We start from the raw sequence: 56,213 nt of genomic DNA, 5'->3' as shown, positions 1-56,213 counted from the left end.
ACGGGCTGTGGGTACGTCGGCGGCTCCTGGTCGATGATGTACCGGTGTGACGTGTCCCCCTCCGTGGGAGTTGACCCTCGGAAGCGATATCCCGTGGATCCCCGGGTGCCCGTAGGCGAGGATTCGCTCTCATGACATGGACTGCGCCCGCGGTGAATCGCGGCGACTTCCCTTTCGGAGACGATGAGCGTGCGTCTCTGGAGGCGTATCTGGACTTCCACCGCGCCACCTTGCTGCTCAAGTGCAGCGGACTGACCGGGGAACAGCTCGCGTCAAGGCCGCTGCCGACCACGAGCCTGACGTTGCTCGGCCTTGTGCGGCACCTTGCGGAGAACGAGCGCTGGTGGTTCCGCCGCAATTTCGACAAGCAGGACACACTGGGTGACCTGTACTGCTCGCAGGAGCATCCCGACGGGGACTTCGACCTCGGCGACGCGGAGAGCGCCCAAGAGGACTTCGCCGTCTACACCAGGGAAGTCGAACTGGCCCGGCAGACCGCGCGGGGCCGGTCACTGGAGGAGGAGTTCCCAGGGAGGAACCGCGCGCTGACACTGCGCTGGGTCTACCTCCACATGCTCGAAGAATACGCACGCCACAACGGCCACGCCGACCTCCTGCGCGAAGCCGTCGACGGCCGCACCGGAGAATGAGGCGCCGACGAGAACCTTCGGAACACGGCGTGCGCGTCCGGCGCTCGGTCGCCCGCGGGACCTCTCGACCAGCGAGTCCGTCGCCGTCCAGGCGGCTCCGGCTGTCCGGGTCGGCGGCTTTCCGTACGGACGGGTGTCGAGATCATTGCGGGCGGTACGGTGTGGCCTGGAGGGATCGATGACGTTTCAGGCCGATACCGGCGCCGTGCTCGACCGCGCCAGGAAGTACGAGCGGCAGGGCCGGGCCGAGGAGGCCGCGGCCGCCTACGCGAACGCAGCCGAGGCCATGGAGGCGCGCGGCGACCTGGCGTCCGCCGCGGCGGCGCGGGCGCGGTACGCGCGGGCGCTCGCCGCCGCGGGCAGGACCGGCGAGGCGCAGCGCGTCCTCGACGTCCTCGACCGGGCGGCCGCCTCGTTGCCGGCCGAGGTCCGGGCGGGGCTGGACGCTCAGGCGGCACATGTCCTGGCCGCCGCGGGCCGGACGGGTGAGGCCGCGCGGCGCGCCTGGGCCGCGATGTCGGGGTTCGGGTCACTGCAGGATCCCAAGCGCGCCGGCGCCGCGGGCGTGCACGCCGCGCGGCTGATCCTGAAGGACGCCGGCCCGCGCGGCGCGCTGCGGCCGCTGCGCGAGCTGGTGGCGCAGATGCCGCCCGGCGGCGAAGCCCATCGGCAGGTCGCCGAGCTGCTCGCGGACGCCGAGCGGCGCCCCGACCGCGACCACGACATCCTCGTCACCGACCCCGGCAGCGCCGCGTGGGGACGGCTCGCAGCGGCCCTCGCCGTCGGCGCCCACCTGGCCGTCGGGAACGGCGTCGCATGGAACAGCCTCGCCGACCACGAGGGCCCCCGCGACGACCGGGTACTGCTGGAGCGCGACTGGGGCATCACCGACTCCGAGGGCTGGCGCGAGCAGATGGACGCGCTGCTCGACGCCCGCAACAGCGACCCGGCGATCCAGATGGTGCTCGACCGGCGCGGCAGGGGCACCGACAAGCGGGCCTGGCAGGACGCGATCGTCGCCTGGTGCGGCGAGCGCGACATCTCCGAGCAGACCGTCCGGGAGGTCGTGGAGCTGTCCGAGGCGGTCCTGCGCTACGAGGCGCGGTTCCGGGCGGACGGCCTGCTCCCGCCCGACGGCCGGGTCGAGAGCGTCTACGGCTACGACTTCGGGCGCGCGGTGAACATGGCCCGCTGGGGCCTGAACGCCGGGTACTGCGACGCCGAGGAGGCCGAGAAGTGCGTTCTCACGGCGGGGCACCGCGCCCACCAGGTGTACGCGTCGTGGGAGGGGTTCTCGGCCGGGTACGTCCTCGGCCGGATGCTGCGGTTCGACGAGGGCGAGTTCGGCGAATGGTACGAACGCTCCCTCACCGGCCACCGCGTCCTCGCCGAGGACCCGGGCAGCCCGTGGCGGCGCATGGCCTGGGGCTGACCGTCCGGCTCAGCCCAGCGCGTCGATGTCGGCGATGATCGCCTTGCGTCCCTCCTCGTCCAGCGACGAGGCCGTCACGGCGTTGCGGGCCAGGGCGGCCAGCTCGGCGCGGCCGAGCCCGAACGCCTCGGCGGCGACGCGGTACTCGCCGGTGAGGGTCGTGTTGAACATCGGCGGGTCGTCGCTGTTCAGGGTGACGAACAGCCCTTCCTCCAGCATCCGCGGAAGAGGGTGGGCGGCGAGGTCCGCGACCTGGCCGGTGCAGACGTTGGAGGTCGGGCACACCTCCAGCGGCAGCTGCGTCTCGCGCAGGTGGGCGACGAGGCGCGGGTCGTCCAGGCAGTTGGTGCCGTGGCCGATGCGCTCGGCGCCGAGCCCCTCGATGGCCTCCCAGATCGTCTCCGGGCCGGTCATCTCTCCCGCGTGCGGAACGCTGCGCAGGCCCGCGGCGCGGGCGGCGGCGAAGGCGTCCCGGAACGCGTCCCGGAACGGCGGGCGGCACTGCTCGATGCCGCCGATCCCGAACCCGACGAGCGCCTCCGGCGGGTGGTGCAGCGCGTGGTCGAGGGTGCCGCGGGCGCCCTCGGCGCCGAACTCGCCGGGGATGTCGAAGATGTAGGAGAGGCGGATGCCGAGCCGGTCGCGGGCCTCGCGGGCGGCGAGGTCGAGCGCCTCGGTCACCGCGGGCATCGGCATCCCGGCCCGCTGGTGGGTGTACGGCGTGACGGTCAGCTCGACGTAACGGACGTTCTGCGCGGCGAGGTCGCGGGCGATGCCGGAGACGAGCGTGCCGACGTCCTCCGGCGCGCGGACGAGGCTGGAGACCGACTCGTACACCTCGGCGAAGTGCGGGAAGTCGCGGAACTCGTAGAAGGCGCGCAGCTCGCGCTCGTCGACGGGGACGGGCCCGTCCGGGTGGCGGCGGGCGAGTTCGAGGACGGTCGGGACGGAGGCGGAGCCCACGAGGTGGACGTGGAGCTCGACCTTCGGGAGGGCGTCGATGAACGCCGCGATGCTGGTGTCGGTAGGCACGCCGCGAAATTAACAGCCACCCGGCCTGTCGGGACAGGCGAATGCGGCGAACCTCCCACGAAATTGTCAGGAACCCTCCCGTTCGGCAGGATGGTCACCGTGCGCGCCGCCCGACTGATCTCCGCCGTGCTCCTCCTGCAGTCGCGGGAGACGATGACCGCCGCCGAGCTGGCGCGCGAGCTGGAGGTGTCCGAGCGCACCGTCTACCGGGACATGGAGGCGCTGTCGGCGGCCGGGGTGCCGGTCTACGCCGACCAGGGGCGCGGCGGCGGGTACCGGCTGGTCGGCGGCTACCGGACGCGGCTCACCGGGCTCACCCGCGAGGAGGCCGAGGCGCTGTTCCTGTCCGGGCTGCCCGGCCCCGCCGGGGACATGGGCCGCGCCGACGCGCTCGCGGCCGCCGAACTGAAGGTCCTCGCCGCGCTGCCGAGGGCGCTGCGGGACGCGCCCGCCCGCGCGAACCAGCGCTTCCATCTCGACGCGCCCGGCTGGTTCGGCGAGAGCGGGCCGCCGCCGCTGCTGCGCGACCTCGCCCGCGCCGTGTGGGACGACGAGACCGTGGAGCTGCGCTACCGCCGCAAGGACTCCGAGGTCACCCGGACGGCCGAGCCGTACGGGCTCGTCCTCAAGAACGGCACCTGGTACCTGGTCGCACGGACCGGCGGCGGGCACCGCACCTACCGGGTGGACCGCGTCGCCGCCGTCCGCCCCACCGGGGTGTTCTTCCGGCGCGACGAGGACTTCGACCTCGCCGGGCACTGGCGGGTGCAGGCCGCCGCCTTCGTGCGGTCGGTCCTGCGCGAGGAGGCCACGGTGCGCCTGTCCCCCGCCGGCATGCGGATCCTGCGGTACGCCGTCGAGCCGTACGCGGCCCGGCAGGCGGCCGCGGCCGCCGGCGAGCCCGACGAGCGGGGGTGGGTGGTGACCACGCTGCCCGTGGAGTCGACGGCCGTCGCGGTGTCCGAGCTGATGCGGCTCGGACCCGAGGTCGAGATCCTCGCCCCGCCGGAGCTGCGGGAGTGGATGGCGGGCAACGCCGCCCGGCTCGCGGAGCTGTACCGGACGGCGGACTGACCCGCCCGGCGCCGGCCCGCGCGGCCGGTCCCGCCCGCCGCTGCGGTCCGGGGCGCCGGCTACCGGTAGCCGGTGACGTCGGCGGGACGGCCCGCCTGCTCCACCTCGACGATGTAGCGCCAGGCGTCGGGGCGGCTGCCGTCCGCGTCGGTGAACCCGTAGACCTGGGCGAGCCCGCCGCTGGACAGCGACGCCCCGTTCCAGCGCGCCCGGTCCGGGTCGGCGGCCAGGGCCGCGACGGCGCGCCCGACGAACGCCGGCGACTCGGAGATCGCGAAGTGCGGCGTCGCCTTCGTGGCGTCGCGCCAGGTGTCCTCGGTGACGCCGTAGTTGTCGAGCATCGCCTCCGAGCGCAGCCATCCCGGCGTCAGCGAGAGGGCCGTCGCGCCGTAGGGCGCGATCTCCTCCGACTGGGCGAGGGCCATCCGGATGACGGCGGTCTTGGCGAGGTCGTAGAAGTAGCCGCATTCCTTGCGGTACGCCGCGTTGTACTCGGCGGTCCCGTCCGTGATCTCCACGACCAGGCCGCCGGGCTCGCGGATCAGCAGCGGCAGGGCGCAGTGGCTGGTGATGGCGTGGGTGTCGACGGCCAGCCTGAGCATGCGCAGGCCGTCGGTCAGGGACTGCTCCCACAGCGGCTTGCCGAACTCGAAGAGCCGGTCCGCGCCCCAGACGTCGTTGACGAGGACGTCCAGGCGGCCGCGCTCCTCGTCGATGCGGCGGACGAGGGCGGCGACCCGCGCCGGGTCGAGGTGGTCGACCTGGACGGCGATGCCCTCGCCGCCCGCGGCCGTCACCAGCTCGGCGGTCTCCTCGATGGTCTCGGGACGGTCCATCTCCGACCGGTGGGTCCGGGTGGACCGTCCCGTCACGTAGACGGTCGCGCCCGCGGCGCCGAGCTGGACGGCGATTCCCCGTCCCGCTCCGCGCGTGGCGCCCGCGACCAGTGCGGTCTTTCCTCTCAGTGCACGGCTCATGGGAATGATGCTGGCACCGAAACCTGACAGTTCACGTCAGGGTTTCACCCCGGCCGGCCGTGTTTTCGGTCAGGTGAAGATGCTCACCCCGCCGGGGCCGACGAGGAGTCCGACGACGATGAGCACGATGCCCCAGAGCAGGTCGCGCCGCGCGAGGATCACGTAGATGCCGGCGATCACCAGGATGACCGCGATGAGCCACAGGATTGTCATCATGACCCCCGGCGTCCCCCCGGAGAAGGCCAAGAAACCACAATCTCGTTGCGGATGACCGAAATACCCGTTTTGTTGCGGAGGAGGGAGGACGGGCCTCCCCCCTCCGCGGGATAACGGCGATCACCCGCGCCGCGGAAGGGCGGCGCGCTGTGGCCGGGAACAAGTCTTCCGCCGCGACGGGGGCCGCGACAGGAACCTCAGGCCCATTTGCGGGCCCCGGTCCCTAGTGCTTCGGAACTACGGACGCCTCCACCCAGAGGACTGTCAGCCCCGGGAGCGGCACAGGCGCAGGACGTTGGCGACGATGCGGTGCCCGGCGCCCCCGGCGGCGGTGAGGATCGACTCCGGATGGAACTGCACCGCCCAGCGCCGCCGCACCGGGTCCTCGATGCCCATGACGACGTCCCCGGTCAGCGCCGTGATCTGGAACCCCTTCACCCGGTCGGGCGTGGCGTGCAGCGAGTGGTAGCGGGCGGCGGTGAACTCCTCCGGCAGGCCCTCGAACAGGTCGCCCCCCGTGACCTTCACCTGGCCGGGCTTGCCGTGGGACGGCTCGGGCAGCAGGGCCAGCTCGCCGCCGGCGTGCTCGACCATCGCCTGCAGCCCGAGGCACACGCCGAAGACCGGCAGCTCGCGTGCGCCCAACTCGTCCAGGAGGGCGCGGGTGCCGAAGTCCTCCGGGCGTCCGGGGCCGGGCGACAGCACGACCAGGTCGGGCGCGTGCTCGTCCAGCAGCCGCACCGGGAACCCGTGCCGCAGGGTCACCACGGAGGCGCCGTGCTGCCGGAAGTAGTCGGAGAGGGTGTTGACGAACGAGTCCTCGTGGTCGACGAGCAGCACCTTGACGCCCTCGCCCGGCTGCTCGGGGAGCGGCGCCTCCTTCGGCGCGGCCCCGCCGCCCGTCCGCGCGGCGGCGAGCGCGCTCAGTAGAGCGCTGGCCTTGAGGTGCGTCTCACGCTCCTCCTCGTCGGGATCGGAGTCGTAGAGCAGCGTCGCCCCGGCCCGGACGGTCGCCACGCCGTCGCGGATCTGCGCGGTCCGCAGCGTCAGGCCGGTGTTCATCGAGCCGTCGAAGCCGACGCAGCCGACCGCGCCGCCGTACCAGCGGCGGGGCGAGTCCTCGTGGTCCTCGATGAACTGCATCGCCCACGTCTTGGGCGCGCCCGTGACGGTCACCGCCCACATGTGGGTGAGGAACGCGTCGAGCGCGTCGAAGCCAGGGCGCAGCCGCCCCTCGATGTGGTCGACGGTGTGGATGAGCCGGGAGTAGATCTCGATCTGCCGGCGGCCGAGGACGCGCACGCTGCCGGGCACGCAGATCCGGGACTTGTCGTTGCGGTCCACGTCGGTGCACATGGTCAGCTCGGACTCGTCCTTCGCCGAGGACAGGATCGTGCGGATCTGCTCGGCGTCCTCCAGCGGATCGGCGCCGCGCCTGATCGTCCCGGCGATCGGGCAGGTCTCGACGCGGTCGCCGCTGACCCGGACGAACATCTCGGGCGACGCGCCGACCAGGAACTCGCCCTCGCCGAGGTTGAACAGGAACTCGTACGGGGCCGGGTTGGACTCCCGCAGCCGCTCGAAGAACGCGGCGGGCGCGTCGCAGCGCCCGTACATCGTGTGCCCCGGCGTGACCTCGAACAGGTCGCCCCTGACGAACTTCTCCTTGGCGTCCCGCACCATCTGCGCGTACACGCCGGGGACGGGCTGCGCCGGGATGCCGGCACGCCGCCGGACCGGCGTCGCCCCGGTGTCGCGCGGCAGCCCGGCGGTGCCCGACCCGTCCACCTCGAACTCGTAGGAGATCCGGTGCGAGGTCTCGCGCTTGCGGTCGACGACGACCATCTCGTCGGCCAGGTGCAGGACGAGGTCGCGCTGGTCGTCGGGCCGCTCCAGCCTGGTCCGCAGGGGCTCGAACTGCAGCGACAGGTCGTACCCGAAGGCCCCGTAGAGGCCGAGGTGCGGGTCGTCGCAGCGGAACAGGTCGACGACGGCGCGCAGCGCGGTGAAGACGGTCGGCTGGCGGCTGCGCTCCTCCTCGGTGAAGAAGCCCTCGGCCGCCGGGACGAAGAGCTCGAACAGGCCGGGCTCGTCCCTCCGCACCTCGCCGACGGCGCGCAGCGCGCCCGCCAGCGCGGGCAGGACGACCCGGCCGCGCCCGTTCAGGGGGTGGACGGCGACCGTCCGGCCGCGCGCGACGATCTCCAGGCAGGGATCGACGTAGGCCATGTGCCAGCGGCTGTAGCGGCCCGGGTACTCCATGCCGGAGCTGAGCACGCCGCCGCGCCGCTCCCCCACGGCGGCGACGAGGACGTTCAGCGCGTCGGACTTGCGCTCGGAGTCGACCGGGACGGCGGTACGGGTCACCCGTACGCCCCCGGCCGTGACGAAGTCGCTGGTCAGCGGCTGTCGTGAGACGGTCTCCACCGCGGTGGCCCCTCATGTCGGGCCCCCACCGGGCGTCGTGAAGACGAAACGACCGCCGGGTGAGGGCGGTCGCCTGGTCAGAACATGCGCGAACCGGCACCGCCTCAGCGGCGCCACCACCACCGGGAGGCTGCGGTTCGCATGCGGGGAGATTACCACGGACGTACTCGCAGGATCCCCCGCACGCGGAGAGCGGCACCCATGACCAGGAAGAACACCGAGGTCGAGCTGGGCGGGACCGACCATCTCGCGCTCGTGGGCGGCGACATGGGGCAGAGGTCGACCGAGCTCCACCGGCGACCCGCGGCACGAGCCGGACACGGCGGCCGGGCGTCCCGCCTGACCGCCCCCTTGACCCGGTGCCGACCGGTTCCCCACCTGGCCCTTCCCAGGGTGGAGCGATCCATCGAAGTCGTGCCGCGGCCGATATCCGGCTGTGACCAGGGGATGTGTAGGCTCGCCCGGCCGCACCCCCGGCACGGTCCCGTCCCGCGACCCGGGCGGACCGTGCGCGGGCAAGACGAGGAGGACCCCCATGACTCCCGACGACTCCCGGGAACCGACTCCGACCCAGCCCCCGCCGCCGGAAGCCGACCGCACCGACCGGAGCCCCTGGAACTGGCTCCTGATCGTGCCCGTCGCGCTCCCGCTGCTCACCTTCCTCTACAACAGCGACAAGCCCCGCCTCGCGGGCTTCCCCGCCTTCTACTGGATCCAGCTGGCCTTCATCCCGCTGGGCGTCGCCTGCACGGTCCTCGTGTACCAGATGACGAAGAAGCGGGGCTGAGCCGATGGCACGCGACCACCTCACCGAGATCATCGTCTTCGCGGTCCTGTTCCTGCTGGTCAGCGGGATGGGATTCGTCGCCGCCCGGTGGCGGCGGCCCGACTCCATGCACAGCCTCGACGAGTGGGGCCTCGGCGGCCGCAGCTTCGGCAGCTGGATCACCTGGTTCCTGATCGGCGGCGACCTCTACACCGCCTACACGTTCGTCGCCGTCCCGGCCCTGGTGTTCGGCGCGGGCGCGGCGGGCTTCTTCGCCGTCCCGTACACGATCGTCGTGTACCCGCTGGTGTTCCTGGTACTGATCAAACTCTGGTCGGTGTCGCACGTGCACGGCTTCGTGACGCCGGCCGACTTCGTCCGGGCCCGGTTCGGCTCCCCGACGCTGGCGCTCGTCATCGCGATCACCGGCATCGTCGCCACGATGCCCTACATCGCGCTGCAACTGGTCGGCATCGAGGCGGTGCTGAAGGCGATGGGCGTGAACGGGCACTGGCCGATCATCATCGCGTTCGTGATCCTCGCCGCCTACACCTACCAGTCCGGGCTGCGCGCCCCCGCGCTGATCGCCTTCGTCAAGGACGTGCTGATCTACCTGGTCATCATCGTCGCGGTGCTCTACATCCCGGCGAAGCTCGGCGGCTGGGGCGACATCTTCGACGCGGCCAAGGCCAAGTTCGACAAGACGCCCGCGCCCGGCGACGGCGTCACGATCGCCGGCAGCGGCCAGCTGAACTACGCGATGCTGGCGCTCGGCTCGGCGATGGCGCTGTTCCTCTACCCGCACAGCATCACCGGCGTGCTGGCCGGCAAGAACCGCAACGTGATCAAGCGGAACATGGCGGCGCTGCCCGCCTACAGCTTCGTGCTCGGCCTGATCGCGCTGCTCGGCTACATGGCCATCGCGGCGGGCGTGAAGCCGGTCAGCACCGACGGCAAGCCCGACACCAACACCGTGGTCCCGCTCCTGTTCGACCACATGTTCCCGGACTGGTTCGCCGGCGTGGCGTTCGCCGCCGTCGGCATCGGCGCGCTGGTCCCGGCGGCGATCATGTCGATCGCGGCGGCCAACCTGTTCACCCGCAACATCTACAAGGAGTACATCCGCCGCGACGCCGACGCCAAGGAGGAGGCGACCGTCAGCAAACTGGTCTCGCTGATCGTCAAGGCCGGCGCGGTCGTGTGCATCCTCGCGCTCGACCCGGAGTTCTCCATCGACCTGCAGCTCATCGGCGGCGTCATCATCCTGCAGACGCTGCCGGCGGTGGGGCTCGGCCTCCTCACCCGCTGGTTCCACCGCGGCGCCCTCATCGCGGGCTGGGCCGCCGGCATGGCGGCGGGCCTGTGGATGCTGTACCGGATCCCGAACCCGGCGAAGGGCAAGGAGCACTTCGGCGGCTCGGCCTACCCGCTGAGCGACCTCGGCCTGGACACCAAGACCACGGTGTACGTCGGCATGCTGGCGCTCGCCGTCAACGTGGTGGTCGCGGTCGCCGGAACCCTGGTGTGCAGGGCCGCCAAGCTCGCGGACGGCAGGGACGCGACGCGCGCGGCGGACTACCTCGCCGACGAGGGCGACCCGAAGATCAACGATCTGGAGCTCAGCTCCAGCACCTGATCGGGCCCGGCCGACCAAATGGCGGCGCCGCCGCGTCACGCTCCCGGACCGACCCGGAGCGGACGGGCGGCGCCGCCTTCGCGTTCCGGTCGCCCAACCCTGCTCCGGTAACACCGTCCTCCCTTCGGCCAGCACGCTGACGGCCCGGCTGTCCGCTCACGCGGACGGCCGGGTCGTTTTCTTTTCGGCTCTTGACAGGCGGATGGGTGAACATCCATGGTGTGTGAACGATCACGTTAACGTTAATGTGACACTCCCGACAACGGAAGGCCTCCTCGTATGAGGACACCGCGTCCCCCCGCCCGTCCCCTCGCGACCCTGACCGCCGCCCTCGCCGCCGGGGCGCTGCTCGTCCCCGCCGCGAGCGCGCAGGCCGCGCAGGGCCCGCACCGCAGGCTCGACCTGCGGATCGCGACCTACAACACCTGCGGGCACGGATGCCTGCCGACCACGCAGGCCTGCGTCGACACCATCGGGCGCGACTGCGCCACCAAGCTCGAGCCCTGGGCCGACGGGCGCGCCGCGCGGGTCGCCGACGACATCGTCCGGGCGCGCGCCGGGGTCGTCGTCACCCAGGAGATCGGCAACAACCCCACGCCGACGCAGCCCGGCGTGGACGTGGAGTCGTTCCGCGCCCCGCTGACGAAGGCGATGCGCGCCCGCGGCTACGCCGAGGCGCCCGCCGACTACGCCGGGACCAGGCACCCGCAGGCGGGCTACCCGCTGAAGTCCGGCGCCGGCCGCTTCACCTACTACGACGCCCGCAGGTTCTCCCACCTGGACGAGCGCGGCCGCGCGCTCCCCCACGACCTGCTGTGGCTGCCGGACTCCACCGAGATCTACGGCAAGACGATGACCTGGAACACCCTGCGCGACCTGCGCTCCGGGATGCGGTTCGTGGTCGTCGACATGCACCTGGAGTACCGCAAGAACGGCGCGACCGACCCCAACGGCTGGACCAAGAACTGGGACGAGGTCCGCTACCTCGACGCGCGCCGGACGGCCGAGTACCTCACCCGGGACAACCCCTACACCCGGCGGCTGCCGATCGTGTTCGCCGGGGACATGAACTCGGCGTCGAAGGAGGACGGCCACAGCGCCTACGACGCCTTCTCCGACGTCGGCTACGCCGACTCGTTCGAGTCAGCGCCCGCGAACCGCCGCACCGGCGCCGAGTACGCCTCGTTCAACGGCGGCAAGATCCCGCTGCCGAGGGCCGAGGACAAGATCGACCACATCTTCGTCCGCAACGGCACGCGCGTCCTGCAGTGGACGCTCGTCCCGCAGACCGCCGCACAGGCCGGCGAGCCGCGCGACCTGCTGCGGTCCGACCACAACCTGGTGCACGCCACCGTCAGGATTCAGGAGCCCACCCGATGAGCACCCCCGCGAGCGAGCAGTCGCTGGCCGCGCAACTGCGCAGGGCCGACCCCGCCCTGTCCCGCTTCAACCCGCTGGACCGGATCCTCGTCCACGACGAGTTCAACACCGGCACGCACGGCTGGATCGAACTGCTCGGCAACTACGACGGGCACGGCGACCTCGACACCGTCGACGACCACATGCGCGACTTCCGGCCGCCGCAGCTCAGCTCCTGCAACTTCTTCGACGTCGGCACGCACGGCGCGATGTCCGGGACGTACGCGCTGAAGGTCGCGACGCGCCCGGTGGCCGGGCACACCGGCGTCGCGATCCGGCGGCTCACGATGGCCGGACGGGGGCGCGTGCAGTTCGAGGCCTACCTGACCTTCAAGACCGAGGCCGCCTCGGAGGAGAACCAGGCGGCGCACAAGGCGGGCGCCGGCGAGTGGGACGCGAACCTGCACCCCTCCGAGCAGCAGTTCGGCGCGTTCACCATCGCGACCGACATCTGCGACGGCGTCCGCTACCACTGCGTCGCCCGCTACCTGAACACCGACGTGGAGAACCGGCTGCGGCGCGAGTGGGTGTACCCGACGGTGCCCGAGCCGACCCCGCGCGAGCACTTCGAAGGCAAGATCAAGCTGCCGCCGACCGCCGACTTCACCGCCCCGGAACCGGACGACTGGAAGCCGTTCGGCGGCCCGCAGGAACTCTGCTACAACGAAGTGCCGACCAAGGTGAACTGGCACTACGTGCGCTGGGTGATCGACACCAGCACGCGATCGAACATCGAACTGCAGGTCAACGACACCGTCTACGACATGCGCGACGTGCCGGTGCCGCCGTACGAGGAGGAGTACGGCTCCCTGCAGAACCTCCTGAACTTCTACGTCTCGGTCAGGACGCACACCGACGTGCGCAACTTCCTGTACCTGGACTCCGTCCTGATCTCGGTCGACTGGTGAGGAGCCCCCGGAACATGCGCGAGTCGTTCACGGCGGTCCTGGAACGCAACCGCACCCTCGCGGGCGGTTTCGCGACGGAACCGTACGAGGTGGCGTGGGCCGCGGAGGCCCGCTGGTTCGTCCGGACGCTGGAGCGGGCCGGGTCCGGCACCCTGATGCGGGTCACCACGCAGGTCTCCCCCGACGGCCTGCACTGGTGCGACCTCGACCCCGAGCGGGAGGTGACCGGCGACCTCGTCACCTGGGAGTCGTCCGGCTTCGGCGGCTGGCTGCGGCTGAAGGGCGCGGTCGAAGGCGACGCCGACGGCGGCGAGGCGTCCGCGAAGGTCATGATCTACCTCGCGCTGAAGAGCTGAGAGGAGCCGTCATGGACGTGCGCAGGCGCGAGTTCCTCGCCCTGACCGGCCTGGCCGCCTCCGCCGTGGCGCTCGGCGGCTGCGCGACGCCGGGGGCGGCGGCCGCGCCGGACGGCTCGCTGCGCGCCGCGTTCGGGCAGCCGGTCACCGACCTCGACCCCTACAACGCGGGGACGGCGGTCGACGAGGCGTCGCTGATCGTCAAGCGGCTGGTGTTCGACACGCTCGTCCGCTACGAGGGCGGGCGGCTCGCGCCCGGCCTGGCGACGTCGTGGCGGCGGACGGACGACACGACGTGGGTGTTCGACCTGCGTCCCGGCGTCCGCTTCCACGACGGGAGCCCGCTGACCGCGCGGGACGTCGTCGCCTGCGTGGAGCGCACCAAGGCCGTGAAGTCGGCGCAGTCCGCGCTGTGGGCCACGGTGAAGTCCGCGCGGGCGGACGGCGACCACCGGGTCACGTTCGTGACGGACGGTCCGATGGGCACCCTGCCGGTGAACCTGACGCTGCTGTTCATCGTGCCGGCCCGGCGCGTCGCCGACCCGGCGCAGAAGCGCCGCCCGGTGGGCTCGGGCCCGTTCCGCGTGACGGGGTTCACCCCGTCGACCAACGTGGAGCTGGCCCGGTTCGACGGGTACTGGGGAGGCCGCGCCGGGCTGCCCGGCATCTCGATGCCCTTCATCGCCGAGACCTCCAGCGCGATCACGGCGCTGCGGAACGGGGACGTCGACCTGCTGTGGCCCGTCCCGTCCGACCAGCTCGGCGAGGTGCGGGGCCGGCGCGGGGTCAGGGTCGAGACCGTGCCGAGCTGGACCTACTACCTCACCTGGTTCAACTGCGGCCGCAAGCCGTTCACCGATCCGCGGGTACGGCGGGCGATGTGGCAGGCCCTCGACATGGAGGAGATCGTCGGGAAGCTGTTCGGCGCGGGCGCCGAACAGATGCGCGCGCCGATCCCCTCCACCGTCTTCGGCTACGCCGAGCAGCCGCCGTACCGGCACGACCCGGCCGCGGCCCGCGCTGCGCTGCGCGCCGCGGGCCTCGGGGACGGCTTCGAGACCACGATGATGTGGTTCGACGCCACCGGTCCCCTCGCCCGGGAGCTGGCCCAGTCGATGATCTCGGCGTGGGCCCGGATCGGGGTGGAGGTCAGGCCGCAGAGCATCGAGAAGGCCCAGTGGCTGCAGCGCCTCAACTCCCTCGACTGGGACATGGAGCTGCAGACCAACACCGTGACGACCGGCGACGCCGCGTTCACCCTCGGCCGGCTCTACACCTCCAAGGCCGACCGGATGGGCTACCGCAACCCCGGACTGGACGCGGTGCTCGCCGAGGCCGGGCAGGCCGCCGACCCCGAGCGGCGCGAGGAGCTGTACGCGCGGGCCTGCAAGACGATCTGGGACGACGCGGTCGGGATCTTCCCCGCCGCGCTCACCACCGCCTACGGGCTGCGGACCGGGCTCACCGGCTTCACCCCGGCGGCGAACAACCAGCCGGACCTGTCCACGGTCAGGAGGAACCCATGACACCCCGCCGCAGGGCCACCCTGCGGGACATCGCGACCGCCCTCGACCTGTCGGTCAACACCGTGTCCCGCGCCCTGGCAGGCAAGGACGCGGTCAGCCCCGAGACCCGCGAGCGGGTGCGGGCCGAGGCCGAACGCCTCGGCTACGTCCCGAACACGATGGCGCGGTCCCTCGTGCAGGGCAACGCGATGACCCTCGGGCTGGTCATCACCAACCCGTCCAACCCCTTCTACACGCGTCTGATCAGCGCGATCGAGGAGCGCGGCCGGGTCCGCGGCTACTCGCTGATGCTGATGGTCACCGAGGACAGCGTGGACAACGAGCGGCGCGTCGTGGACGAGCTGATGCGCTGGGGCGTGGACGGCGTCCTCGCGGTGCCCGTCCAGCACGGGATCGAGCACTGGGACCGGCTCCGCAAGTCCGGGACACCCGTCGTCCTGGTCAACCGCGACCTGCCGGGGCTCGACACCGACCTCGTCGGCGTCGACTACTACGACAGCGCGCGGCGCGCCACCGAGCACCTCGTCGCCGAGGGCGCCCGCGACCTGTACCTGGTCGAGGAGGACCTGGACATCTCGCCCGTGGCGGAGCGCGTCCGGGGGTTCCGGGCCGTGCTCGACGAGCACGGCATCGCGGTCCGCGACGACCACATGGTGAAGGTGCCGACCCGGCGCCGCGAGGCCAGCTCCCAGCCGTGGGACCCGGTGGACTCCTACGAGATCGGCCGCGGCCTCGCCGCCCGCGTCGGGCCGGGCGCCGCCGTCCTGGCCGGCAACGACTACTTCGCTCTCGGCGTGTACCGGGCGCTCACCGAGCACGGGCTGAGCATCCCCGGCGACGTCCGCGTCGCCGGGCACGGCGACCACCCGTTCGCCGCCTACCTCGCGCCACCGCTCACCACGGTCCGGCTGCCGGCCGCCGACGTCGGCGCCGCCGCGGTGGACCGGCTCCTCGAACGGATGTCGGGCGAGTCCGGCGCGGGCTCCCCGCGGCAGACCCTGCTGCCCGCGGAACTGGTCGTCCGCGCCTCGTCGCGGACCGCGAACGGAGGCGGCTGATGGGACGGTTCCTGCTGAGGCGCGCCGGTCAGGCCCTCATCGTGGCCTGGGGCGCCGTCACGGTCGTGTTCCTCGTCGTGCGCGTCGTCCCCGGCGACCCCGCGACGCTGATCCTCGGGCCGGACGCCAGCCCCGCGCAGCTCGCCTCCGTCCGCGCCGACTTCGGGCTGGACGAGCCGCTCTGGCGGCAGTACGTCGCGCACATGGGCGAGATACTGCGCGGCGACTTCGGCGACTCGTGGCGGCTCGGCGGCGGAGCGATGGGCGCCGTCCTCGACCGGTTCCCCGCCACCCTGACGCTGGCCGCGCTCGCGCTGGTCATCACCCTCGCCGTCGGCTACCCGCTCGGCATGCTGTGCGCGCGGCGGCCCGGCAAGATCCTCGACCTGCTGGTCTCCACGGGCTCACTGGTCGGGCAGGCGGTGCCGTCGTTCTGGCTCGGCATCGTGCTGATCCTGCTGTTCGCCCGGCAGCTGAACTGGCTGCCGAGCACGGCGGGCGGCGGCCCGGAGGCGGTGATCCTGCCCTCGGTCACGCTGGCGCTGCCGTTCGTCGGATGGCTGGCCCGGCTCGTCCGCAACGGCGCCCTGGAGGAGAGCGGCAAGGACTACGTCCGCACCGCCCGCGCGAAGGGGACCGGTGAGGGCGCCGTGATGTACGTGCACGTGGCGCGCAACATCGCGCTGCCCGTCGTCACCGTCCTCGGGCTGCTGATGGGCAACTTCATCGCCAACGCGGTGATCATCGAGGTCGTGTTCTCCTGGCCCGGCATCGGCTCGCTGATGGTGGACGCGATCACCAACCGCGACTACGCCGTCGTCGAGGCCGCGATCGTCACGATCACGGTCTCCTACATCGCGCTGAACCTCCTCGTGGACGTCCTGTGCGTCGCCCTCGATCCACGACTGACTCCGGAGAACGCATGAGCGCAGCGAACCAGGGGGCGTGGGGGACCGTCCCCCACAAGGAGGAAGCATGAGTGCCATCGCTCCCGCCGTGATCCCGGTCCCGGCGGCCCGGCGGCGCAGGAGGCTGCCCGCGCGCGCGTGGGCGGGCCTCGGGATCGTCGGGCTGTTCGTCCTGGCGGCCGTGTTCGGGCCGATGCTGATGCCCTACGACCCGGCCGCGACCGACCTGCCGCACCGGCTGCTGGCGCCGGGGTCCCGTCTCGGGGACGGGTCGGTCGCGTGGCTCGGCACCGACCAGGTCGGGCGCGACATGCTGACCGCGCTGCTCGCCGGCAGCCGCGTGTCGCTGCTGGTCGGCGCCGCCACCGTGCTCATCGGCGGCGCCGTGGGCCTGGTGGCGGGGCTCGTGTCCGGCTACTTCGGCGGCTGGACCGACGGCGTCCTGTCCCGGTTCGGGGACGTGCAACTGGCGTTCCCGTCGATCCTGCTGGCCATCCTCATCGCGGGCGTCCTCGGCCCGAGCGTCACCAACATCGTCATCACGCTGGCGGTGACCCGCTGGGTGATCTTCGCGCGGGTGGTGCGGGCGTCCGCGCTCGCGACCCGGGACCTGGAGTTCGTCGACTCGGCGCGGGTGCTCGGCGCGGGGCACGCGCGGATCCTGTTCCGGCACGTGCTGCCGTCGTGCTGGCAGCCGCTGCTGGTCGCGGCGACCGTGCAGATCGGCCTGGTCATGGTGGCGGAGGCGTCGCTGAGCTTCCTCGGCCTCGGCATCCCGCCGGACCAGGCGTCGTGGGGCGCGACCGTCTCGGCGGGCCGCGACTACCTCGGCTCGGCCTGGTGGATCTCCACGATGCCGGCGATCGCGCTGGCCGCCGTCGTCACCGGCGTCGGCCTCGTGGGCGACGCCTTCCGCGACCTGACCGACCCGCGCTCGCAGATCTGATGGCGCACATCCCATGGAGGCGCACATGACCGTTCCAGCCGTCGATCACGCGCACGCCCCGGCCTCCGGGGACGTTGCCGCGGAGCTGCGCGACGTGCACATCGGGTTCCGCTCCGGCCGGCAGGTCACGCCGGTCGTGCGGGGCGTCGACCTGCGGCTGCGGCGCGGCCGCGTCCTCGCCCTGGTCGGCGAGTCGGGCAGCGGCAAGAGCCTGACCTCGCTCGCGCTCATCGGGCTGCTGCCGCCCGGCGCGCAGGTCACCTCCGGCTCCGTCGTCCTGGACGGCGAGGACACGGGCGGGTTCTCGGCCCGGCGCTGGCGCGAGACCCGCGGCAGCCGCGTCGCGATGATCTTCCAGGATCCGATGGCGGCGCTGAACCCCGGCTTCGCCGTCGGCCCGCAGATCGCCGAGCCCTTCCGGCGGCGCCTCGGCCTCGGCCGGCGGGAGGCCCGGGAACGGGCGGTCGCGCTGATGCGCGAGGTCGGCATCGCCGGCGCCGAGTCCCGCTACCGCGACCACCCGCACGAGTTCTCCGGCGGCATGCGGCAGCGCGCGGTGATCGCGATGGCGCTGGCGCTCGGCCCGTCGGTGCTGCTCGCCGACGAGCCCACCACCGCGCTCGACGTCACCGTGCAGGCGCAGATCCTGCGGCTGCTGGCGCGCCGGCAGCGCGAGGCCGACCTCGCGACGCTGCTGGTCTCGCACGACCTCGGGGTGGTGGCGCGGGTCGCGCAGGACGTCGCGGTCATGTACGCCGGGCGCATCGTGGAGCGCGGCCCGCTGGACGCCGTCTACACGCGTCCCGCCCACCCGTACACGCTCGGCCTGCTGGAGGCCATGCCGGACGCCGGGTCCGGCGGGCGCCTCAAGCCGATCGACGGCGTCCCGCCGGACCCGCGGCACCGTCCCGGCGGCTGCGCGTTCCACCCGCGCTGCCCGTTCGCGACCGAGAGGTGCCGCACCGAGGACCCGCCGCTCACCGAGGACGGCGACCGCGCCGTCGCCTGCCACCACTCCGCGGAGGTCGTCGCCTCCCAGCACAGCGAGGAGCCCCGATGACGGCCACCGCGCAGGACACCGAGGTCGTGCTCAAGGTCAGCGGCCTGGAGGCGGGGTACGAGCGCCCCGGCCGCCACGGGTTCGGGCGGCGGCGGGTCCCCGTCGTCGCCGGGCTCGACCTGACCGTGCGGGCCGGGCGGACGCTCGGCGTCGTCGGCGAGTCGGGCTGCGGCAAGTCGACGCTGGCGCGGGCCGTGGTGGGGCTGCGGCCCGCGTTCGCCGGGTCGATCGAGTTCGCGGGCGCCGACCTGGCGTCCGTCCCGCCCCGGCGGCGGCGCCGCATGAGCCGCGACCTGCAGATGGTGTTCCAGGACCCCTACACGTCGCTGAATCCGAGGATGACCGTCGCCGACGTCATCGCCGAGGGCTGGCGCGTCCATTCCGGGATCGTGCCGCGCGACCGTGCGGACGCCGAGGTCGCCCGGCTCCTCGATCTCGTGGGCCTGAGCCCCGAGCACGGCCCCCGGCACCTGCACCAGCTGTCGGGCGGCCAGTGCCAGCGCGTCGCGATCGCCCGCGCCCTGGCGCTGCGGCCGAAGCTCCTGGTGTGCGACGAGGCGGTGTCCGCCCTGGACGTGTCGGTCCGCGCCCAGATCCTCAACCTGCTGGCCGACCTGCAGTCCGAACTGGGCGTGGCGTACCTGTTCATCTCCCACGACCTGGACGTCGTCCGGCACATCGCCCACGACGTCGCCGTCATGTACCTCGGGACGATCGTGGAGCAGGGTCCGGCCGCCGAGGTGTTCGGCGACCCGCAGCACCCCTACACGCGGGCGCTGCTGTCGGCGGCGCCGTCCGTCCACGACCGGCCGGACGACGACGCCGGTGAGATCGTGCTGCGCGGGGAGGTGCCGTCGCCGGCCGAGCCGCCCAGCGGGTGCCGGTTCCGGACCCGCTGCTACATGGCCGCCGACGTCTGCGAGCGGGAGACGCCCGCGCTCGTCCCGCGGGGCGGGCCGCCCCAGGCGGTGGCCTGCCACTTCGCCGACGGCGCCGGAACGACGGCCCCGCCCGCGAAGGAACGGGCGCCGGAGGAACGGGCGCCGGAGGGCGGGGCGCGCGAGGGTCAGGCGCGGCCGTAGGCGTCGTCGGTCTGCGCGTCGGTCTGCACGGTCAGCTCGGGGGTCGCGGGTCGTCGGGCGGCCGGGGGCCGCGGGCCTCGGACGCGGCGGCGGGCAGCCCGCCGAGGACGAGGTCGACGAGACCGTCCACGACGGCCTCGCGCGGCACGTCGTCGGCGTGGTCGAGCCACCAGTCGCCGGCCGTCTGCACCATGCCGACGATCGCGTGCCCCCACACGTAGGCGCGGGTCCGGTCCGCCATCTCCCCCTCGGCGATCATCACCTCGGCCAGCTCCCGGCTCACGTCCCGGATCATGGTGCTCATCGCGCTGTGCGTGGCCGTGTCCTCTGCGCTCGCCCGGTGCATGAGGAACCGGTAGAGGTTGAGGTTCTTGGAGATCGTCGCCAGGTAGGTGTCGATGGTGGAGCGGGTGCGGTCGCGGATCGGGTCGCCGCGGGAGAACTCGTCCCGGATCCCCTCGATCAGCTTGCGCGTGTGCCGCTCGGCGAGCGCCTGGTAGAGACCGCTCTTGTCGCCGAAGTGGCGGTACAGGATCGGCTTGCTGATCCCCGCCTCCGCGGCGATCGCGGCCATGGACGCCTCGGGGCCCTCCCGCTGGATGACCCGGTCGGCGGCCTCCAGCAGGGCACGGCGGCGACCGGGATCACGCCGTGGTCCGGGCCCCGGCGGGCCCGCCGCACTCGTCATGACAGCACGGTATCCGGGGGTGTTACCCGGTGACAACACCGGCCGGCCTCCCGCGGATCAGCCGAAGTCCAGGTCGGAGCACTGGCAGAAGGCGTTGCCGGTGTCGCCGATGTCCCACACGGCGAGCAGCAGGTGCCGGCCGTCACCCTGGTCGCCGGCCACCCGGTCCCGCCGCGCTGGTCGTCGAGCGGCGCCCAGCGCCCGTCGGCGCCGGCGCAGATCCTCCCGTCGCCCGGTTCGCGCTGCGGGAATCCCTTCGGGCCCTCGACGCCGTCGGGGTCCCACTGGACCTGGCCGCAGTCGCGGACCTGGTGCGTCCCGCACAGGTAGCTGCGGCTCGGCGGCGAGGTGGTGTACCCGTGGGACCACGCCGGCACGGCCGGCACCAGCGGCAGCCCGGCGGCCACGGCGAGGTTGGTCTTCCTTGGCATCCTGCTTCTGGTGCGGCCCATGGAGGACCCGGGCGGGCCCGGCGCCGGCAGCGCTTCGACCGGCCGCGGTCACCTGGACGGACCCCGTCGGGGGTCGGCGCAGTGCCGAGACGCCTCTCGGGCTGAGGCAGTGGACCGGGCGGACCGTGCAGGTCTGGACCGACCAGTCGGGGCCGGACCACCCGGCCCCCGCGGAGTCGCGCGACCACCATCGCCGAAACGGCGATCGTCCTCGTCGTCGTCCCGCTGCTCGCGGCCGGGTTTCCCTGGAGGGCACCGGCTGCTCCGCGCAGGCCTCGACCGCCGCCACAACCGCTGATGGGAGCTCGAGCTCGAGCACCTCACCCCCAATCCCAGGTGAAGGACATCCCCGCGCCGAGGGTGGCGCGTCCTGCGGAAGGAGAGCGCGGGCGGCCCCTGAGGGTCACCCGCGCTCCGCCGTCACGTGGTGTTGTGTTCGCACGTCCCTCCCGGGGGGGAGGGACGGCTCGTGATTCCCGACGGCGGTGGAGTCGTCAGGCGTGGTGGAGTTTCCAGACGGCCTCGTCCTGTTTCCAGGTGCGGGGGCCACCGGTCCAGGCGCGGTGGACGGGGATCCAAGCGCCGTCGTTGTTCTCACCAGTGCCGGGGCGGGTCTTCCAGGCGCCGTCCTTGATGGGGCGCGGGTTGGCGCGGGAGAGGAGCCGGACGGCGGCGGCCGATGCCACCACCACCAGTCCTGAGCCGATCCATCCGTAAAGCCCCGGCGCCTGCCCGACCACGACGAGCCCCACGAAGAGGGCCAACACCGGCTTGAGACTGGACGCCGTGCCGATCACCCCATCGGAGTCGGCGAGCTCGTAGGCGTAGATGTGGACCCAAGCGCCGACAATGAGCAGCGTCGACGCGAGCGCCATGGTCGACAACGCCCGTCCGGTGAACCAATGATCATCGCTCAGGGCGAGGATCGGTATCCCGACGAACAGGGCAGCGGTCCACCGCTGCAACCTGATGGCCCGGGGGAGGGCGCCCAGGCTGGACAGCTTCCCGGTGACGATCAGGGAAACGCCGCCGATCACGGAGGTCGCGCCCGCCGCCGCCAGCCCCCAGGCATCAGACCCGCCGCTGAACGGCTGGGTCAGCAACACGATGCCGGCCAATGCGATCAGTGGCCACACAGCATGCCGCAGCCGGGCCGGCCCGCCCGACGGGAAGGCCAGCCTCCACGCCGACACGCACAGCAGCCCCAGCGTCGTGATGGCCACCGCCTTCCCGATGCCCACACGCTTCAGAGCAGTCTGATACAGCTGGCCCTGGACGAGGGTGGGAAGCAGGAAGGCCGCCAGCTTCCAGTGGGTCCACCTCCACCGGGTCTCGGAGGTCTGCTCCTTGCGCTCCCGCGCCTTGTGCCACAAGGGAGTGGTAAGGCTGAAGAAGACCGCCCCCAGGACCGAACTGAGCGCCGACACCGTGACCGGCGAATACTCAGGGTAGAGGCGTGCTGCGCACGCCGTCCCCAATAAGCCGATGATCAGGGAGAGCGCTTCTGCGAGCGCTCCCCAGCTTTTTTTCATGACGCTTCTCCTTCGTCGCCCGGCCTTCGACCGGGACCTGGCCACATTGACCGGGCGAAATGAACCGTCCCGGAAACGGTTCCGGGCGCAACGAAGGGCTGATGCGTTCTCATAACGCGAGATCGAGCATGAGGAACCGGTAGAGGTTGAGGTTCTTGGAGATCGTCGCCAGGTAGGTGTCGATGGTGGAGCGGGTGCGGTCGCGGATCGGGTCCCCGCGGGAGAACTCGTCCCGGATCCCCTCGATCAGCTTGCGCGTGTGCCGCTCGGCGAGCGCCTGGTAGAGGCCGCTCTTGTCGCCGAAGCGGCAGTACAGGATCGGCTTGCTGACAGCAGGGCGCGGCGGCGCGGGTCACGCCGTACTCGTCATGGACAGCACGGCATCCGGGGTGTTACCCGGCGACAACACCGGCTGGCCTGCGGCGGGGGGCGCGCCCGCCGCAGGCCGGCCGGACTCCCGCGGATCAGCCGAAGTCGAGGTCGGAGCACTGGTAAAAGGCGTTGCCGGTGTCGGCGATGTCCCACACGGCGAGCAGGAGGTGCCGCCCGTGCCGCTGCGGGAGCGTCCCGGTGTGGGTGGTCTGGCCGGACGGCGGCCGCCCGTTGTAGTTCTGCTGGAGGAACGGCGTGAGGTCCAGCGCGTCCCGGGTCAGCGGCCTGGTGACGTCCCAGCCGTCCTTGGTGAGGAAGTACCGGAAGGACGTGGTGGCGTGCGCGGCGGTGAACTGCCAGCTGATGCCGAACGACCCGCCGGCCGTCACCTTCGTCGCGGGCCACCCGGTGCCGCCGCGCTGGTCGTCGAGCGGCGCCCAGCGTCCGTCGGCGCCCGCGCAGATCTTTCCGTCGCCCGGTCCGCGCAGCGGGAACCCCTTCGGGCCCTCGACGCCGTCGGGGTCCCACTGCACCTGGCCGCAGTTGCGGACCTGGTGCGTTCCGCACAGGTAGCTGCGGCTCGGGGGCGAGGTGGTGTACCCGTGCGACCACGCCGGCACGGCGAGCGCCAGCGGCAGCCCGGCGGTCACGGCGGCGGCCACGGCGAGACTGGTCTTCCTTGGCATCCTGTTTCTCCTTGGCGGGGGGAGGTACGGCGTACCCGGGAGTGGAGGGGAGCCGGCCCGAGGGGGCCAACTCTAAGGAAACTTTCCTTTCAGAAAGTCGCGTCGCCGTGCCGCCTCGTCAACACGACCGGCCGGGGTCGGGCACGCGGAGACAACGCCCTGGCAGGCATTGCCAAGCGTCCGGCCGATCGGCGCCGGCCCCGCAAGCGAAACGGGGGGCGGATGTATCCGCCCCCCGCCTGGCCTGCGCTGCCTACCGGGCGAACGCCTGGATCTCGGCGGTCCGGACGATGCCCGCGCCCGGGCTCGCTGTGCCGCAGTCGGTGCCCGACCGCGGGTCGCGGTCCTGCTCACCCGCGTAGGCCGGCGCGCCGGTGCACTGGCTGGACACCACGTCGAGCCGCAGGTGAGTCGCGGTGACGTCCCGCAGCTCGAAGGAGCGCATGATCAGATCGGGCGCCGTGGGCCGCGGCCGGTCGGCCGGGAAGGCGTCGGACGGGCTGGTGTAGACGGTGCGGTACGAGGCCGTCTGCGCGCAGTCGGCCTTGGAGGAGTCGCAGGCCAGCAGCCGGAAGGCGCGCAGCGCCGTGAACCGGTTCTGCGTGCCGCCCGAGCCCTCCGGGTCCCCCGCCGCCGACGGCCGCAGCATCGCGCTGACCTGCACCCGGCCGATCCTGACAGGGCGGTCGCCGGCCAGGTCGACGGTCACCTGCCGACCGGCGACCGGGGCCGTCACCGACTGCCAGTTGGTCGCCTCCGTCTCGTCCAGCAGCGCGGCCTGGGACGCGCCGTCGCCGGTCGCCGTCGCCCCGTTGGCGCTCGCGGCCTCGTTGCGGGACATCGCGACCGGCAGGGTCCGCTGCGACGCGCCGATCACGGCGGTGAACCTCCGGTGCCCGAAGCCCGCGCCCACCGCGACGAAGGTGTACCGGCCCGGGGTGAGCGCGACGGTGTCGCCGAGCGGGGTCGCGGGGTCGGTGTCGGCGACGGGGACCGCGCGGGCCTCGTAGTCGCCCACGTACAGCCGCACCTTGCCGCCCCTGGCGTCCCCGAGGGGCGTCAGCCGGACGCGGGCGTCGCGCGACAGGGGCGAGGCGAAGCTCGGCGTCGGGTCGGCGTCGGCGGGGCCGTTGCTGGCGGCGTCCTCCCCCAGGCCGTGCTCGGCGAAGACCTTCCACATCATCTCGTGGTCCCTGCCGCCGAAGCGGATGGCGTCGGCGGCCAGCAGGGCGTCGCGGTGGTCGACGTAGCTGACCGCGCCGCCGGCCATGAGCAGCAGCGCGTCGAACGACACCTGCGCCCACCGCCGGTTGCCCGGGCACTTGGCCACCGGCACCGTCCCGTCGGCGCACCTGCGCTGCGCCGCGGCGCCGCCGTCGCCGTACCGCCGGACGAACGCCTCACGCAGGTCGAACTGGGTGGCGGTCCAGATCTCGCCGTCGGCGTGGACCTGGGTGCCGACCAGGTCGTACCCGAGGTCGGCGTAGTTCAGCGGGCTCCGGCTCATGTCGTAGTTGCGGATACCGGCGCGCCGGTCGCCGGTGACGTATCCGCCGATGACGTACGGTGTGCGGCCGGGCTGGCGCAGCCCGTACTCGTTGAGGTACTCCATGGCGAACAGGTCGGAGGTGCTCTCGTTCATGGCGCCCGCCTGCGGCCCGCTCCACCCGGCGTCCGGTCCCGCGATCATGCGGCCGGAGATGGCGTGGGTGTACTCGTGCCCGATGACGCTCATGTCGAAGTCGCCGTCGACGCACGGCGGGTAGAACGAGCCCGCGATCGGCTGCCACAGGTACATGTTGGTGATGGCGGGGATCCCGTCCGGCGGGGTGATCTGGTTGGCGTTGTCGCGGACGGTCGGGAAGCGCGCCCCGGCCTGCGCGTTGCCCTGCTCGGGGTCGCCGCCCAGCCCGCCGCGCTCACCGTTGTCGGCCTGCATGTTCCAGGCCGACTCGGTGAAGCCGAGCCGGTAGGACCAGTCGTGCATCCTGTTGTGCTGGACGAACAGGTTGGACATGGCCGGTTCCAGATCCGCTTCCTGCGGGCTGTCCATCGTCGCGGGATCGCACTTGCCGGTGTACCACTGGTTGGTCCACGGATAGGTGTAGTTGCGGTCGGGCTTCGGCGCGCTGGTGCGGGTTCCGACCGTGAAGGGGTCGCTGCTCGCGCGGTTCTCGTGCGCCCTCGCCGCGTTGCCCACGGTCGTGGTGCTCGGCGCGCCGGTCGCCGGGTCGACGTCCCAGGGCCGTCCGCTGGAGGGGTCGCCGCCGACGGCGCGGCAACCCGCGGCGGGCGCGAAGCACCAGGTCTCCCGGGTGTCGCGGGAGGAATAGTCGCCGGGCGGGGTCGCCGGGAACACCGCCCAGCGCGGGTTGTCGCCGTCGTGGTCGACGAGGTTCTCCCGCACGAGCACCGAGCCGGTCCGGGCGTCGACGTGGGACGTGACCGCCTTAGGCTCGGCCCCGGAGGCGTCCATGAGCGTGACCTGGTAGGCGCTGCGGACGCCCGCGGCCGTGGGCACCGCCACGAGCCGCACCCTGCTGGGGTCGCCGGCCGACGCGGAGATGCCCGCGTCCCGCCCGGCGGCGACCATCGCGTCCTTCGGGGAGAGCGTGGCGGGCGCCGGGGCGGCGCCGTCCCGGGAGAGGGTCGAGGTGACCGAGACGACCTTGCCGCCGGTCACGCCGACGGCCACCAGCCCGTCGTGTCCGGCGGGCAGGCCGCCGAACCGCTGGCGCAGCAGCACGGCCGCGCCGTCGCCGATCGGGTTGACGGCGACCTTCTCCAGGGCGCCGACCGCGGCGGCGTCGAGGCCGAACAGGTCCCGGTGCCCGGCCAGGTACGCGCGGGCGGCCTTCTCCGGGTCCGCGGGCAGCCCGCCTGCGAGGGGCCCGGCACCGGTCACCGAGGCGGGGGTGCCGAGCTTGTTCCACCGCACGGTCACGCCGCGGGCGGCGCCCATCTGGCGGCTCGTCGGGGCCAGACGCCCCGGTCGCGCGTCCTTGTCGGCCGGTTCGGTGTGCTCTCCCGGCGGCCGCGGGCGGGGAGGTCGCGGCTCGGCCCGTCCGGGGACTGCGAGGCCGACGGTGAGGAGTGTTCCGGTGGCCGCCAGAGCGGTCACGGTGGTCCAGCGTGTCCTGGGCACCTTTGCCTCCTGGAGGCGGGCCCGAGGGCCCGGTCTCGGGGGGATCGACCGGCGGGGACGCCCGGCCGATCTAGAGACAAGCAGCGCTCACGTACCTCAACTATGGCGAATAGCGACATTTACGAAGTGCCGCCGGGCGGCGGTCTTCGCCCTTGACACCGCCGTTTCCCCCGGGGCCCCACGTCAGGCGCCCCGCCGCCCGCGTTGGCAGGCTCCCGTGACCGCCCGGCCGGATGACCGGGCCCGGCCACCGGCGCGCCGCATCGCGGTCCGAAGCCTCACCGGCACGAGGACAGACCCTGACCTGCCTGTGGTCTTCGGTCTTCCGGCGCCGGGGAGGGAGCAGGATGATCGCCGCGTTCGACATGCCGCGCCGGAACCGCGCGCGACGCGGCGGCGGGGAGAGCAGCATGAACTGGACAGGCTCACGCCGGGCGGCGGCCGCTTCGGGGGCGCTCGCCGGATTGATCGTCGTCGTCCCGGTGACTCTGGAGCCGGCGCATGCCAGCCCTCCGACCGGGCCCCGGCCGTCAGGCGACGCCACGGCCGCGCAACAGACCGGCCCGCGCACGCCACGGCCGCCTCAGCTCCCGCGGGACTTCCACGGGACCGGCACATGGATCGTCCGGGACCTCGGCATCACGGTCCCGTTCACCTGGGCGGGGAGAGACGGGGACAGCCAGATGGTCGCGGGCGGCCCGCAGTACCCGATCTGGTTCACGAACCTCATCTACAAGAATTCCCTCTACACCCTGACTTACAAATGGCCCGGTCTCAATGACCACCAGTGCTCGCGAATCCCGGGGTTCGACCTCGACCTTCTGAACCGGAAACTCAGGACGGCGCGGTTCGTCGGGCGGGAGATCCTGCAGCGAAGGCCGCAGCGCCACGTGAACCACTGGCGGGTCGGTGTCGTCGCTCCGCAACTGCCCCCGGGGAAATACCTCAGGTTCCCGCTCGCCCTCGGCGACATCTACGTCGACCAGCAGGATCCGACGACCTTCTGGCAGGTGCTGCAGTTCGGTCTCCAGAACCTCTACGACCCCGAACTGGACGAGTGGCTGGTGATGTCGACGTTCGAGCACGGTCCCGGCAGGGTCACACTCCCCCGCCGGTGCCCGCCGCCCGCACCGTGACATCACCAGCCCATGCGCAGAGCCTCGCGAACTACTCCCGGGCGGGCGCGACGGCCCGGATGATCAGCGCCGTCGACGGCAGCGTGAACGCCCCACCGTTGGAACGGTAGGGCCCGGTGGCGTCGGCGAAGGCCCGCCACGTGCCGGGGTCGTCCGCGGACCCGAAGCGCTCCGCGACCTTCTGCAGCAGCATCGGCGGCGTCACGGCCTTGGTGAACGCGACGCACTGCTCGACGGAGTCGAACGGGAACCGCACGACGAACTCGGTCACCGACACGTCGGTGAACCCCGCCGCGGCCACCTCGGCGGCGAGCCGCTCCGGGTCGGCCATGCTGAACGGCCCCGGCATGCCCGGCGGCGGGGGCGGCAGTTCGAGCCGCTCGCTCAGCACCCGGAAGCCCAGCGAGATCGTCGGCGCGCTGGGCGCCTCGCTCCAGACCGCCGCGGCGAGCACGCCGCCCGGGACCAGGAGCCGGGCGAGTCCGCGGAAGGCCGCGACCCGGTCCACCGCGAACATCAGCCCCCAGCGGCTGAGCACGACGTCGAACGAGGCCGTCGGCAGGTCGATGGACTCCACGTCCGCCTCGGCGAACTCGACGTTGGGCGTGCCCTCGGCCCGGCGCCTGGCCAGGTCGAGCATCGCCGGGGAGATGTCCACGCCGGTCACCCGCCCGGTGGGCCCCACCCGCCGGGCCGCCGTCAGGGCGGGCTCCCCGTGGCCGGTCCCGACGTCGAGGACCGTGTGGCCCGCCCGCACGCCGCCGAGGTCGAGCAGCCGCTCCGTCACCGCGGCCGCTCCCAGCTCGAACCTCTCCTGCGCCGCCTCCCAGTTCGAACTGAGGGCGTCCCAGGAGGCCCGCTGCCCCTGCTTGACGGCGGCCGGGTCGATGTTCGCAGCCGTCACGAGTTCACCTCCACGTCCCGCGACACGTGCAACGTGAGCGGCTCCCACCACTCGCGGTTGTCCCGGTACCAGGCGACGGTCTCCGCGAGGCCGGCCACGAGGTCCCGGCGCGGCCGGAACCCGAGCTCCGTCGCGGTCTTCGTGCAGTCCATCGCGTACCGGCGGTCATGCCCCTTGCGGTCCTCCACGTACGACACCGTGTCCCAGCCCGCGCCGCACTGGGCGAGCAGCCGGCCGGTCAGCTCGCGGTTGGTCAGCGGAACGCCGCCGATGTTGTAGACCTCGCCCGCCCGGCCCCTGGTCAGCGCCAGGTGCACGGCGCGGCAGTGGTCGTCGACGTGGAGCCACTCGCGGACGTGCAGCCCGTCGCCGTACAGCGGCACCTTCCCCCCGTCGAGCAGCTCGGTGACGAACAGCGGGACGATCTTCTCGGGGAACTGGTACGGGCCGTAGGTGTTGGAGCCCCGGGTGATCCGGACGTCCATCCCGAAGGTCCTGTGGCAGGCGAGCACGATGAGGTCGGCCGCGGCCTTGGACGCCGCGTACGGGTTGCTGGGCGCCAGCGGGTCCCGCTCGCTCCACCGCCCCGTCCCGATCGGCCCGTACACCTCGTCGGTCGACACGTGCACGAACGGGGCGGTGCCGTGGCGGCGCGCCGCCTCCAGCAGCGTCTGCGTGCCGAGGACGTTGGTGACGACGAAGTCCTGCGCGCACCGGATCGACCGGTCGACGTGGGATTCCGCGGCGAAGTGGACGATCGCGTCGTGGCCGGCGACGAGTTCGTCGACCACCGCGGCGTCCGCGACGTCCCCGTGGACGAAGGCGAAGCCGTGCGCGCGGCGCACCGGGTCGAGATTGGCCAGGTTGCCGGCGTAGGTGAGCTTGTCCAGCACGGTGACCTGGTGCGCGCCGCCTCCCGCCCGCTCCGGGTCGAGGAGCCGGCGCACGTAGTGGGACCCGACGAATCCGGCGCCGCCGGTCACGAGGATCCTCATGAGCCGATCCGCGCTCGGCGGGGGACGCCGCGGACCCTCATCGCCCGCTCCCGAGCAGCCGCTCGTGGGCGGCGGCCAGATGGTCCGGTGTCGTGCCGCAGCAGCCGCCGACCACGTCGAGGGAGAACTCCGCGTCCCAGCGGGCGATCAGATCGGCGAACTCGTCGGGCCCCAGCGCGGCGGGGACGTGCCGGTCGACGTGCGCCGAACGGGGGATGCCGTTGCGGTCCTCGATGTTGGGGTAGGCGCCGATAGGGCCCGAGCAGGCGTCCCGCAGCGCCCGCAGCGCCGTCTCGCTGTCGGCGGGAGCGGTGCAGTTGACGAGCACGGCCTCGGCGCCCTCCCGTTCGACGGCGCCGGCCGCCTCGGTCAGCTTCTCCCCCGACAGCAGCCGGGCGTCGGCGTCGCACACGAAGCCGACCCAGGCGCGGGCGCCCGCCCGCAGCGCCTCTTCCAGCGCGATGCGCGCCTCGCGCTCGGAGTTCATCGTCTCGATCACGACGAGGTCCACGCCCACCCGCATCAGTTCCGTCACCAGCCAGCGGTGCTCGGCCCGCAGTTCGTCGTCGGGCGGAACCAGGTCGGGCCGGTAGCAGTCCTCGACGGGCCCCACCGAGCCCGCGATCAGCGTGCGGTCCGCCTCCCCCCGTCCGTCCGCCCGCCCCTCCTCGCCGGCGCGCACCGCCGACTGGGCCACGCCGACGGCGGCGTGCACCATCCACGCCAGGCCGGCGTCGAAGAGGCCGAGACGGCTGAGCGCCCGCAGGTTGCACCGGAAGGTGTTGGCGGTGATCACCTGCGCTCCGGCGCCCAGGTAGCCCTGGTGGATCCCCCGCAACCGCGTGCGGTCGGCCTCGGAGTTCATGGCCCGGTTGGTCCACCACGGCCCGTCGACGCTCATACCGGCGCGCTGCAGTTCGGTCGCGGTCCCGCCGTCCAGCCGCAGGGGTCCCTCGCCTCCGGACCGACGGCCCCCAGATAGGTCGTTCATGTGTCCATCCCTCCGCAGTTCAGAGCGCGTCCATCAGGTCCCGCACCAGGTCGGCCGGATCCTCGATGCCCGCCGATACCCGAATGAGGTCGTCCGAGATGCCCAGCCGCCCCCGGACCTCGCGAGGGACGGAGGCGTGGGTCATCATGGCGGGGCACTCGATGAGCGAGCGCACGCCGCCGAGGCTGACCGCGCACGCGTACAGCCGCACCCGGTCCAGGAGCTTCTCCGGATCGCCGAGGTACTCGAAGCTCAGGATCGACCCGGGCGCCGACATCTGCCGGGCCGCCACCTCGTGCTGCGGATGCTCGGGCAGCCCCGGATAGTGGACGGCGCCCACCCGCTCGCACCCGCGCAGCGCGGCGGCGATCGCCTCCGCGTTGCCGACCTGCCGCGCCACGCGCAACGAGAGCGTCTTGAGCCCGCGATGCACCAGGAAGCAGTCGAGGCCGCCGGGCACGCCCCCCGTGGTGGTGCGGTGGGACGCCAGCTCGCGGTGCAGGTCCTCGTCGTCGTAGACCAGGGCGCCGCCGATGACGTCGGAGTGGCCGGCGATCGACTTGGTGGTGCTGTACAGGGTGATGTCGGCGCCGAACCGCAGCGGCTGCTGCAGCGCCGGGCCGGCGAGGGTGTTGTCCACCACGACGCGGGCGCCGGCCCGCCTGGCCCGCTCGCACACCACCGAGAGGTCGGCGACCTTCAGCAGCGGGTTGGTCGGCGCCTCCACCCAGATCATGTCCACGTCGTCGCCGAGCGCGGCGTCGAGCGCGCCCGCGTCGGTGAGGTCGACGTGGTCCACGGTGATCCCGTACCGGCCGAGGAGCGCGAACAGCGACCGGGTGCCGCCGTACACGTCGTCCGAGGCGATCAGCCTGCGGCCGGCGCGGAGCAGGGACAGCGCCGTCGTCCCCGCCGCCTGCCCGGAGCTGAAGGCGAGCGCGAAGCGCGCGTCCTCCAGCCCCGCCAGGCAGCGTTCGAGGGCCTCGCGCGTCGGGTTCTCGCCGCGCGAGTAGAAGTAGCGCAACGGGTCCTGCACCCGCCGCTCGAACGTCGCCGCGACATGGACGGGCGGCACCACGTCTCCGGTGACGCCGTCGGATTCCTGGCCGAGGTGGACCAGCCTCGTGTCGAAGCGCATGTCACAGGAAACGCGTCGTCGGGTGGTCGGTGGTCCACGAGCCCGGCCGCACCGAGCGCAGGGCGTCGGCCACGACGTCGATCTCGTCGGCGGTGTTGTAGACGGCGAACGACATCCGCACGGTCCCGAGCAGGCCCATCTCGTCCAGGAAGGTGCTGGCGCAGTGCACGCCGCTGCGCACGGCCACGCCGTGGCGGTCCAGATGCCCGCCGACGTCGTAGGGGTGGATGCCGTCGACGACGAAGGACACGATCCCGCTGGGCGCTGCGGCGGGGTCGCCGACGACCCGCACGCCGTCGATCTGCCGCAGCGACTCGACCGCGTGCCGCACCAGCGCCTCGTCATGCCGCCGCACGGCGTCCCAGCCGAGATCGCGGACGTACCGCAGCGCGGCGGCCAGGCCGACGGCCCCCGCGACGTTCGGGGTGCCCGCCTCGAACCTGGCGGGTACGGGAACGTAGCGGACGGGCTCGGTGTGGCTCACCCCCTTCACCGTCCCCCCGCCGACCTGGTAGGGCGGCAGCTCCGCGAGCAGGTCCCGCTTGCCGTACAGCACCCCGGTGCCCATCGGGCCGTAGGCCTTGTGCCCCGAGAAGCAGTAGAGGTCGGCGTCGAGCCCGCGCACGTCCACCGGCGCGTGCGGCACCGCCTGGGCGCCGTCCACGACGACCGGGACACCGCGCCGGTGCGCCTCGGCGATCATCTCGCGCACCGGGTTGACGGTGCCCAGCACGTTGGACACGTGGGCGACGGCGGCGATCCGGACGCGGGGGCCGAGGACGGCGGCGAAGGCCGCGGCGTCGACGGCGCCCCGCTCGTCGACGGGGGCGACCACCAGCTCCGCGCCCGCCCGCTCGCAGAGCCGCCGCCACGGCAGCAGGTTGGAGTTGTGCTCCATGCCGGTGACGACGACCTGGTCCCCTTCGCCGACCAGCCGGGCGCCCAGGCCGTCCGCGATCAGGTTCACCGCGTCCGTGGTGCCCCGGGTGAACACGATCTCGTCGGCGTGCTCGGCGCCGAGCGCCTGCCGCACGGTCTCGCGCGCCTCCTCGTAGCGGTCGGTGGAGGCCATGCTCAGCCGGTAGTACCCGCGGCCCACGTTGCTGTTCGCCGTGGAGTAGTAGTCGACGAGGGCGTCCAGGACCGCCTGCGGCTTCTGCGCCGTCGCGGCGTTGTCGAGGTAGACGAGCGGCTCGCCGCCTTGCGCGGTCGCCAGGATCGGGAAGTCGTCCCTGATGGATCTGGGAAGGAACGCCTGGTCCGCGAGCCGTACCGGAGATCCCCCTCCTTGCGGCATCACGTCAGTCATCCGGACTCCTCTCGGGCTGGAACAGGCTCGTGAACGCGTCGAGGAATCGCACCGGGAACGCGAAGACCTTCTGCTCCGGGTACGGACGGCGGGCCGGCGGCAGGTAGCCGGGGTCCCCGGGCCCCGGCAGCCCGCCCGCGCCGTCCAGGAGGTGCGGGCCGTAGAAGAACCAGCAGATCTGGCCGATCTGCTCGGTGAACAGGATCGGATGCACGTCCCGCGAGTACGTGTGCATGTGGCAGAAGGCCGCGAGGAACTCCCCCTTGGGGCCGAAGCCGTTGCCGAGCATCACGTGCCCGAAGATGTCGTGCACGGCCCGGAACAGGTCGTTGTGGCAGAACTCCACGCCGTCGACCACGACGCCCGACGGCCCGGACAGCGGATGGTCCCCGGCGGCCGGCGAGGGCCCGTGGCCCGAGCTGGTCAGGTAGACGTGTAGCCGTCCGGTCCGGTGCACGCTCTCGCGCAGGTGCCGCGATCCCTTGTACGGCTGCCCCTCTCCGAGCCACGGGGCGATCTCGATGCCGGCCTCGACGATCGACCGGAACTGCCGCAGGTTCTGGCGCTTCAACCGGTCGTAGCGCCGGCGCAGCCCCGCGTCGCCGCCGCGCCTGGGCGCGCGGTCGTAGTACGCCGCCACGGCCCGGCAGTAGTCCTCGTCCAGCCGGACGGCGGTACGGGCCAGCCGGGCGATCGAGGGGCTGCGCCCGCCCGTGGGGGCCCACTGGTCGACATGGCGCTGTGCCAGCGAGGACAGGTCGACGCCGGCAGGGCGTTCCTCGGTCACCATCTCCCGTTCCGGAGGTCACGAGCGCGAGGTCACTCACTTAACTATCATATAGCAAGTGATCGGACGACTCCAATGACCATGTCCGGAAGATCCCCGAGGACGAGCAGCAGGGCCCGCCGCGGACCGGTGGACTCGCAGGCCAGCCCAGGCCATCATCACTTCAGTAATATATTGCAACTAGGCCCGGCGGCGCCGAGCCGATCGGCGGCGTCCGGCGGCCGCGCGCACGCCCGACCCGGCCACCGCCGCAGGCGCGGAGAACGACGAGGAAGGCGACCATGGAATTCTTGTCAGATTCTCCCAGCCCGCGGATCGCGATCCTGGGGTTCGGCTACATCGGCTCGTGCATCGGGGTGGCGCTGGCCGAGCGCGGCATGAGCGTCATCGGCATCGACAGCGACGCATCGATGATCGCCGGGCTGCGGGCGGGCCGCTGCGCGATCCCCGAGCCCGGCCTGGCCGAGGCGCTGGCCCCGCTGGTCGCGAGCGCGCGGCTGGCGTGCACCACCGACTACGACGCCCTGCGTGAGGCCGACGTCGTGCTCATCACGGTCGGCACGCCCGTCGACGGGAACGGCGCCCTGCTGACCGCGCAACTGGAGGAGGTGTGCCGGCAGCTCGCACCCCGGCTGCGCGCCGGCCAGCTGGTCATCCTGAAGAGCACCGTCGCCCCGGGGACCACGCGCACGCTGGTCGTTCCGCTGCTGGAGAGCGGCGGCCTGGTCGAGGGGCGGGACTTCGGCCTCGCCTACTGCCCGGAACGGCTGGCCGAGGGGGACGCGCTGGCCCAGGTGCGCGAGCTGACGGTCATCGTCGGCGGGTGCGGCCCCGGCAGCACGGCGGCGGCGGCTCGGTTCTGGAAGGCGGCGCTGGACGTGCCCGTCCGGATCGTGCCCACGGCCGACATCGCCGAGATCGTCAAGCTGGCCAACAACTGGTGGATCGACGCGAACGTCGCGATGGCCAACGAACTGGCCCGGTTCTGCGCGCTGTTCGAGGTCGACGTGATGGAGGTCATCGCCGCGGCGAACTCGCTGCCCAAGGGGGACGGGCGCGTCAACATCCTGCGGCCCGGCGCGGGCGTCGGCGGGCCGTGCCTGACCAAGGACCCGTGGATGACCTGGCGCACGGCCCGCGACCGCGGCGTCCGGCTGCGGACGGTGGAGACGGCGCGGCACGTCAACGACGCCATGCCCGAGTACGCCTACGAGGTCATCAGGGACGGCCTCGCCAAGCTGGGCAAGGACCTGGCGTCGGCGCGGATCGCCGTTCTCGGCGCCGCCTTCAAGAACGACACCGGCGACCTGCGCAACACCCCCGTCAGGGGCGTGGTGCAGGCCCTCCAGGCGGCAGGCGCGGAGGTCCGGGTCTTCGATCCCCTCGCCGACAAGGAGCGGATCCGGTCGGAGGTGGGCGGCTCCCCCGTCGACGACCTCGAACAGGCGGTGCGGGGCGCCGACTCCGTCGCCTTCCTCGCCGGGCACCGGCAGTTCCGCCACATCGACCTGGAACGGCTGCGGCGGCAGGTCGCGATGCCGTGCCTGATCTTCGACGGGCGCATGCACTACCGGGCGGAGACGATCCGGCGGCTGCGCGACCTCGGTTTCGGCTACCGCGGGATCGGGCGGTGAGCCGTGGCGCGGACGGCACCTGAATGCTATATGTTTATATAGTTTCTGTTCGATGAGAACCATCATCTACAGGATGGCGCTGTGGCAGACCACGAGACGGCGATGCGCGGCGGCGTGGAGGCCGAGGACTCGGTCCTCATCGAAGGGGCGGCGTTCCGGCTCGGATCGCCGGAGTGGGTGCTCGACTGGCTGGCGGAACAGGACCAGCCCTTCCCCACGCCCTGGTTCCGCGACGAGACCCCGCAGACGCTCGTGGAGGTCGCGCCGTTCGTGATCGACCGCTATCCGGTCACCTCCGGCCGGTACGCGGCCTTCGCGGAGGCCACCGGGTACCGGACGGTCGCCGAACGCCGCGGCTGGAGCCTGGTCTACGGCGCCGACTACTGGCAGGGGACTCCCGGCGCGTCCTGGCGCCGTCCGGGCGGGCAGGACACCGGCTACGTCCCGCCGGACGACCATCCCGCCGTCCACATCGCGGTCGAGGACGCCGAGGCCTTCGCCGCGTGGGCGGGCGGGCGGCTGCCGACGGAGGCGGAGTGGGAGCTGGCCGCGCGCGGCCCCGAGTACCGGCTGTGGCCGTGGGGCGACGAGTGGTCCCGCGAGCTGACCAACACCACCGAGCTGCGGCTGGGCGACGCCACCCGCACCGCCACCGAGTGGCGCGCGTGGTGGAAGGAGCTCCAGAGCGACCAGGGCCCGATCCCGCTGACCACCCCGGTCGGCAGTTTCAGCCCGCACGGCGACAGCCCGTACGGGGTGTCGGACATGGCGGGCAACGTCTACGAGTGGACGGCCTCGCCGAGCCGCCTCTACGGCCCGTCGCCCGACTGCGACGAGTCGCTGCTGACCGTGATGGACCGCTTCCGCGTCATCCGCGGCGGCTCCTGGATGAACCTGCGTTTCCAGGCCCGGACCAGCGAGCGCCTGCACGGCGACCCCACCGGCTGGGCCTGCTTCGCCAGTGGTTTCCGATGCGTCCGCGACCCGTGAGGATGCCCCATGCCCCACCTCATCGTCCCCGGCAGCTGGCACAACGTGACCTCCGGCAAGGTGCGCTCGGAGCTGCCCGCGGCCAACCTGCGCGAGCTCCTGGAGACGTTCGTGAGCTCGCACCCGGAGGCCGGCTACCGGCTCTACTCCCCGGCCGGCGACCTGCTGCCCTACCACCTGTTCCTCGTGGACGGCGAGCAGGTGCCCCGCGCGACGCCGCCGGGCGACGTCGCGCTCGCGCCCGGCAGCCGCGTCGAGATCATCCCGCCGCTGGCGGGAGGCTAGGCGTCCCGCCCGGCCCGGCCCCCCGCCGCGGGGTCACCAGCCCGACCTGATGGTGTCCGCGATGTGGCCGCGCTCCTCCTCGGACAGCCACCAGCCGACGGGCACGTAGACCACGCGGTCGTGCACGCCGTCCAGACCCGGCAGCCCTTCCCGCGCGACGGCGACGCAGCTGTGGGCGTCGTTGCGCCGGGAGATCATGCTCGTCATGATCCCGGCGTCGGCCATCTTCCGCATGAAGGACGTGCGGTCCGCCACCTTCAGCGGGTACGCCCAGAACGAGGGCTCCCGGTCGTCCGCCCGCTCGGTGTGCTCGACGCCCGCGATCCCCGACAGCTCCTTGTCGTAGAAGGCGGCGTTCTTCCGCGTCCGGGCGAGCAGGCCGTCGACGATCTCCAGATTGGACAGTCCTATCGCCGCGGAGATGTCGTTCATCGGGAAGCGGTAGCCCCACTCGGCGACGTCGTAGTCGCCGTGCACCCGGTCGGCCTGCCGCTCGATGCCGAGCCAGCGGCGCAGCCGGGCCCGCCGGTGCAGGTCCTCGTCGGGGAGCACGATCAGCCCGCCGCTTCCGCAGGTGAGGATCTTGATGGCGCCGAAGCTGTACACGCAGACGTTCCCGTGGTTGCCCAGCGGCGCCCCCCGGTAGGTCGCGCCCCACGCCTGCGCGCAGTCCTCGATCACCACGGGACGGAATCCGTAGGCCTCCTCGGCCCGGTCGACGATCTCGCGCAGCCGGTTCAGGTCGACCGGATAGCCCAGCCAGTGGACGACGACGATCGCGCGGGTGGCCGGCGAGATCTTCGCGGCGAGGTCGTCGAGGTCGATCGTCAGCGTGGCCGGATCGACGTCGACCCAGCGCACGCGCAGCCCGTGGGCGAGGATCGGCCAGTTCGTGGCCTCGAAGGTCAGCGGCGTGCTCAGCACCTCGCCCGGACCGCCGGCGTCACCGGAGGGCTGGGCCGTCGCGGGGAAGCGATCGGGGTCGGCCACCATGCTGAGCGCGAGGTGGAGACCGGAGGTGCCGCAGTTGACCGCGAGGACCCGCGGGTTGCCGAGGCGCAGCGCCAGGGCCTCCTCGAACTCGACCATCTTGGGCCCGTGCTCCAGGCGGCCGCTGTCGAGCACCTCGGAGATCCGGCCGAGCGCGTCCGGCGCCATCGCGACCTTGAACAGCGGAATCATCGCGGACTCCCTCTCGTTGGGACGATGCCCGACCGTTTTAGTATCGTTTTTTAAAGTTACGGCGCGGTCTTCGGCCCGGTCAACGTCTCCGTGCGAGATAGCCCTCGATCACGTCGGCGGCGCGGGCCGCGCCGCCGGCCCGGGCCGTGTGCTCGCGCATGCGGCGCACCCGTTCCAGCGTGGCCCGGTCATCCGCCAGTTCCTCCACCGCCTCGCGCAGCCGCACGCCGGTGAACTCCGCCGCGGGGATCACCGTCCCCAGCCCGAGCTCGCCCACCCGCCGGGCCATCGGCTTGACGTCGAACGTGAACGGCACGACGACCATGGGCCGGCCCACGATCAGGGCGTCCATCACGGCACCGATGCCGCCGTGGGTGACGAGCAGGCGCGCGTGTTCGAGCACGGCGGGGAGGGAGACCCACCGGTGCGCCTCGACGTTCGGAGGCAGGGGGCCGAGATCGCCCGCTCCGACCCGGTCCCCCAGGGCCATCACCACGTGCCAGGGCGTGCTCTCGAACGCCTCCGCGCACTGCCGGTAGAAGTCGGGATGGTCGTTGAAGGTCGTCCCCAGCGAGATCAGCACCACCGGCGAGCCGTCTTCCGGGGGCCGCCACGTGCCAGGCCGCTCCTCATGCGCGGCCGAGCGCCCGACGAACGCGAACCGCTCGTCGAAGGTGTCCGCCGCGATCTGGAACTCGCGGGGGACGAAGACCAGGTTGAGGTCCTCGACGCGGTCGGCGAACTCCCCGGCCCGGTCCCGCAGGCCGTACTCGGCGAGCAGGGCGCCCAGCCTCGCGTTGACGACGCCCTGCGTGCGCTCGTCGACGCCGCCGGTCTCCTCGATCATCTCCCGCGAGTAGGAGTACGCGTGGTTGGAGGCGAAGCCCGGGTTGATCCGGCACGCGGGGCGCTTCCAGGCGGCCGCCAGCACCTGGCCGGCGATGATCGGCACTTCTCCGTACAGCACCAGGTCCGGCGCGTCCTCGGCGTAGTGCGCATGCGCCGCCCGCAGGATCGCCTCGTTCTCGGCGAGGTACAGCAGGTGCGGCCGGGCCGGGTCGTCGTCCGCGAACGCCTCGGCCGCACCCGCGGCCCCCGATGCGTACGGGACCACCTTCGCGCCCGTCCGCTCGACCAGTCCGGCGTACTCCGGCGACGTCACGTAACCGACGTCGTGCCCGCGCCGGACCAGCTCCGACACCACCGGAAGGGTGGGGAGCACGCTGCCGTGGTTGGCGACATTGACAAGGGCGATTCGGTGGGCCGCTGCGCTCCGCATGGCGTTAGCATCGAGCGCGAACTATATTAAAGTCAAGCAACTTCATCCGGTTCGATCGGTGCCGCCGGCGCGGACGCCGACGAGGAGCCCGGGGCTGTTCGGGCGACCGTCGGCCAGCGAGAAACCCGGGACGAACTCGACGGTGCAGCCGGCCCGCTCGAAGGCGGCCTCGTACCCTTCCCGGGGAAGCAGGTACTTGACGATCACCTCGGTGAACTCCCGGAACCCGGACGAGTCCACGATCACGAACCTGATCTCCACGCGGCTCGTGTCCCCGTGCCTCGCCGAATGCGTCATCCGCGAGATCACCTGGCCGTTCTCCCGGAACAGGTGCCCCGCGGCATGCCCGTCGAGGAAGTTGTCGGGGAAGTACCACGGTTCGACGATGAGGACCCCGCCCGGAGCGACGTGCGCCGACATCCTGGCGACCGAGTCGGCCATCTGCTCGGGCGACTCCGCCTCGGCGAGCCCGCTGCCCATGCAGATGACCACGTCGAAGGTCCGGTGGAGCTCGAAGTCCCGCATGTCGCCGGAGTGCACCGCGACGCCGGGCAGGCGCCCGCGTGCGACGTCCCGCATGGCGGGCGAGTGGTCGATCCCTTCGACGTGGTCGAAGTACCTGGCGAGGTTCTCCAGGTGGGCGCCCGTGCCGCACGCGACGTCGAGCAGGGAGCGCGCTTTCGGGGATCTGGACCGGACCAGACGGTTCAGCCCCTCGGCCTCCGCCTCGAAATCCTTCCCGCGGCTGCGGAACACGGGATCGTAGAGTTCGGCGTGTGCCGCTCCGTAGCTCATCGGGCGTCCTCCACGATGGATCGAGGCGAGGGCCGCTCACCGTTGCTTGTGACCCCAGATACTTTATATTCATAGAGTAACTCTCTGGCTGGGTCGGACCACGGCGGGCTGCCGCCGGGAGGGAGCAGGGGCCCATGGACGCGCAGCAGTCCGCGCTCTTCCTCTTCGAGGAGGCGATGGCCTTCGCCTACTCGGCCGCGCTGCGCGCGGCGGCCGAACTCGGCGTGGCCGACCACCTGGCCGATGGCCCGCGCACGACGGCCGAGCTCGCCGCCGCCACCGGGACGGGCCAGGGTGCGCTGTACCGGATCCTGCGGCTGCTCGCGGCACGCGGCGTGGTCCACGAGGACCGGCCGGGACGGTTCCGGCTGACCGCCAGGGGCGACGCGCTGCGCGCCGACGCGCCGATGTCCGCCCGCGCGGGCATCCTGATGTTCACCGACCGGATGTTCTGGACGGTCACCCACGAGGCCGCGACCGTCGCCCGGGACGAGGCGACGACGTTCGAGCAGCTCTTCGGCACGACGATCGGCGGCTACTTCGCGGAGAACGCCGACATCGAGGCGCTCTTCTACGACGGCATGGCCACGGTCTCCGAGGCCGAGAACGCCCTCGTCGCCGGGAGCTATGCGTTCCCGTCGTCCGGCACGGTCGTCGACGTCGGCGGAGGCAAGGGCGGATTCCTCCGTGCCGTGCTGCGGAGGAACCCCGGGCTGCACGGCGTCCTCCTCGACCAGGAGGAGCACGTGCTCGGCCACCACCTGCTGGGCGGCGACGACATCGCCGGCCGCTGGCAGATCACCGACGGGGACTTCTTCGCCTCCGTCCCCTCGGGGGACGTGTACCTGATCAAGCGCATCCTGCACAACTGGGACGACGAGAAGTGCGTGGCGATCCTGCGCAACTGCCGGCGGGCGATGAAGCCGGACGGGCGGGTCCTCGCCGTCGACGCGATCATCCCGGCCGGCAACGCGGCCCACCAGAGCAAGCCGATGGACTTCATGATGCTCGCGGCGCGCACCGGGCAGGAGCGCACCGAGGCGGAACTGCACCCGCTGTTCGAGGCCGCCGGCCTGCGGCTCGCGCGCGTCCTGCCCACCGCCTCGGTCATGTCGATCGCCGAGGGCGTGCCGCGCTGACCGCCGCCCGCGGCGTCAGTCGGGCGGGTCGAGCCAGATGCAGGCCGCGTCGAGCCAGCGGTCCACCTGGGGCAGCGGCAGGCCGTTGCGCACGCGGGCGCTGGTCATGTGGGGGATGGTCGGCTCGCAGGCCAGGACGGGCACGATCGCGACGTCCTCGATGACCTGCCGGTCGATCCGGTGCCACAGTTCCTCCGCCCGCGCCGGATCCGGTTCGGACAGGGCCTCCTCGATGAGGCGGTCCACCTCCGGGTTGCGGTACCCGCCGTAGTTGCTGGTGCCGGCGGCGAAGTTGGACTGGAACATCGGCTGGACGTAGGCGCGGCCGTTGTTGCCGAACCAGTCGGGCGTCCACGCCGCCGCCGTGATGTCCCACTCGCCGGCCTCGGCCATGGCCGGGTTCTGCAGGAACCGGTAGTACTCGTCGGGCTGGCTGATCAGCCGCAGTTCGACCGTGAACCCGGCCTTCTCCAGGTCGGCGGCGTAGTACCGCGCGATGTCGGCGTGGGGCGCGTCGGCACGGTACAGGACCCTGAGGGTGAGCCCGTCGGGGTACCCGGCCTCGGCGAGCAGTGCCCGCGCCTTCGCCGGATCGCCGTGGTCCCCCGGCGTCGGATAGCGGTCGTACTCGCGGTGCCCGAAGTTGCCCGGAGGGATCGCCGTGTGCGCGGTCTGGGTCACCGTCCCCAGGTCCATGTCGTCGAGCAGCCTGACCATGGAGGCCTTGTCGACGGCGTACGCGACGGCTCTGCGCACCCTGACGTCGCGCAGCGCCCCGCCCTCGTTCGGGGTCTTCAGGTTGAACACCAGGTAGGGGTTCATCGCGTAGCCGAGATGCCGGTCCGCGTCCGGGGGACGGCGGTCCTCGCTGATGACCGGCGCGCCCCAGGAGAGATCGGCCTCCCCGCTCCGGATCGCCTCCCGCACCCGGTCGTCGTCGACACGCGCCATCCGCACGTCCAGGCCGTCGACGTACTGGTGGCGCAGAGGATCGGTGTCCTGCCGCCACACCGGGTTCCGCTCCATCGTCAGGTGACTGCCGTTCTCGTAGCCGGTGAGGCGGTACGGGCCGTTGGAACGGATATTGGCGATGAACTCGGCACTGTCCGGGACGAACGCGTCGTACTCGCGCGGCGCCGCGGACGCGAACATCATCGACAGGAGGTTCAGCAGGTCGTTGGCGGGCCGCACGAGCTCGACGACCAGGGTGCGGTCGCCGTCGGCCCGCAGCCCGGAGATCTCGTGCGCGTTCTGGTAACCGGCCAGGTCGGCGGCCGACGGGGCCCGTCCGGCGAACTCCCGCCGGTAGCCCTCGGCGAACTCGGCCATCCCCTTGATGGTGCTCGTGTAGTAGGCGATCGCCCCGGCGCCGGCCACCGGGTTGCACATCCGCTTGAAGCCGCGCACGAAGTCCTCCGCCGTCACCTCGCGCGGCGGGTCGGTGTCCCACATGACGCCCGGGCGCAGTCGGATCCGGTACACGAGCCCGTCCGGGCTCATCCCGCCGTTGGCGATCGTCGGCGACTCCGCGGCGACATCGGGGACCGGGGTCAGGGCGGTCTCGTCCACGGCCGTCGGGTAGCCGAACAACTGCCGCGCGAACAGCCTGATGATCTGATGCGAAAAGGCGTAATAGGCGCACGCGGGATCGACGTGGTCCATTCCGCCAGGTCCGAAGTAGCGGAGTGTTCCACCGTAACGAGGCTCCACACCGATCACCTTCCCTGCACGCCGCCGGGCCCCGCGGCCGCCGTCGGCGACCCGCCCGTCCCACGCCGGAGATTACCATCGTTTCTTAAAGCACCCTAGGTGCATCAGACCTGACTGGAGTCTCTCGCGATCCTCCTGCAGCGGGCCGGGTCTCCCTCCACGGCCCGCCTCGACCTCGCGCGACTCCGCATCCATCAAGGTCATCGCCCGTACAGCGGGGCGCGGCGCACGGTACCGGCGTCGGCGTGCGGAATGCCCTCATCCGGGGTCCATTGGCCAAGTAACTTCAAAAACATATTGTATTGTGAGGAGACTGGTCATCCGTACGTGGAGGGGGTCACTCGTGACACAGTCCGTGAAGCCCGACGAGCGCAGCGTCCCGGACCCGGCCGGGCCGGCGAACGGCGGATCACCGCGGCGGCTCCGCGACGCGCCATGGGAGAGCATCCGCGAACTGTTCGCCCTGGATCCGACCACGACCCACCTCAACACCGGCACCGTCGGCGCGATGCCCTACGAGGTGCTCGACACGATCGACCGGGTGACCCGCGAGTGGACCGGCGGGCTGGCCGACGTCTACAAGCCGTCCGGCTACTACGAGCACCGCGCCGCCATCGGCAGGGCGTTCGGCGTCGACCAGGACGAGATCGTGATCTGCCACAACGCCACCGAGGGCGTCGCCCGCATCATCCAGGGGCTCGACCTGCACGAGGGCGACGAGGTGGTCACCACGAGCCACGAGTGCTACTCGGTGCTCTCCAACTTCAACCTCGTCCGGAACCGGTACGGCCTGACGATCAAGACACTGACCATGCCGACCGGCTACGACGTCACGGCCGACGAGATCGTCGACCTCTTCGAGGCGGCCATCACCCCCCGCACCAAGGTGCTCGCGTTCGCCGGGATCACGCTGTTCACGGGCACGATGATGCCGATGCGCAGGCTGTGCGAGCTGGCGCAGCGGCACGGCCTGACCACCGTGATCGACGGCGCGCTGCTGCCCGGACTCGTGAACCTGGACATGCGGGCGCTGGGCGCCGACTTCATCGCGTGCTCGGGGTCGAAGTTCCAGTGCGGGCCGCTGGGAACCGGCATCCTCTACCTGCGCAACAAGGTCTTCCCCGAGTACAACCCGCTGCCGCTGCCGACGTTCTGGCCCGTGATCTCCACCTGGTATCCGATGATCGGCAGTCCCCCGCCGCGGACGAGGACGTCGGTCGAGAGCGACGACACCGCCCTGTACGTGCAGAGCGCCGGCAGCGCGAGCATCGCCAGGGGCGCCGCGCTGGCGCGGGCCTGCGAGATCTGGGACGAGATCGGCCGGGACCGCATCGAGAGGCGGGCGATGGAGCTCGGCGACCACGCCCGGCGGCGCCTCGTGGAGGCCTTCGGCAAGGAGTCGATCTTCTCGCCCGGTGAGGACCCGCTGCTGAAGTCCCCCCTCATCGCCTTCAACCCGTTCCGCGACCCCGAGGCCGCCTGGAACATCAAGAAGTTCACCGCGTTCACCGACCGCCTGGAGCGGGAGCACCGCATCTGGATCCGGTGGACCGAGTTCGACGTCCCGGGCTCGCCGCACCAGCACTACGCGGCGCGGGTCTGCACCCACCTGTTCAACACCCGCGAGGAGATCGACCGGGCGATCGGCATCATGGCCCGCCTCGGCGAGGAGATGTCATGACCGTCTCCGACCGCCCCCAGGCCGCCCCGTGGAGCGAGGACCTGCCGCGGCCCGGCGGGACGCTCCGCCTCCACGGCCCGGCCCCCGTCCACCGCCTCGACCCGTCGGCCTCCCACCAGGCGCCCGCCGACCAGCTCATCAGGCTGTTCGCCCGGCAGCTGTTCGGCTACGCCCCCGCACCGGACCTGCGCGACTGGCGGGCCATCGCCCCGGCGCCCGACCTCGCGACCGACGTCCCGTCCACCTACAACACCGGAATGGGCGCGCGGCACACCAACTACGTGGTGCACCTGCGCCGCGGCGTCTTCTGGGACACCGCGCCCGCGCGGGAGGTCACGGCGCACGACGTCGTGCGCGGGCTGAAGCGGCTGGCGAACCCGCTCACGAGGCCCGCCGCCCTGCCCTACTTCACCAGCACGATCAGGGGCATGGCGCAGTACTGCGAGGACTACGCCGCGGCGATCCGCCGCGACGACCCGGCCGCCGAGGAACTGGCCGCCTTCCAGAACTCCCACGACATCCCCGGCGTCCTCGTCCTGGACGACGAGTCGCTGGTCATCGAGCTCATGCGGCCGGCCATCGACTTCGCCGCCATCATGGCCCTGCCGTGCGCGTCGCCCGCCCCGGTCGAGTACGACGCGTTCCTGCCCGGCAGCCCGGAACTGCACCGCAACCTCCGGAGCAACGGGCCGTACCGGCCCGTCCATCTCGTGCCGGGCCGCGAGCTGCGGCTCGAACCCAATCCCGCCTGGCGGCAGGAGTCCGATCCGCTCCGGCACCGGTACCTCGACGGCGTCGAGGTCACGGTCGAGGACGCGGCGCCCGAACGCGTCGCCGCGCGGGTCGCGTCGGGCGCGGCCGACCTGCCGTGGGGGGTGCGGGTCGCCGAGCCGCACGACGCCGAGCCGGCCGATCCGGGCGACGGCCTCGGCCTCGCCCTCGACCCTTACCTCGTCTTCAACGTCCAGAGTCCCACCGCGGGCGGCGCGCTGGCCGATGCCAGGGTGCGCCGGGCGCTGTCGTACGCGATCGACAAGGCGGCGATCGCCGACCTCCACCGGCGGTCCGGCGGCGGTGCGCTGGTGCGGATCGCCGGTTCCGTCGTGCCGCCGGGCAACGACGCGCACCAGGAGCTCGACCTCTACGCGACCCCGGGGGGCCGGGGAGACGCGCGGAAGTGCCGGGCGCTGCTCGCCGAGGCGGGCCACGGGAGCGGTCTGGCGCTCACCGCGGTCCATCTCGACACCGACCTGGACGCGGCGGTCGCGCGCTCGTACGCGGCCGACCTGGAGAAGGCGGGCGTCACCGTCCGGCTGGTGGCGCTCGACCACGACGCCCGGGACGCCCTCCTCGGTGATCCGGGGCGCGCGGCGGAGGGAGCGTGGGACGTCGCGGCCGCGTCGTGGTCGCCGGACTGGCACCCGAACAACGGCCGGGTCTTCCTGCAGCCGATGTTCCAGTCGAGCGACTCCCGCAACTCCGCGAACCACGGCCGCTACCGGCGCCCGGAGGTCGACCGCCTGATCGAGCGGGCGCTCACCACGATCGAGGAGCCGGCGCGGTCGACCGCGGCGTGGAACCTGGCCGAGCGGACGGTGCTGGAGGACGCCGCGGTCGTGCCGATCCTGTTCCAGCGGCCGGCGGTCCCGCGCCTGCGCGGCCCGCGGGTGCGGGGCGCGATCCCGATGCCCGCGCTCGGCCATGCGTACGACCTCGCCGGCGTCTGGCTCGACCCGCCGGACGACCCTGCGGGGTGACGGCGGCGGACCACCGGGTGGCGATCCAGGGAGCGCTGATGCATGAAGAGGTGGTGACCGAGTACCTCAGCCTCGGGCTGCGGTTCGGCCGGCTCGCCGACGGGTTCGTCGACTCCTGGTACGGCGACCCGGAGCTGGCCCGCCGGGTGGAGGCCGAACCGCGGCCCGACGCCTCCGGGCTGGCCGCCCGGTCGGCCCGGCTGCTGGCCGCGCTCCCCGACAGCGGGCTGGCCGAGCCGCGGCGCCGGTTCCTGTCCGCGCAGCTCGCCGCGCTGAACTGCGCGGCCCGCCGGATGGCCGGGGAGGAGATCCCGTTCGGGGACGAGGTCCGGACGTACTTCGAGGTCGACATCGAACTCGGCGAGCCCGACCGCTACGCGGAGATCCACGACGCGATCGGCGCGCTCCTGCCGGGCTCCGGGGACCTGCGTGCCCGGACCGCGGCGTTCTACGAGCGCAACGCCGTCCCCCCGGACCGGCTGGCGCGCGCCGTGCAGGCGGTGTCCGGCGAACTGCGGGCCATGACCCGCACGGTGTTCGACCTGCCGGAGCAGGAGAGCGTCGAGTACGTGGTGGTGCGCGACAAGCCCTGGAACGCCTACAACCGCTACCTCGGCGGGTTCCGCTCCAGGGTGGAGCTCAACGCGGAGGCGGGCCGCACCATCGCCGCCCTGCCGCTGCTGGCGATCCATGAGTCCTATCCCGGGCACCACACCGAGCACTGCCGCAAGGAGGCCGGCCTCGTCGACGGAGCCGGCCACGGCGAGCACCTGATCTCGCTGGTCAACACCCCGCAGTGCCTCATGGCCGAGGGCACCGCCGAGATGGCCGACGCGGCGGTGCCGGGTCCGGGCTGGGGCCGCTGGACCGCCGACATCCTGGCCGACGCGGGAGTGCGGGTCGAGGGCGAGCTGGTGGAGGAGGTCCTGCGGCTGATCCGGCTGCTGATGCCCGCGCGCCAGGACGCGGCCATCATGCTCCACGACCGCGGGGCCGACCCCGACCAGGTCACCGGGTACCTGGAACGCTGGCTCCTGGTGCCTCCCGACCATGCCCGGCGGATGACGAGGTTCCTCACCGACCCGCTCTGGCGCGCCTACTCGGTGACCTACATCGAAGGCCCGCGGCTGGTGGGCGCGTGGCTGAACGCCGGTCCGGGCCGGACGTCCCTGGTCGAGCGGTACCAGAGGCTTCTCGACGAGCCGCTGCTGCCGTCCGATCTGCGCGCGGACCTGGAAGCCGTAGGCCGGGAGGAGCCACGGCCGGAGCCGGAAACGGTACCCGCGGACACGGCCGCCGAAGCCTGACAGACCTGCCCCTGCCCCTGCCCCCGCCCCCGCCCCCGCGACCGGGCGCGGGGGCAGGGGGTAGCCCCGCAGGGCCCCGGGGCCTCAGAACAGGTGCTCGATGAGGCGCTGGACGGTGGCGGCGGGCGTGGGCAGCGTCGCCATCTCCCGCTGGACCTCCGCTGTGGCGGCGCGTACGCCCTCGTCGGTCATCAGCCGGGTGAGCAGTCCGGCGTCGACGTCCTCGCGTTCGCTCACGAACCCGATGCCCCGCTTGCGCACCGCCTCCAGCGTCGTGTGCTGGAACAGGTCCCTGGGGTCGGGTGTGATCAGTTGCGGAATGCCGGCGTCGATCGCGGTCAGGGCGGTTCCCCCGCCGCCGTGGTGGACGATGGCGGTGCACGTGCCCAGCAGGAAGTGCAGCGGGATCCAGCCGACGGAGCTGACGTTGTCCGGCAGCGGGCCGAGCGAGCCGATGTCGACTCCGCCGAGCGCCAGCACGAACTCGGCGTCGACGTCGGCGGCCGCGTCGATGATCGTGCGCATGGTCCCGGTGCCCAGCATCTGCAGCTCGACCGTGCCCATGCTCACCGCGATGCGCGGCCGCTCGGGGGGCCGCGGCAGCCGGTCTCCGATGACCGATCCCCCGCTGTGCGGCAGCCAGCGCATGAACCAGCCCTCCGGCTGCTCGCCCGCGAGCATGCTGGGCGGGAACTCCTCGATGGTGACGGCCGGCTTGGAGATGGACACGCCGTACCGCTCGCAGACGTCGGGCAGGTGGGCCGCGGCCGCCTCGTGCATGCCCCGGGTGCGCCAGGCGCTCACGTTCCGCTGGACGGCGGGCGCCCCGGCGCGCGCCGCCGCGAACAGTCCGGCGGTGGTCCCCTGGTCGTACACCACCAGGTCCGGGCCCCAGTCGTCGGCCAACGCCACGAGCCCGTCGATCAGGGGCCGGTTGATCGCGGCGAACCCGGGGCCCCACTCGTCGAGGTTGATCGCCGGCTTGGTCGCGACCGTCTGGACGAACTCCGGGTGCTCGCGGGCCAGCCGCTCGTTGACGGCCTCCATGCTGAAGCCGGGCGCGGCGTCGACGATCTCCACCCCTGAGCCCGCCGCGCCCTCGGTGGGCCCCGCGATCGTGGCGATCACCTCATGGCCCGCCGTGCGGAACGCCCAGGCGAGGTGAACGAGCGGGAAGAAGTGGCCAAGACCTGGGTGAGAACAGAACATCACACGCATATCCGGAAGATCCCTTCTTCCCCGCACCCTCGCCGCGACGGAACCGGACGGCACCTCGGTTCGGGCATCGCGGCATACGGACGTTACTATATGAACTTAAACTACGATCTTCCTTCGTTCAATATCCGCGGCGGTGCGGAGGCGGTGGCGCCTCACCAGGTGACCGGGAGCTCGCGCACCCCGTAGATGTTCGCCTTCTCCTTGAACGACAGCGCGCCGAACGGGACCGCCAGCCGCAGGCCCGGGAAGCGGCGGAAGAGGGCGTCGAACACGATCTGCAACTCCATCCTCGCGAGGCGGTGCCCGAGGCACCGGTGCCGGCCGGCGCCGAACGCCAGGTGCCGCCCGCCGCCGCGCCCGACGTCGAACTCGTCCGGGCGCTCGAACACCTCCGGGTCGCGGTTGGCGGCCGGGCCCAGCACGACCACGCCCTCCCCCGCGCGCACCGTGACGCCGCCCACCTCGACGTCCGCCAGCGCCGTCCGCGCGGTCGAGGCGTTGACGACCGTCAGGTACCGCAGCAGCTCGTCGACGGCGAGCGGCGTCCTGGCGGGGTCGGCGACCATCGACGCGAGCTGGTCCGGATGTTCGAGCAGGGTCAGGACGCCGAGCGCGATCATGTCGGCGGTGGTGGAGTGCCCGGCGACGAGCAGCACGAACGCCATGCTCACGACCGCCTCGCGATCGGCCGCGCCCTCCCGCCGCCCCCGGACGATGAGGCGCCCGAGGAGGTCGTCGGGAGGCTCGCGCTCCTTGTCGGCCACCAGTTCGGCCAGCAGGGACCGGATCTCGTGCGCCGCCCGGGTGCGCTCCGCGGCCGGGGTGGCGTGGCTGAACATCCGCCCGGTGCGCTCCTCGAAGTGGCCGTGCACGGAGTAGGGCACGCCGAGGAGCTCGCAGATCACCAGCGACGGCACCGGGGCCGCGAGTTCGCGCACCAGGTCGACCGGGCGCGGGGCGTCCGCCATCAGGTCCAGCCGCCGGTCGACGATCTCCTGGACGCGCGGGCGCAGCGCCTCGGTCCGGGCGGGTGAGAACTCGGCGCGGACGGACCGCCGGGCGGCCGTGTGCTCGGGCGGGTCCATCCAGTTCATCGGCGGCCGGAAGGCGCGGAAGGACGCCTGCCGCTCCTCCTCGGTGACCGGGGCGAACCGGGGGAACCCCTCGCGACGGCGATCGACGCTCATCCTCGGATCACTGAGGACCTTCCGCGCGTCCTCGTGCCGCGCGACCAGCCACGCCGAGTTCCCCCCGGCCATGCGGGCGCGGACCGCGCGCCTGCCCGTTCGCAGGCGCTCGTACTCCGGAGGCAGGCTGAACGGGCACGCGCGCGGAACGGGGAAGGCGCCGGCGGCGGCCGCGGGTTGCGTCGTCATCGTGACCCCCGTGTCAGCTCGGTACTATAAAAATATATACCGAACTGACCCGGGGCGGGCGTGTGCCCGGATCGCCCTGCGGACGGCCGGGGCCTCAGTCGCGCCCGGCGTACGCGTTTCCGGCGTACCAGTCGCCGCGGCCGCCGGGCAGCAGGTCGAGCACGTTCCAGACCGGGGAGAGCAGGTCGATGCCGCGCTGGGCGCCGTCGAGGAAGTCGGCCGGCAGCGTGTAGAAGTGGCGTACCCGCCCGTCCTCGCGGGCCAGGACGCTGATCATGGGCCGCTGCGCCCCGTCCGGGCGCTCGGCGTGCATGTCGGCGTTGAAGGCCGTGCCGTGACTGGACAGGATGCGTACCTCGTCCCACCCCCTTCGCCGCGCCCAGGCGCGCAGCATCGGCAGTGGCGCCTTGCCGACGACCGCGAAGGCGGTGTGCTGCGCCAGGTGCGCGGCGACCCCGTTGAAGCCGTCCACCCACATCGAGCACATCGGGCAGGCCGCCTGGTCGTCGGGGTGGTACATGAGGTGGTAGACGACCAGGGTCTCGTGGTCGCCGAACAGGTCGCGGAGGGAGACCGACCCGGTCGGCTCGTCCTTCTCCAGGTCCGCCGGGCCCTCGGTGAGGGTGTAGTCACCGAGCACCGCGCCCCCGGGCATCCGGCGCCGCGCCGCCGCGACCTCCTCGACCCGGTCGCGCAGCAGCCTTTCGGCCTTCGCCAGTTCGATCCGCGCGTCGATGTACTCCTGGCTCGTCCCCACGGGCCACATCGGCGGGATCTCCGGCTCGTCGTCGCTCATCGCTGGCCCCTTCGAGTCCGTAGGCGGCAAGGGTCAATTCGACATCGGACTCTACGATAATGAACCCGCCGACGTGCCGGGTTCGCCCTGTCCGGCGGCGTGGCGGCCAGGGAGGACGGTCGGCGTCGACGATCTCGGCGCCCTCGAATACAGGGTGAGATCGGCCGATACGCCGCCATCCGCAGCATAGCAACTGGTTCGCATAAACAAGGCGAAAGCCCTCCCGGCGAAGACCGGGAGAGTTGAATGGAAACGCGCCTCATGTTAAGCTCGATATTGCGACAATTGTCAACTAAGCCTATATTCTCAGACCCTCGTAATGCGAGGCACAGGAGGCTGAGATGGCCGAGACGGCGGTGGCCGAGGTGATGGCCGAGCTGGCCGAACTGGAGGACCCCAAGGCACGCGAGGTGAACGAGAAGCGCGGTGACGACCACGGCGTGAACCTCAGCAAGCTGCGGGCGCTCGCGAAACGGCTGAAGACGCAGCAGGACCTCGCGCGCGAGCTGTGGAAGACCGATGACAGTTCGGCGAGGCTGCTGGCGACGCTGATCTGCCGCCCGAAGGCGTTCGAGCGCGACGAACTGGACGCCATGCTGCGCGGGGCGCGCACCCCCAAGGTGCAGAACTGGCTCGTGAACTACGTGGTGAAGAAGAGCCCCCACTCCGAAGAACTGCGCCTGGCGTGGCTCGACGACGCGGATCCGGCGATCGCCGGCGCCGGCTGGGCGCTGACCACCGAGCGCGTGATGCGCAAGCCCGACGGCCTCGACCTCGACAAGCTGCTCGACATCATCGAGGCGGAGATGAAGGCCGCGCCGGAGCGCCTGCAGTGGGCGATGAACGACTGCCTGGGCAACATCGGGATCAAACACGAGGAGCACCGCGCCCGCGCGATCGAGATCGGCGAGCGCCTTGAGGTGCTCAAGGACTACCCCACTCCCCCGAACTGCACGTCTCCGTTCGTGCCGATCTGGATCAACGAAGTGGTGGGCCGGAAGAAGAGCAAGTAGGAGGTCCGCGCGCGGCGGGACCTCGTCAGGCGGAGAGGACCGCCGACAGTTCCAGAGGGCGGATGGCGCGCGCGGGGAAGTCGCAGTACCAGAGGCGGCGGCCGTCCCACGTCAGCCCGGTGGGGCGGCCCGGGACGGGCAGGGCCCCCAGGTGCTCCCCGGTCCTCGGATCCATCGCACGGAGCACGGCGTCGTCGAAGTCGCCGTAGACGACGACGCCGTCGGCGTAGGTGAGCCCGGAGGGCGACTCGCCCTCCGCCGGGAACTCCCGCAGAACGGTCATCGTGTCGTAGTCCCGGAGTTGCACCACGGTCGGACCGCGCAGGCACATGTACATGCCCTCCGGCCCGAGGTCGATCCCGGTCAGCCGGCCGCTCGCGGGGAGCACCTCCTTCTCCCCGGTGATCCGGCCGTCGTCGGGATCGATCAGGACGATCCGCTTCGGGCGGCCGCCGACCTGGCACAGGCGGGCGCCGTCGTAGGCCAGGTCCGCCCGCACCCTGTCGCAGGCGAGCGTCCTGCTCACCCCGCCGGTCGCCGGGTCGATCGCGAAGATCTTCTTCGCGTCCTGGTCCGAATGCCACAACCGGGCGCCATCCCAGGTCAGGCCGCACATGTAGGCGGCCGGGGCGGGCAGGGCGCCGGTGCCGGCGGCCGTCGCCGCCGTCTCACCCGATGTCATGTCCCCTCACTTTCCGGCCGTCCGCGGCCGTCGTGACGCCTGTGGGTACCAGCGACCGCTCGGACGCGCCCGCGACGGCGTCCAGCCACCACGGGCTCCTCTTCGCCCAAGCGATCGTCCTGGCGAGTCCGGCTTGCAGCGGGGTACGGCTGCGCCAGCCGAGCAGTTCCCTGGCCTTCCCGACATCCGGGACGCGCCGGGGAATGTCCTCGTAAGCACTGCCCAGCGCCGAGTCCGTGCTCACGCGGATCGGGGCGAACTCCGCCCCGGCCAGCCGGGTCACCAGCCGGACCGCGTCGCCCACGGAGGTCTCCCGGTCGCTTCCGACGTTGAAGCACTGGCCGTCGGCGGTCTCACCGGCGCCCACCCGCAACGTGGCGTCCACCGCGTCCTCGACGAAGGTGAAGCAGCGCGTCTGGGTGCCGTCGTCGTAGAGCAGCGGGGGCAGCCCGCGCAGCACCCGGTGAACGGTCTTGCTGATCACGTACGCCGGGCGCTGCCGCGGCCCGTAGACGTTGAAGTAGCGCACGACCGAGGCGCGCAGGCCCCGATGGCGGGCGTAGGCGACGACCATGTGCTCGGCGACGGCCTTGCTCGCGGAGTAGGACCACCGGTCGGCGGTGACGCTGCCCAGCACCCGGTCCGCGTCCTCCGACCAGGGGACGTCGGGGTTCTTGCCGTAGATCTCGCTGGTGCTGGAGACTACGACCTTCACGCCGGCGGCGGACGCCGCGCGCAGCACGTTGCGGGTGCCGGAGACCGCGACGTCGATCACTTCGAGCGGGTCGTCGAGGTACTGGTCGACCCCGACCAGCGCGCAGAGGTGGTAGACGGTGTGCACGTCCGGGCCGATGGCGCCGGCCAGCGCCCGCTCGTCGCGGATGTCGGCCCTGACGTGGCGGACGGCGGTCCCGCCGCAGTCCAGGTCGGGCGGCGGCGCCGCGGGATCGTAGACGATGACGTCCTCGCCCTGGTGCGCGAGGCGTTCCACGAGGTGGCTGCCGATGAAGCCGCAACCGCCGGTGACCACGACCGCCATCGGTTACCCGCCCTTCCCCGCCATGGCCTTCTTCAACGAGGCGACCATCGCCCTGTCAGCGGACGGCGCCGAACGCGCCGCCCGGCCGGGACACGACCCGCCGCGCGTACGAATCGATCACTTCCGCCGCTCTGGCGGCGCCGCCGGCGTCGCGGGCCTCGGTGCGCATCCGGGAGATCCGCCGGCGGACGGCGCCGTCGGCGACCAGGTTCTCCACCGCCGAGACGAGGCCTCCCCCCTCGACCTGCTCGGGCCGGAGCACATGGCCCAGGCCGAGTTCGACGGACCGCTCCGCGAACGGCCTGGCCTCGACCGCGTACTCGGTGAAGTAGAGCATCGGGCAGCCCCAGTGGACGGCCTCCATGGTGGCGCCGAGAGTGCCCTGAAGGATGAACGCCTTCGCGTGGCGGAGGACCTCCATGAACGAGATGTACTGGTGAGCCTCGACGTTGGGCGGCAACGGCTCGAGTGCTTTCGGGTCGGTGCCGTTCCCCGTCGCTATGACGACATGCCAGCGCGTGCCCGCGAATGCCTGCGCGCAGCTGCGGAAGAATTCCGGATGCCCGTTGAACGTCGATCCCAGGGAAACGAGAAGCACGTCGCGGTCCTCGTCGGGTGGGCGCCATCCCGGCTGGAGCCGCCCTTGCGAGAAGCTCGGCCCGACGAACACGAAACGGTCGTCGAAGGTGTCGCTCTCCACCTGGAATGATCGCGGCAGGAAGATGACGTTGAGGTCCTCGATCGCGTTCCAGAACTCCGTCGGGGACCGGTCGATGCCATACTCCGGGAGAAGCTCGGAGATCATCCGCTGGAAGGTCCCGGTCTCGACTATCGGCCGGTGCCCGTGCACCGCGCTCAGCGCCTCCCACACCGAATAGTGCTCGTTCGACGCGAAGCCTCCGTTGATGCACACGGCGGGCCGCTGCCACCTGGCGGCCAGCAGGCGTCCGGCGATCAAGGGGAAGATGTCGTAGACGACCAGGTCCGGCGGGTTCTCGTCCAGAGCGCTCTCCGCCGCCCTGAGCATCGCGAGGTTCTCGTTGATGAACGCGCTCACCGTCAGCGCCTCGGCGTCCTCCTGCTCGACCATCTCCGGCAGGTCGACACCGTCCTCGAATATCGATCGGTGGCGGATCTGCCGGGCCCCGACCTCCGCCAGGTCGTCGAAATAGTCGCCGGAAGTCACGAAACTGATTTCGTATCCGCGGGCGGAGAGTTCGTCGAGGACGCCGAAGGTCGGGCGGATATGACCGGTCCCGCCGGTGACGGCGAAAAGAATGTGGCGTGGTCGCATCACGATTCCCCGAACCAAGCGAGAAGAGCCATGAAAACGGACACTACTATGGTTTTTTCAAGTTAGCAAGAGAGTGATCATCGACATCTCCCGCCGCCCGCCGCGCGGTGGGGAGGTCCCGGACCGGGGAGCCGGGCGGGCCTGCCGGCCGGACGGCACGCCGCTCGCCGGACTGCTTAGACGTTGACTTATATAAGCTGCTACTTTAGGATGAGCTTGATCTTCTGGTGGCGACGGGAGGCACAACCGTGGGATCGAATTCGACCCTGGCCGTCGAGACGTCCGGGCTGGTCAGGACCTTCGGCGAGACCCGGGCGGTGAACGGCGTCGATCTGGCCGTCCCCACCGGCATCGTTCACAGCCTGCTGGGGCCGAACGGCGCCGGCAAGACCACGTTCCTCCGGATCCTGACGACGCTGCTGCGCCCGACGGAGGGCACGGCCAGAGTGCTCGGCCACGATGTGGTGCGGGAGGCCGACGCGGTGCGGTCCCGCGTGAGCGTCACGGGGCAGTCCACCTCGATCGACGAGGACCTCACCGGGAGGGAGAACCTCGCGATGGTGGGGCGGCTGCTCGGGCATCGGGGGGCCGCGGCGCGGCAGCGGGCCGACGACCTGGTCGACGCCTTCGAACTGTCGGAGGTGGCGGACCGCCCGGTGAAGACCTGCTCCGGCGGCGAGCGGCGCCGGATCGACATCGCCGCCAGCATCATCATCACCCCGGACCTGCTCTTCCTGGACGAGCCGACCACGGGCCTCGACCCGCGGGCCCGCAACCAGGTGTGGGACATCATCCGCACCCTGGTCGCCGGGGGCACGACCGTGCTGCTCACGACGCAGTACCTCGACGAGGCCGACCGGCTCTCCGACCGGGTCGCGGTCCTGGACCACGGCAAGGTCATCGCCGAGGACGCGCCCGGGAAGCTGAAGTCCCAGGTCGGCACGGGCGCGCTGAAGCTGCGGCTCCAGGATCCCGGCCAGCGCGCGCAGGCGGAGGAGATGCTCTCCCGCATGCTGAGCGTGGAGCCCGGCGCGGACACCGATCCGCACAGGCTGTCGGTGCGGATCGCCGACGCCCAGCAGGCGGCACGGGCGGTCACGGCACTGGGCGACGCGGGGATCGCCCTCGACGACTTCTCGATGGCCCAGTCGAGCTTGGACGACGTCTTCCTCGCCCTGACCGGTCACCCGGTCGCCGACGACGGGCGAGCGGAGAAGGACGAGGCCAAGGACGACGACACGCAGACGGCGAAGTGAGGAGGTGGGCGAGATGACGACGTCCCAGCCGATGACGCGTGCGCGGGAGCCGCTGGCGGCGCGCGGCGAGCGGCCGCCGAGGGCCGGCGCGCTCTCGGCGTCGATGACGTTCGGGTGGCGCGCGCTGCTGAAGATCAAGCACTCACCGAACCAGCTCGCGGACGCCCTCATG

50 protein-coding genes and 2 pseudogenes (1 of these 52 cut by a window edge) are annotated in these 56,213 nt (G+C 72.2%); 25 read left to right on the top strand and 27 right to left on the bottom strand.

The genetic code is table 11. The features are described 5' to 3' along the window. The first annotated feature begins 131 nt into the window (after positions 1-131). The gene (locus BJ999_RS20225) at positions 132-650 is read left to right on the top strand and encodes a DinB family protein (protein ID WP_179834739.1); all 519 of its coding nucleotides are present in this window, start codon (positions 132-134) and stop codon (positions 648-650) included. A 178-nt stretch (positions 651-828) separates the two neighbouring features. Continuing rightward, the gene (locus BJ999_RS20220; protein ID WP_179834738.1) at positions 829-2,082 is read left to right on the top strand and encodes a DUF1266 domain-containing protein; all 1,254 of its coding nucleotides are present in this window, start codon (positions 829-831) and stop codon (positions 2,080-2,082) included. A gap of 9 nt (positions 2,083-2,091) precedes the next feature. Here BJ999_RS20220 and add read toward each other — a convergent pair whose 3' ends face one another. After that, positions 2,092-3,114 carry an adenosine deaminase gene (gene add, locus BJ999_RS20215; RefSeq protein ID WP_179834737.1) on the bottom strand — a complete coding sequence of 341 codons (1,023 nt, stop codon included), beginning with the start codon at positions 3,112-3,114 and terminating at the stop codon, positions 2,092-2,094. A gap of 99 nt (positions 3,115-3,213) precedes the next feature. Between add and BJ999_RS20210 the strand changes: the two genes are divergently transcribed. Beyond that, positions 3,214-4,188 carry a helix-turn-helix transcriptional regulator gene (locus BJ999_RS20210; protein WP_229810673.1) on the top strand — a complete coding sequence of 325 codons (975 nt, stop codon included), beginning with the start codon at positions 3,214-3,216 and terminating at the stop codon, positions 4,186-4,188. A 59-nt stretch (positions 4,189-4,247) separates the two neighbouring features. Here the strand turns inward: BJ999_RS20210 and BJ999_RS20205 are convergent, their stop codons facing one another. From BJ999_RS20205 to BJ999_RS20195, 3 genes are all read right to left on the bottom strand, one after another. Further along, complete coding sequence (locus BJ999_RS20205; RefSeq protein WP_179834735.1) at positions 4,248-5,165, bottom strand: SDR family oxidoreductase; 918 nt, start codon at positions 5,163-5,165, stop codon at positions 4,248-4,250. Between the two features lie 69 nt (positions 5,166-5,234). Then, positions 5,235-5,381 carry a GPGG-motif small membrane protein gene (locus tag BJ999_RS20200; RefSeq protein ID WP_165959128.1) on the bottom strand — a complete coding sequence of 49 codons (147 nt, stop codon included), beginning with the start codon at positions 5,379-5,381 and terminating at the stop codon, positions 5,235-5,237. 264 nt (positions 5,382-5,645) lie between these two features. Continuing rightward, positions 5,646-7,808 carry an anthranilate synthase component I gene (locus tag BJ999_RS20195; protein ID WP_179834734.1) on the bottom strand — a complete coding sequence of 721 codons (2,163 nt, stop codon included), beginning with the start codon at positions 7,806-7,808 and terminating at the stop codon, positions 5,646-5,648. Positions 7,809-8,343: 535 nt separating this feature from the next. On the opposite strand from BJ999_RS20195, the gene BJ999_RS20190 reads away from it, so the two are divergent. The 11 genes from BJ999_RS20190 to BJ999_RS20140 all read left to right on the top strand — a co-directional run bounded on the left by BJ999_RS20190 (position 8,344) and on the right by BJ999_RS20140 (position 19,473). Next, positions 8,344-8,595: a DUF3311 domain-containing protein gene (locus BJ999_RS20190; protein WP_179834733.1), complete on the top strand. Its 252-nt coding sequence runs from the start codon at positions 8,344-8,346 to the stop codon at positions 8,593-8,595. Between the two features lie 4 nt (positions 8,596-8,599). After that, on the top strand, positions 8,600-10,210 hold the full coding sequence (gene mctP, locus BJ999_RS20185) for a monocarboxylate uptake permease MctP (protein WP_179834732.1): 1,611 nt from the start codon (positions 8,600-8,602) through the stop codon (positions 10,208-10,210). Positions 10,211-10,489: 279 nt separating this feature from the next. Further along, positions 10,490-11,590 carry an exonuclease/endonuclease/phosphatase family protein gene (locus BJ999_RS20180; protein ID WP_218935147.1) on the top strand — a complete coding sequence of 367 codons (1,101 nt, stop codon included), beginning with the start codon at positions 10,490-10,492 and terminating at the stop codon, positions 11,588-11,590. After that, entirely contained in the window at positions 11,587-12,537 is a 951-nt protein-coding gene (locus tag BJ999_RS20175) for a DUF6772 family protein (RefSeq protein ID WP_179834731.1), read from the top strand. Before BJ999_RS20180 ends, BJ999_RS20175 begins: the two co-directional genes overlap by 4 nt. Before the next feature lie 14 nt (positions 12,538-12,551). Next, entirely contained in the window at positions 12,552-12,893 is a 342-nt protein-coding gene (locus BJ999_RS20170; RefSeq protein WP_179834730.1) for a hypothetical protein, read from the top strand. Between the two features lie 11 nt (positions 12,894-12,904). Further along, entirely contained in the window at positions 12,905-14,419 is a 1,515-nt protein-coding gene (locus BJ999_RS20165) for an ABC transporter substrate-binding protein (protein ID WP_179834729.1), read from the top strand. After that, positions 14,416-15,477, top strand: coding sequence for a LacI family DNA-binding transcriptional regulator (locus tag BJ999_RS20160; RefSeq protein ID WP_179834728.1), 1,062 nt, complete (start codon positions 14,416-14,418; stop codon positions 15,475-15,477). The genes BJ999_RS20165 and BJ999_RS20160 overlap by 4 nt, the downstream gene beginning before the upstream one ends. Continuing rightward, on the top strand, positions 15,477-16,403 hold the full coding sequence (locus BJ999_RS20155) for an ABC transporter permease (RefSeq protein WP_179834727.1): 927 nt from the start codon (positions 15,477-15,479) through the stop codon (positions 16,401-16,403). Before BJ999_RS20160 ends, BJ999_RS20155 begins: the two co-directional genes overlap by 1 nt. Positions 16,404-16,452: 49 nt before the next feature. Further along, entirely contained in the window at positions 16,453-17,331 is an 879-nt protein-coding gene (locus tag BJ999_RS20150; RefSeq protein WP_179834726.1) for an ABC transporter permease, read from the top strand. Between the two features lie 25 nt (positions 17,332-17,356). Then, on the top strand, positions 17,357-18,391 hold the full coding sequence (locus BJ999_RS20145) for an ABC transporter ATP-binding protein (RefSeq protein WP_179834725.1): 1,035 nt from the start codon (positions 17,357-17,359) through the stop codon (positions 18,389-18,391). Next, positions 18,388-19,473: an ABC transporter ATP-binding protein gene (locus tag BJ999_RS20140; protein ID WP_179834724.1), complete on the top strand. Its 1,086-nt coding sequence runs from the start codon at positions 18,388-18,390 to the stop codon at positions 19,471-19,473. The genes BJ999_RS20145 and BJ999_RS20140 overlap by 4 nt, the downstream gene beginning before the upstream one ends. A 31-nt stretch (positions 19,474-19,504) precedes the next feature. Here the strand turns inward: BJ999_RS20140 and BJ999_RS20135 are convergent, their stop codons facing one another. From BJ999_RS20135 to BJ999_RS20115, 7 genes and pseudogenes are all read right to left on the bottom strand, one after another. Next, on the bottom strand, positions 19,505-20,161 hold the full coding sequence (locus BJ999_RS20135) for a TetR family transcriptional regulator (RefSeq protein ID WP_179834723.1): 657 nt from the start codon (positions 20,159-20,161) through the stop codon (positions 19,505-19,507). A 57-nt stretch (positions 20,162-20,218) separates the two neighbouring features. Continuing rightward, positions 20,219-20,323 carry a lytic polysaccharide monooxygenase gene (locus BJ999_RS43640; RefSeq protein ID WP_229810678.1) on the bottom strand — a complete coding sequence of 35 codons (105 nt, stop codon included), beginning with the start codon at positions 20,321-20,323 and terminating at the stop codon, positions 20,219-20,221. Between the two features lie 29 nt (positions 20,324-20,352). Continuing rightward, positions 20,353-20,592: pseudogene (locus BJ999_RS43635) on the bottom strand (lytic polysaccharide monooxygenase); the annotation flags it as partial. Between the two features lie 515 nt (positions 20,593-21,107). Continuing rightward, positions 21,108-22,145: a DMT family transporter gene (locus BJ999_RS20125; RefSeq protein WP_179834722.1), complete on the bottom strand. Its 1,038-nt coding sequence runs from the start codon at positions 22,143-22,145 to the stop codon at positions 21,108-21,110. A 127-nt stretch (positions 22,146-22,272) separates the two neighbouring features. Continuing rightward, positions 22,273-22,476: pseudogene (locus BJ999_RS42170) on the bottom strand (TetR/AcrR family transcriptional regulator); the annotation flags it as partial. Between the two features lie 133 nt (positions 22,477-22,609). Continuing rightward, positions 22,610-23,203: a lytic polysaccharide monooxygenase auxiliary activity family 9 protein gene (locus BJ999_RS20120; RefSeq protein WP_179834721.1), complete on the bottom strand. Its 594-nt coding sequence runs from the start codon at positions 23,201-23,203 to the stop codon at positions 22,610-22,612. Positions 23,204-23,456: 253 nt separating this feature from the next. Beyond that, a complete protein-coding gene (locus BJ999_RS20115) occupies positions 23,457-26,348 on the bottom strand; it encodes a M36 family metallopeptidase (RefSeq protein WP_179834720.1) in 2,892 nt (963 codons plus the stop codon). Positions 26,349-26,758: 410 nt separating this feature from the next. On the opposite strand from BJ999_RS20115, the gene BJ999_RS20110 reads away from it, so the two are divergent. Next, positions 26,759-27,484, top strand: a complete 726-nt coding sequence (locus tag BJ999_RS20110) for a hypothetical protein (RefSeq protein ID WP_179834719.1) — start codon at positions 26,759-26,761, stop codon at positions 27,482-27,484. A gap of 31 nt (positions 27,485-27,515) precedes the next feature. On the opposite strand, the gene BJ999_RS20105 is transcribed toward BJ999_RS20110, so the two are convergent. The 6 genes from BJ999_RS20105 to BJ999_RS20080 are packed head-to-tail and all read right to left on the bottom strand — an operon-like array spanning position 27,516 to position 33,608. After that, the gene (locus BJ999_RS20105) at positions 27,516-28,388 is read right to left on the bottom strand and encodes a class I SAM-dependent methyltransferase (RefSeq protein WP_179834718.1); all 873 of its coding nucleotides are present in this window, start codon (positions 28,386-28,388) and stop codon (positions 27,516-27,518) included. Then, positions 28,385-29,383, bottom strand: coding sequence for a dTDP-glucose 4,6-dehydratase (gene rfbB / locus BJ999_RS20100; protein ID WP_179834717.1), 999 nt, complete (start codon positions 29,381-29,383; stop codon positions 28,385-28,387). Before rfbB ends, BJ999_RS20105 begins: the two co-directional genes overlap by 4 nt. 37 nt (positions 29,384-29,420) lie before the next feature. Then, positions 29,421-30,374 (bottom strand): homocysteine S-methyltransferase family protein, encoded by a 954-nt coding sequence (locus tag BJ999_RS20095; protein WP_179834716.1) that lies wholly within the window; start codon positions 30,372-30,374, stop codon positions 29,421-29,423. A 19-nt stretch (positions 30,375-30,393) separates the two neighbouring features. Then, positions 30,394-31,512 (bottom strand): trans-sulfuration enzyme family protein, encoded by a 1,119-nt coding sequence (locus BJ999_RS20090; RefSeq protein ID WP_179834715.1) that lies wholly within the window; start codon positions 31,510-31,512, stop codon positions 30,394-30,396. 1 nt (position 31,513) lies between these two features. Further along, positions 31,514-32,821 (bottom strand): aminotransferase class V-fold PLP-dependent enzyme, encoded by a 1,308-nt coding sequence (locus BJ999_RS20085; protein WP_179834714.1) that lies wholly within the window; start codon positions 32,819-32,821, stop codon positions 31,514-31,516. Beyond that, positions 32,814-33,608: a hypothetical protein gene (locus BJ999_RS20080; RefSeq protein WP_218935146.1), complete on the bottom strand. Its 795-nt coding sequence runs from the start codon at positions 33,606-33,608 to the stop codon at positions 32,814-32,816. The genes BJ999_RS20085 and BJ999_RS20080 overlap by 8 nt, the downstream gene beginning before the upstream one ends. Before the next feature lie 281 nt (positions 33,609-33,889). Here BJ999_RS20080 and BJ999_RS20075 point away from each other — a divergent pair, with 281 nt between their 5' ends. From BJ999_RS20075 to BJ999_RS20065, 3 genes are all read left to right on the top strand, one after another. Further along, complete coding sequence (locus BJ999_RS20075) at positions 33,890-35,242, top strand: nucleotide sugar dehydrogenase (RefSeq protein WP_179834712.1); 1,353 nt, start codon at positions 33,890-33,892, stop codon at positions 35,240-35,242. Between the two features lie 81 nt (positions 35,243-35,323). Then, positions 35,324-36,232, top strand: a complete 909-nt coding sequence (locus BJ999_RS20070) for a formylglycine-generating enzyme family protein (protein ID WP_218935145.1) — start codon at positions 35,324-35,326, stop codon at positions 36,230-36,232. A gap of 9 nt (positions 36,233-36,241) precedes the next feature. Then, positions 36,242-36,517: a MoaD/ThiS family protein gene (locus BJ999_RS20065; RefSeq protein ID WP_179834711.1), complete on the top strand. Its 276-nt coding sequence runs from the start codon at positions 36,242-36,244 to the stop codon at positions 36,515-36,517. Between the two features lie 33 nt (positions 36,518-36,550). Here the strand turns inward: BJ999_RS20065 and BJ999_RS20060 are convergent, their stop codons facing one another. From BJ999_RS20060 to BJ999_RS20050, 3 genes are all read right to left on the bottom strand, one after another. After that, positions 36,551-37,699 (bottom strand): DegT/DnrJ/EryC1/StrS family aminotransferase, encoded by a 1,149-nt coding sequence (locus BJ999_RS20060; protein WP_179834710.1) that lies wholly within the window; start codon positions 37,697-37,699, stop codon positions 36,551-36,553. A 79-nt stretch (positions 37,700-37,778) separates the two neighbouring features. After that, positions 37,779-38,978: a macrolide family glycosyltransferase gene (locus BJ999_RS20055; protein ID WP_179834709.1), complete on the bottom strand. Its 1,200-nt coding sequence runs from the start codon at positions 38,976-38,978 to the stop codon at positions 37,779-37,781. Between the two features lie 42 nt (positions 38,979-39,020). After that, positions 39,021-39,773, bottom strand: a complete 753-nt coding sequence (locus BJ999_RS20050) for a class I SAM-dependent methyltransferase (RefSeq protein ID WP_179834708.1) — start codon at positions 39,771-39,773, stop codon at positions 39,021-39,023. Positions 39,774-39,907: 134 nt separating this feature from the next. Between BJ999_RS20050 and BJ999_RS20045 the strand changes: the two genes are divergently transcribed. Then, positions 39,908-40,912 carry a methyltransferase gene (locus BJ999_RS20045; protein WP_179834707.1) on the top strand — a complete coding sequence of 335 codons (1,005 nt, stop codon included), beginning with the start codon at positions 39,908-39,910 and terminating at the stop codon, positions 40,910-40,912. A gap of 15 nt (positions 40,913-40,927) precedes the next feature. On the opposite strand, the gene BJ999_RS20040 is transcribed toward BJ999_RS20045, so the two are convergent. Next, a complete protein-coding gene (locus BJ999_RS20040; protein WP_179834706.1) occupies positions 40,928-42,574 on the bottom strand; it encodes an ABC transporter substrate-binding protein in 1,647 nt (548 codons plus the stop codon). A 391-nt stretch (positions 42,575-42,965) separates the two neighbouring features. On the opposite strand from BJ999_RS20040, the gene BJ999_RS20035 reads away from it, so the two are divergent. From BJ999_RS20035 to BJ999_RS20025, 3 genes are read left to right on the top strand one after another with little or no spacing between them, the layout of a single operon-like run. Further along, positions 42,966-44,303 carry an aminotransferase class V-fold PLP-dependent enzyme gene (locus tag BJ999_RS20035; RefSeq protein ID WP_218935144.1) on the top strand — a complete coding sequence of 446 codons (1,338 nt, stop codon included), beginning with the start codon at positions 42,966-42,968 and terminating at the stop codon, positions 44,301-44,303. Continuing rightward, positions 44,300-46,060: an ABC transporter substrate-binding protein gene (locus BJ999_RS20030; RefSeq protein WP_179834705.1), complete on the top strand. Its 1,761-nt coding sequence runs from the start codon at positions 44,300-44,302 to the stop codon at positions 46,058-46,060. Before BJ999_RS20035 ends, BJ999_RS20030 begins: the two co-directional genes overlap by 4 nt. Positions 46,061-46,098: 38 nt before the next feature. Beyond that, on the top strand, positions 46,099-47,367 hold the full coding sequence (locus tag BJ999_RS20025; RefSeq protein ID WP_218935143.1) for a hypothetical protein: 1,269 nt from the start codon (positions 46,099-46,101) through the stop codon (positions 47,365-47,367). Positions 47,368-47,451: 84 nt separating this feature from the next. Here BJ999_RS20025 and BJ999_RS20020 read toward each other — a convergent pair whose 3' ends face one another. The 3 genes from BJ999_RS20020 to BJ999_RS20010 form a co-directional block, all read right to left on the bottom strand. Then, the gene (locus BJ999_RS20020) at positions 47,452-48,585 is read right to left on the bottom strand and encodes a nucleotide disphospho-sugar-binding domain-containing protein (RefSeq protein WP_179834704.1); all 1,134 of its coding nucleotides are present in this window, start codon (positions 48,583-48,585) and stop codon (positions 47,452-47,454) included. A 152-nt stretch (positions 48,586-48,737) separates the two neighbouring features. Further along, positions 48,738-49,961, bottom strand: coding sequence for a cytochrome P450 (locus tag BJ999_RS20015; protein ID WP_179834703.1), 1,224 nt, complete (start codon positions 49,959-49,961; stop codon positions 48,738-48,740). Between the two features lie 94 nt (positions 49,962-50,055). Then, positions 50,056-50,757 (bottom strand): DUF899 family protein, encoded by a 702-nt coding sequence (locus BJ999_RS20010; RefSeq protein ID WP_179834702.1) that lies wholly within the window; start codon positions 50,755-50,757, stop codon positions 50,056-50,058. 341 nt (positions 50,758-51,098) lie between these two features. Here BJ999_RS20010 and BJ999_RS20005 point away from each other — a divergent pair, with 341 nt between their 5' ends. Then, the gene (locus BJ999_RS20005) at positions 51,099-51,770 is read left to right on the top strand and encodes a DNA alkylation repair protein (protein WP_179834701.1); all 672 of its coding nucleotides are present in this window, start codon (positions 51,099-51,101) and stop codon (positions 51,768-51,770) included. Between the two features lie 25 nt (positions 51,771-51,795). Here BJ999_RS20005 and BJ999_RS20000 read toward each other — a convergent pair whose 3' ends face one another. The 3 genes from BJ999_RS20000 to BJ999_RS19990 are packed head-to-tail and all read right to left on the bottom strand — an operon-like array spanning position 51,796 to position 54,785. Continuing rightward, positions 51,796-52,452, bottom strand: coding sequence for an NHL repeat-containing protein (locus BJ999_RS20000; protein ID WP_179834700.1), 657 nt, complete (start codon positions 52,450-52,452; stop codon positions 51,796-51,798). Beyond that, entirely contained in the window at positions 52,439-53,491 is a 1,053-nt protein-coding gene (locus tag BJ999_RS19995) for an NAD-dependent epimerase/dehydratase family protein (protein WP_179834699.1), read from the bottom strand. Before BJ999_RS19995 ends, BJ999_RS20000 begins: the two co-directional genes overlap by 14 nt. 55 nt (positions 53,492-53,546) lie before the next feature. Next, positions 53,547-54,785: a macrolide family glycosyltransferase gene (locus tag BJ999_RS19990; protein WP_179834698.1), complete on the bottom strand. Its 1,239-nt coding sequence runs from the start codon at positions 54,783-54,785 to the stop codon at positions 53,547-53,549. 248 nt (positions 54,786-55,033) lie between these two features. Between BJ999_RS19990 and BJ999_RS19985 the strand changes: the two genes are divergently transcribed. Both BJ999_RS19985 and BJ999_RS19980 read left to right on the top strand, forming a co-directional pair. Beyond that, a complete protein-coding gene (locus BJ999_RS19985; RefSeq protein ID WP_179834697.1) occupies positions 55,034-56,041 on the top strand; it encodes an ATP-binding cassette domain-containing protein in 1,008 nt (335 codons plus the stop codon). A gap of 13 nt (positions 56,042-56,054) precedes the next feature. Continuing rightward, positions 56,055-56,213, top strand: partial view of an ABC transporter permease gene (locus BJ999_RS19980; protein WP_179834696.1) — the beginning only. The gene runs 669 nt beyond the window's last position; only the first 159 of its 828 coding nucleotides appear in the window; its start codon is at positions 56,055-56,057; the stop codon falls past the right edge of the window.

The sequence above is a fragment of the Actinomadura citrea genome (assembly GCF_013409045.1).
Classification (GTDB): domain Bacteria; phylum Actinomycetota; class Actinomycetes; order Streptosporangiales; family Streptosporangiaceae; genus Spirillospora; species Spirillospora citrea.
The sequence above is the reverse complement of the archived record's forward strand: the minus strand, read 5'-3'. Positions and strand labels throughout refer to the sequence as shown.

What these genes read in the sequence shown, in the direction of transcription:
- BJ999_RS20125 (WP_179834722.1), bottom strand. Translation starts at nt 22,145, where the DNA reads ATGAAAAAAAGCTGGGGAGCGCTCGCAGAAGCGCTCTCCCTGATCATC.
- BJ999_RS19990 (WP_179834698.1), bottom strand. Translation starts at nt 54,785, where the DNA reads ATGCGACCACGCCACATTCTTTTCGCCGTCACCGGCGGGACCGGTCAT.
- BJ999_RS20025 (WP_218935143.1), top strand. Translation starts at nt 46,099, where the DNA reads ATGCATGAAGAGGTGGTGACCGAGTACCTCAGCCTCGGGCTGCGGTTC.
- BJ999_RS20045 (WP_179834707.1), top strand. Translation starts at nt 39,908, where the DNA reads ATGGACGCGCAGCAGTCCGCGCTCTTCCTCTTCGAGGAGGCGATGGCC.
- BJ999_RS20205 (WP_179834735.1), bottom strand. Translation starts at nt 5,165, where the DNA reads ATGAGCCGTGCACTGAGAGGAAAGACCGCACTGGTCGCGGGCGCCACG.
- BJ999_RS20090 (WP_179834715.1), bottom strand. Translation starts at nt 31,512, where the DNA reads ATGCGCTTCGACACGAGGCTGGTCCACCTCGGCCAGGAATCCGACGGC.
- BJ999_RS20005 (WP_179834701.1), top strand. Translation starts at nt 51,099, where the DNA reads ATGGCCGAGACGGCGGTGGCCGAGGTGATGGCCGAGCTGGCCGAACTG.
- BJ999_RS20170 (WP_179834730.1), top strand. Translation starts at nt 12,552, where the DNA reads ATGCGCGAGTCGTTCACGGCGGTCCTGGAACGCAACCGCACCCTCGCG.
- BJ999_RS20020 (WP_179834704.1), bottom strand. Translation starts at nt 48,585, where the DNA reads ATGCGTGTGATGTTCTGTTCTCACCCAGGTCTTGGCCACTTCTTCCCG.
- BJ999_RS20140 (WP_179834724.1), top strand. Translation starts at nt 18,388, where the DNA reads ATGACGGCCACCGCGCAGGACACCGAGGTCGTGCTCAAGGTCAGCGGC.
- BJ999_RS20110 (WP_179834719.1), top strand. Translation starts at nt 26,759, where the DNA reads ATGAACTGGACAGGCTCACGCCGGGCGGCGGCCGCTTCGGGGGCGCTC.
- BJ999_RS20120 (WP_179834721.1), bottom strand. Translation starts at nt 23,203, where the DNA reads ATGCCAAGGAAGACCAGTCTCGCCGTGGCCGCCGCCGTGACCGCCGGG.
- BJ999_RS20180 (WP_218935147.1), top strand. Translation starts at nt 10,490, where the DNA reads ATGAGGACACCGCGTCCCCCCGCCCGTCCCCTCGCGACCCTGACCGCC.
- BJ999_RS20060 (WP_179834710.1), bottom strand. Translation starts at nt 37,699, where the DNA reads ATGATTCCGCTGTTCAAGGTCGCGATGGCGCCGGACGCGCTCGGCCGG.
- BJ999_RS20200 (WP_165959128.1), bottom strand. Translation starts at nt 5,381, where the DNA reads ATGATGACAATCCTGTGGCTCATCGCGGTCATCCTGGTGATCGCCGGC.
- BJ999_RS20055 (WP_179834709.1), bottom strand. Translation starts at nt 38,978, where the DNA reads ATGCGGAGCGCAGCGGCCCACCGAATCGCCCTTGTCAATGTCGCCAAC.
- rfbB (WP_179834717.1), bottom strand. Translation starts at nt 29,383, where the DNA reads ATGAGGATCCTCGTGACCGGCGGCGCCGGATTCGTCGGGTCCCACTAC.
- BJ999_RS20065 (WP_179834711.1), top strand. Translation starts at nt 36,242, where the DNA reads ATGCCCCACCTCATCGTCCCCGGCAGCTGGCACAACGTGACCTCCGGC.
- BJ999_RS20010 (WP_179834702.1), bottom strand. Translation starts at nt 50,757, where the DNA reads ATGAGCGACGACGAGCCGGAGATCCCGCCGATGTGGCCCGTGGGGACG.
- BJ999_RS20085 (WP_179834714.1), bottom strand. Translation starts at nt 32,821, where the DNA reads ATGACTGACGTGATGCCGCAAGGAGGGGGATCTCCGGTACGGCTCGCG.
- BJ999_RS20050 (WP_179834708.1), bottom strand. Translation starts at nt 39,773, where the DNA reads ATGAGCTACGGAGCGGCACACGCCGAACTCTACGATCCCGTGTTCCGC.
- BJ999_RS20040 (WP_179834706.1), bottom strand. Translation starts at nt 42,574, where the DNA reads ATGGACCACGTCGATCCCGCGTGCGCCTATTACGCCTTTTCGCATCAG.
- BJ999_RS20165 (WP_179834729.1), top strand. Translation starts at nt 12,905, where the DNA reads ATGGACGTGCGCAGGCGCGAGTTCCTCGCCCTGACCGGCCTGGCCGCC.
- BJ999_RS20150 (WP_179834726.1), top strand. Translation starts at nt 16,453, where the DNA reads ATGAGTGCCATCGCTCCCGCCGTGATCCCGGTCCCGGCGGCCCGGCGG.
- BJ999_RS20030 (WP_179834705.1), top strand. Translation starts at nt 44,300, where the DNA reads ATGACCGTCTCCGACCGCCCCCAGGCCGCCCCGTGGAGCGAGGACCTG.
- BJ999_RS20225 (WP_179834739.1), top strand. Translation starts at nt 132, where the DNA reads ATGACATGGACTGCGCCCGCGGTGAATCGCGGCGACTTCCCTTTCGGA.
- BJ999_RS20155 (WP_179834727.1), top strand. Translation starts at nt 15,477, where the DNA reads ATGGGACGGTTCCTGCTGAGGCGCGCCGGTCAGGCCCTCATCGTGGCC.
- BJ999_RS20000 (WP_179834700.1), bottom strand. Translation starts at nt 52,452, where the DNA reads ATGACATCGGGTGAGACGGCGGCGACGGCCGCCGGCACCGGCGCCCTG.
- BJ999_RS20015 (WP_179834703.1), bottom strand. Translation starts at nt 49,961, where the DNA reads ATGACGACGCAACCCGCGGCCGCCGCCGGCGCCTTCCCCGTTCCGCGC.
- BJ999_RS20095 (WP_179834716.1), bottom strand. Translation starts at nt 30,374, where the DNA reads ATGAACGACCTATCTGGGGGCCGTCGGTCCGGAGGCGAGGGACCCCTG.
- BJ999_RS20075 (WP_179834712.1), top strand. Translation starts at nt 33,890, where the DNA reads ATGGAATTCTTGTCAGATTCTCCCAGCCCGCGGATCGCGATCCTGGGG.
- BJ999_RS20220 (WP_179834738.1), top strand. Translation starts at nt 829, where the DNA reads ATGACGTTTCAGGCCGATACCGGCGCCGTGCTCGACCGCGCCAGGAAG.
- BJ999_RS20160 (WP_179834728.1), top strand. Translation starts at nt 14,416, where the DNA reads ATGACACCCCGCCGCAGGGCCACCCTGCGGGACATCGCGACCGCCCTC.
- mctP (WP_179834732.1), top strand. Translation starts at nt 8,600, where the DNA reads ATGGCACGCGACCACCTCACCGAGATCATCGTCTTCGCGGTCCTGTTC.
- BJ999_RS20135 (WP_179834723.1), bottom strand. Translation starts at nt 20,161, where the DNA reads ATGACGAGTGCGGCGGGCCCGCCGGGGCCCGGACCACGGCGTGATCCC.
- BJ999_RS19995 (WP_179834699.1), bottom strand. Translation starts at nt 53,491, where the DNA reads ATGGCGGTCGTGGTCACCGGCGGTTGCGGCTTCATCGGCAGCCACCTC.
- BJ999_RS20145 (WP_179834725.1), top strand. Translation starts at nt 17,357, where the DNA reads ATGACCGTTCCAGCCGTCGATCACGCGCACGCCCCGGCCTCCGGGGAC.
- BJ999_RS20190 (WP_179834733.1), top strand. Translation starts at nt 8,344, where the DNA reads ATGACTCCCGACGACTCCCGGGAACCGACTCCGACCCAGCCCCCGCCG.
- BJ999_RS20175 (WP_179834731.1), top strand. Translation starts at nt 11,587, where the DNA reads ATGAGCACCCCCGCGAGCGAGCAGTCGCTGGCCGCGCAACTGCGCAGG.